At 69.4% G+C, this 57671-nt stretch carries 37 protein-coding genes and 2 pseudogenes (1 of these 39 running past the window's edge); 21 read left to right on the top strand and 18 right to left on the bottom strand.

Annotation, left to right across the window (positions count from 1 at the left end):
• Positions 1-229: 229 nt before the first annotated feature.
• Together ROA7023_RS25090 and ROA7023_RS25670 are read left to right on the top strand one after the other, a co-directional pair.
• A pseudogene (locus ROA7023_RS25090) lies at positions 230-815 on the top strand (IS30 family transposase); the annotation flags it as partial.
• Positions 816-819: 4 nt separating this feature from the next.
• Positions 820-1127 (top strand): annotated as a pseudogene (locus ROA7023_RS25670) (integrase core domain-containing protein); the annotation flags it as partial.
• Here the strand turns inward: ROA7023_RS25670 and ROA7023_RS24780 are convergent.
• Positions 1077-1319, bottom strand: coding sequence for a hypothetical protein (locus ROA7023_RS24780; RefSeq protein ID WP_085879378.1), 243 nt, complete (start codon positions 1317-1319; stop codon positions 1077-1079). The pseudogene ROA7023_RS25670 and the gene ROA7023_RS24780 overlap by 51 nt on opposite strands.
• 151 nt (positions 1320-1470) lie before the next feature.
• On the opposite strand from ROA7023_RS24780, the gene ROA7023_RS12500 reads away from it, so the two are divergent.
• The 4 genes from ROA7023_RS12500 (at position 1471) to ROA7023_RS24445 (ending at position 2780) form a co-directional block, all read left to right on the top strand.
• A complete protein-coding gene (locus ROA7023_RS12500) occupies positions 1471-1980 on the top strand; it encodes an SDR family NAD(P)-dependent oxidoreductase (RefSeq protein ID WP_159458495.1) in 510 nt (169 codons plus the stop codon).
• 72 nt (positions 1981-2052) lie between these two features.
• Positions 2053-2241 (top strand): hypothetical protein, encoded by a 189-nt coding sequence (locus tag ROA7023_RS24440; RefSeq protein ID WP_085879380.1) that lies wholly within the window; start codon positions 2053-2055, stop codon positions 2239-2241.
• 23 nt (positions 2242-2264) lie between these two features.
• Positions 2265-2528 carry a hypothetical protein gene (locus ROA7023_RS12510; protein WP_085879381.1) on the top strand — a complete coding sequence of 88 codons (264 nt, stop codon included), beginning with the start codon at positions 2265-2267 and terminating at the stop codon, positions 2526-2528.
• 84 nt (positions 2529-2612) lie between these two features.
• Positions 2613-2780 carry a hypothetical protein gene (locus ROA7023_RS24445; protein ID WP_159458496.1) on the top strand — a complete coding sequence of 56 codons (168 nt, stop codon included), beginning with the start codon at positions 2613-2615 and terminating at the stop codon, positions 2778-2780.
• Positions 2781-3233: 453 nt separating this feature from the next.
• On the opposite strand, the gene ROA7023_RS12515 is transcribed toward ROA7023_RS24445, so the two are convergent.
• Positions 3234-3509 (bottom strand): hypothetical protein, encoded by a 276-nt coding sequence (locus tag ROA7023_RS12515; RefSeq protein WP_143535544.1) that lies wholly within the window; start codon positions 3507-3509, stop codon positions 3234-3236.
• Between the two features lie 435 nt (positions 3510-3944).
• Here ROA7023_RS12515 and ROA7023_RS12520 point away from each other — a divergent pair, with 435 nt between their 5' ends.
• Positions 3945-4328 (top strand): molybdopterin cofactor-binding domain-containing protein, encoded by a 384-nt coding sequence (locus ROA7023_RS12520; RefSeq protein WP_234992196.1) that lies wholly within the window; start codon positions 3945-3947, stop codon positions 4326-4328.
• A gap of 516 nt (positions 4329-4844) precedes the next feature.
• On the opposite strand, the gene ROA7023_RS12525 is transcribed toward ROA7023_RS12520, so the two are convergent.
• From ROA7023_RS12525 to ROA7023_RS12535, 3 genes are read right to left on the bottom strand one after another with little or no spacing between them, the layout of a single operon-like run.
• A complete protein-coding gene (locus tag ROA7023_RS12525) occupies positions 4845-5486 on the bottom strand; it encodes an aspartate/glutamate racemase family protein (RefSeq protein WP_085879384.1) in 642 nt (213 codons plus the stop codon).
• Entirely contained in the window at positions 5483-5944 is a 462-nt protein-coding gene (locus tag ROA7023_RS12530; RefSeq protein WP_085879385.1) for a RidA family protein, read from the bottom strand. Before ROA7023_RS12530 ends, ROA7023_RS12525 begins: the two co-directional genes overlap by 4 nt.
• A complete protein-coding gene (locus ROA7023_RS12535; protein ID WP_159458497.1) occupies positions 5941-6555 on the bottom strand; it encodes an NIPSNAP family protein in 615 nt (204 codons plus the stop codon). Before ROA7023_RS12535 ends, ROA7023_RS12530 begins: the two co-directional genes overlap by 4 nt.
• A 147-nt stretch (positions 6556-6702) precedes the next feature.
• On the opposite strand from ROA7023_RS12535, the gene ROA7023_RS12540 reads away from it, so the two are divergent.
• Positions 6703-8052, top strand: coding sequence for a dihydroorotase (locus ROA7023_RS12540; protein WP_085879387.1), 1350 nt, complete (start codon positions 6703-6705; stop codon positions 8050-8052).
• 6 nt (positions 8053-8058) lie between these two features.
• Here the strand turns inward: ROA7023_RS12540 and ROA7023_RS12545 are convergent, their stop codons facing one another.
• Positions 8059-8733: a GntR family transcriptional regulator gene (locus tag ROA7023_RS12545; RefSeq protein WP_085879388.1), complete on the bottom strand. Its 675-nt coding sequence runs from the start codon at positions 8731-8733 to the stop codon at positions 8059-8061.
• Positions 8734-9010: 277 nt separating this feature from the next.
• Between ROA7023_RS12545 and ROA7023_RS12550 the strand changes: the two genes are divergently transcribed.
• From ROA7023_RS12550 to ROA7023_RS12560, 3 genes are read left to right on the top strand one after another with little or no spacing between them, the layout of a single operon-like run.
• Positions 9011-10084 (top strand): nitrilase-related carbon-nitrogen hydrolase, encoded by a 1074-nt coding sequence (locus tag ROA7023_RS12550; RefSeq protein ID WP_085879389.1) that lies wholly within the window; start codon positions 9011-9013, stop codon positions 10082-10084.
• 10 nt (positions 10085-10094) lie between these two features.
• Positions 10095-11429, top strand: a complete 1335-nt coding sequence (locus tag ROA7023_RS12555; RefSeq protein ID WP_159458498.1) for a Rieske 2Fe-2S domain-containing protein — start codon at positions 10095-10097, stop codon at positions 11427-11429.
• Positions 11426-12439, top strand: a complete 1014-nt coding sequence (locus tag ROA7023_RS12560) for a PDR/VanB family oxidoreductase (protein ID WP_200812505.1) — start codon at positions 11426-11428, stop codon at positions 12437-12439. Before ROA7023_RS12555 ends, ROA7023_RS12560 begins: the two co-directional genes overlap by 4 nt.
• 138 nt (positions 12440-12577) lie before the next feature.
• Here the strand turns inward: ROA7023_RS12560 and ROA7023_RS12565 are convergent, their stop codons facing one another.
• The 6 genes from ROA7023_RS12565 to ROA7023_RS12590 form a co-directional block, all read right to left on the bottom strand.
• A complete protein-coding gene (locus ROA7023_RS12565) occupies positions 12578-13390 on the bottom strand; it encodes an ABC transporter permease (protein WP_085879391.1) in 813 nt (270 codons plus the stop codon).
• A gap of 5 nt (positions 13391-13395) precedes the next feature.
• Positions 13396-14154: an ABC transporter ATP-binding protein gene (locus ROA7023_RS12570; protein WP_200812506.1), complete on the bottom strand. Its 759-nt coding sequence runs from the start codon at positions 14152-14154 to the stop codon at positions 13396-13398.
• 130 nt (positions 14155-14284) lie between these two features.
• Positions 14285-15073: an SDR family oxidoreductase gene (locus ROA7023_RS12575; RefSeq protein WP_085879393.1), complete on the bottom strand. Its 789-nt coding sequence runs from the start codon at positions 15071-15073 to the stop codon at positions 14285-14287.
• A 70-nt stretch (positions 15074-15143) separates the two neighbouring features.
• Positions 15144-16145, bottom strand: coding sequence for an ABC transporter substrate-binding protein (locus ROA7023_RS12580; protein ID WP_159458499.1), 1002 nt, complete (start codon positions 16143-16145; stop codon positions 15144-15146).
• Positions 16146-16356: 211 nt separating this feature from the next.
• Entirely contained in the window at positions 16357-17922 is a 1566-nt protein-coding gene (locus ROA7023_RS12585) for an amidohydrolase family protein (protein WP_085879395.1), read from the bottom strand.
• Entirely contained in the window at positions 17919-18944 is a 1026-nt protein-coding gene (locus ROA7023_RS12590) for a nitrilase-related carbon-nitrogen hydrolase (protein WP_085879396.1), read from the bottom strand. Before ROA7023_RS12590 ends, ROA7023_RS12585 begins: the two co-directional genes overlap by 4 nt.
• A 130-nt stretch (positions 18945-19074) precedes the next feature.
• Between ROA7023_RS12590 and ROA7023_RS12595 the strand changes: the two genes are divergently transcribed.
• Positions 19075-19800, top strand: coding sequence for a GntR family transcriptional regulator (locus ROA7023_RS12595; RefSeq protein ID WP_085879397.1), 726 nt, complete (start codon positions 19075-19077; stop codon positions 19798-19800).
• Positions 19797-21224: an MFS transporter gene (locus ROA7023_RS12600; protein ID WP_085879398.1), complete on the top strand. Its 1428-nt coding sequence runs from the start codon at positions 19797-19799 to the stop codon at positions 21222-21224. Before ROA7023_RS12595 ends, ROA7023_RS12600 begins: the two co-directional genes overlap by 4 nt.
• Here ROA7023_RS12600 and ROA7023_RS12605 read toward each other — a convergent pair.
• Positions 21184-22110, bottom strand: coding sequence for a dihydrodipicolinate synthase family protein (locus tag ROA7023_RS12605; protein WP_085879399.1), 927 nt, complete (start codon positions 22108-22110; stop codon positions 21184-21186). The genes ROA7023_RS12600 and ROA7023_RS12605 overlap by 41 nt on opposite strands.
• Positions 22111-22321: 211 nt before the next feature.
• Between ROA7023_RS12605 and ROA7023_RS12610 the strand changes: the two genes are divergently transcribed.
• From ROA7023_RS12610 to ROA7023_RS12625, 4 genes are all read left to right on the top strand, one after another.
• A complete protein-coding gene (locus tag ROA7023_RS12610; RefSeq protein ID WP_159458500.1) occupies positions 22322-22996 on the top strand; it encodes an SDR family oxidoreductase in 675 nt (224 codons plus the stop codon).
• A 19-nt stretch (positions 22997-23015) separates the two neighbouring features.
• A complete protein-coding gene (locus ROA7023_RS12615) occupies positions 23016-23624 on the top strand; it encodes an SDR family NAD(P)-dependent oxidoreductase (protein WP_085879401.1) in 609 nt (202 codons plus the stop codon).
• Between the two features lie 105 nt (positions 23625-23729).
• Positions 23730-25142 carry a mannose-1-phosphate guanylyltransferase/mannose-6-phosphate isomerase gene (locus tag ROA7023_RS12620; RefSeq protein ID WP_085879402.1) on the top strand — a complete coding sequence of 471 codons (1413 nt, stop codon included), beginning with the start codon at positions 23730-23732 and terminating at the stop codon, positions 25140-25142.
• A gap of 47 nt (positions 25143-25189) precedes the next feature.
• Entirely contained in the window at positions 25190-26578 is a 1389-nt protein-coding gene (locus ROA7023_RS12625; protein ID WP_085879403.1) for a phosphomannomutase, read from the top strand.
• 17 nt (positions 26579-26595) lie between these two features.
• On the opposite strand, the gene ROA7023_RS12630 is transcribed toward ROA7023_RS12625, so the two are convergent.
• The 3 genes from ROA7023_RS12630 to ROA7023_RS12640 are packed head-to-tail and all read right to left on the bottom strand — an operon-like array spanning position 26596 to position 29149.
• Positions 26596-27354: an ABC transporter permease gene (locus ROA7023_RS12630; protein WP_085879404.1), complete on the bottom strand. Its 759-nt coding sequence runs from the start codon at positions 27352-27354 to the stop codon at positions 26596-26598.
• A complete protein-coding gene (locus ROA7023_RS12635) occupies positions 27351-28145 on the bottom strand; it encodes an ABC transporter ATP-binding protein (RefSeq protein ID WP_085879405.1) in 795 nt (264 codons plus the stop codon). Before ROA7023_RS12635 ends, ROA7023_RS12630 begins: the two co-directional genes overlap by 4 nt.
• 2 nt (positions 28146-28147) lie before the next feature.
• Positions 28148-29149, bottom strand: coding sequence for an ABC transporter substrate-binding protein (locus ROA7023_RS12640; protein ID WP_143535545.1), 1002 nt, complete (start codon positions 29147-29149; stop codon positions 28148-28150).
• 309 nt (positions 29150-29458) lie between these two features.
• Here ROA7023_RS12640 and ROA7023_RS12645 point away from each other — a divergent pair, with 309 nt between their 5' ends.
• From ROA7023_RS12645 to ROA7023_RS12660, 4 genes are read left to right on the top strand one after another with little or no spacing between them, the layout of a single operon-like run.
• Positions 29459-31330 carry an efflux RND transporter periplasmic adaptor subunit gene (locus ROA7023_RS12645; protein ID WP_085879406.1) on the top strand — a complete coding sequence of 624 codons (1872 nt, stop codon included), beginning with the start codon at positions 29459-29461 and terminating at the stop codon, positions 31328-31330.
• A 4-nt stretch (positions 31331-31334) separates the two neighbouring features.
• Positions 31335-33485 (top strand): PqqD family peptide modification chaperone, encoded by a 2151-nt coding sequence (locus ROA7023_RS12650; RefSeq protein WP_085879407.1) that lies wholly within the window; start codon positions 31335-31337, stop codon positions 33483-33485.
• Complete coding sequence (locus tag ROA7023_RS12655) at positions 33478-35448, top strand: preprotein translocase subunit SecA (RefSeq protein ID WP_085879408.1); 1971 nt, start codon at positions 33478-33480, stop codon at positions 35446-35448. The genes ROA7023_RS12650 and ROA7023_RS12655 overlap by 8 nt, the downstream gene beginning before the upstream one ends.
• Positions 35445-36257, top strand: a complete 813-nt coding sequence (locus ROA7023_RS12660) for an efflux RND transporter periplasmic adaptor subunit (protein WP_085879409.1) — start codon at positions 35445-35447, stop codon at positions 36255-36257. The genes ROA7023_RS12655 and ROA7023_RS12660 overlap by 4 nt, the downstream gene beginning before the upstream one ends.
• A 17-nt stretch (positions 36258-36274) precedes the next feature.
• On the opposite strand, the gene ROA7023_RS25550 is transcribed toward ROA7023_RS12660, so the two are convergent.
• Both ROA7023_RS25550 and ROA7023_RS12665 read right to left on the bottom strand, forming a co-directional pair.
• The gene (locus ROA7023_RS25550) at positions 36275-42733 is read right to left on the bottom strand and encodes a hypothetical protein (RefSeq protein WP_306372490.1); all 6459 of its coding nucleotides are present in this window, start codon (positions 42731-42733) and stop codon (positions 36275-36277) included.
• Between the two features lie 751 nt (positions 42734-43484).
• On the bottom strand, positions 43485-57671 hold the 3' portion of the coding sequence (locus ROA7023_RS12665; RefSeq protein ID WP_085879410.1) for a zinc metalloprotease. 3441 nt of this gene lie beyond the right edge of the window; the window shows 14187 of its 17628 coding nt (coding positions 3442-17628); its start codon lies beyond the right edge, outside the window; its stop codon occupies positions 43485-43487.

Here is a 57671-nt window from a genome sequence, read left to right on the forward strand (position 1 = left end):
CCTGCTTGATCGACTAGCCCTCGACGAAATGCGCACGCCCGATCTTCGCGATCGTCTCCACAACCAACATCCCCTGACTGCTCCCTCATGCCTTCGAGAAAGCTTCTCACCAGAACCAACAGGGGGGCCACTCCTGGACGCCGATCACCCCAGGATGGGGGCCGATCCTGCATGCCGTTCCACACGCGAACGCGCCCGGAACCGCGGCAAGTCCGTTCTCTCGGAGGCGCTGATGATCAGCGTCCACCCGGCGAAGGTCGAGGACAGGGCCGGGCCGGGTCACCGGGAGGGCGACCTCATTCCCGGCCTTGGCAATTCGGCGATCGGCACGCTTGTTGAACGCACGACGCGGTTCACCATGCTCCTGCACCTGCCGCGCATGGAAGGCCACGGGAAAGGCAAGATGATCAGGAACGGGACGGCCCTTGCTGGCCACGGAGCCGAAGCCGTCCGTGATGCCATCGCCGGGACGGTCATGGATCTTCCAGTGCATCCTTGCCGGTCTCTGACCTGCGATCAGGGGCGGAGATGGCCCAACATGCGCAGCTCCGGAGCGACACCGGGCTGGAGATCCACTTCTGCGACCCGCAAAGCCCTTGGCAGCGCGGCAGCAACGAAAACACCAACGGCCCGGCTCGCGCCAATACTTTCCCAAGGGCACCGACCTCAGCCAGCACGGGACCAATGAGTTGAGCGCTGTCGCTCACGTCCTGAACGCGCGACCACGCAAGACGCTCGGCTGGCGAATACCTGCGGAAGCTCTCGACCGACTGCTCAAACACGACATGATCAATGCTGTTGCGATGACCGGTTGAACCCGCCCAATACCGGCCTCACGATTGTCAGAAGATCCTGCGCCAACATGGCTTCCAGGTCTCCCCTCCCGCACATGCAAACATCCGCTGCCTGGCAGCGGATGAGCGGCAATGCAATTATCATGACATGCCGCCGTCGAGACGTTCTTCAAAACCATCAAGGCAGAGCTGATCTGGCGACGGTCATCGGAAACACTGCGGCAAGCCGAAATGGCAATCTTCGAATACATCGACGGCTTATATGATCCGCGCCGACGCCATTCAGCGCTGGGATGGAAAAGCCCTGTCGCCTTCGAACGCAAGGCGGCTTGAACGAGCACCGGGGGCGGCACGAAAGCGCGACAGGTCCACGTCGGCCGAGACCAGAAGGGCCCGGTCGTCGCGCTCGGTCTGGACGATGCCCGCACGCGACAGGACCGCGGCCCAGCTGACACCCAGCATCCCGCAGATCGGGCCTGACATTATGGCGGAAATATGGATCGGTGAGCGCACATGCGTCTGCATACCGACGGCCTTTCGCGAGGGGATCCTGCGCAACGCACTTGAAACGCGCACCGTCAGCTCCGCATCGGGTTTGAGCCGTTCTGCAAGTCATTGATACGTCCTGCAAGTCGCGAGCGGTGGAAAGCCGTGCCTCCACAAGCCTACGCTGCGGGTGACACGTCCGCCTGGACAGATCGCCTCGACCCTGAAATCGTTGATCATCACCGGCGACGGTTCGGGCATCGGGCTGAAGCTGGCGCTGCAGCTTGTGGCGCCTGGCAATACGGTCATCATCTGTGGGCGCGACGCGAGCAAGCTCGCCGAGGCCGTGCACCTGGCCGGGGCGCAGGCCGTAACCCGGGATGTCACCGTTGCCGAGGATCAGGACCGTATCCTGTCGGACATTCAGGCGCAGCATGGCCGGCTTGATCTGCGGATCGGCAATGCCGGGATATTCCTGGCGTATGACTTCAGGAACGTCCCCGACAGGCTGCAAAGGATCGAGCGCGAGATCGCGATCAACGCGACGGCGCCACTGACCCTGGCGCGGCGCGCCTTGCCGCTTCTGGAAAAGAACGCGCGGCCCGGGATCGTATTCGTCGGATCGGCCGTCGCTTTCGTCGCCTCGCCCGCGACGCCGGTCTATTCCGGGACAAGGGCGCTGATCCATCACTGCGCATAAACCCTGCGCCACCCGTTGCAGCCCCACGGGATCACAGTTTTCGAGGGTCTGCCCCCCGTCGTGAATACCGATATGGCAACGGTGCTGAAGTCCGACAATTTCAAGAAGATGAAGCCCGCCGCCCAGGTTCGCGACATCTTGCAAGGATTGCGCCGAAACCAGACCGAGATGCTGCCGGGGCAAGCGCGCCAGATCAGATGGCTGAGCCGGATCGCGCCCGCCTTCCTGTTTCGTCAGTTCGCAAGGACCGAGTTTCACTGACCCCCGACGACAAGGCGCCTGTCATGCCACGGGATGTCTACCGTAGCCGCGTCAACGCGCCGGCTCTCATCCCCTCGGCCGCCTTCTTCGGCGCCAATCTCTTCATAGGGCTGTCGATGGTGGCCTGCTGGCTGAGCCTCGATCCCGCGGACTTCGTCGCGCAGTTCAGCAATTTCCTGTTCTCGATCATGCCGTTGTTCCTGCCGATGGCGGCGGGCCTGATCCTGTCGGCCCTGCTCGACTGGAACGTTGCTCCTGCGCGGAGGAACTCGGGAATTGCGCTGTAGCTCTGTCTTGGACTCTCGCTGATCACGCTCTTCGACCACATGCCGCACAACATGCGCCTTGCAGACGCGATCGGATGAGCCGCTGTGGATATGTTGGGCCATTTCCAGCGCATCGCGTTGACCGGCCCGGTGATGGAGGACAACGTCGCCACGATCCGCGCGATCTGGCTTCCGGGCCATATCCCGCGCGGGCCGGTCACCCTTGCCATCCCCGTCCATGCAGGTCGCGCACTCCGCGCCGAAGCAAACTGAGCGATCCGCGCCGCCAAGACACTCGGAGCCCCGGGCATCGCCATCTCCGTTCTGCTGATCTTCGCGGCCCTCGCGGTGCAGGAGGGCCCGATCCGGGCTGGCGCGGCGGGCCGGTCTGCGGGTTCTACGACCGCGTGGCCGAGCCGCCGGGCACGGGGCCAGCAGGGCTGCGGATCGACAGGACCTTGGGCCACCTCGGGAAAGGGGCGATCGTGTATCTGCCTCTCACGCTTCCGGCGGTCAGTCTCGACATCTGGAACGACCGGACCCGGGGCGCGGCATTCGTGACGAGAACCGCTAGAGACGACGTTCCTTCCTCGCGCCGTCGACGCTGGAGCGCGCGGCGGCCGATCCCCGGCGCAAAGCTCGCGTCCTCGGCCCAGTGCGCCCCCCTGGCATCAGTTCGACCAGGGCGCCCCGCACCGGTCCAACGGTCGTTCTGTGTGGCCAGCTTCAGCGTGAGGTCGGCCCAACGGGCGGGTTTTCGGAAATGAACCGGCGTTGCGCATCCACGCTAGAAACGGCCATGTGGGCGGTATGGGACCGCTCCGGCATGATCCCCGGATGACCGGCGATCATGCGCCGCGGTTCCTCCGACCCATCGAAGCCCGCCGCGACCGGGCAGACCAGATGGCCAGCCGCTTCGCGAATGTTCTCGAACGCAACCAAAAGTTGCAGTGCGCCACGGATCGGGGGCATTGGGACGCGGGCATGGCTGTCGAACTCCATCCGCAACGTCTCGCCATCCCGGAACACGCGCATGATCCTCGGGCCCTGCCGATTTGAACCGCGCGAGGTGCATCAGCCCGGATTGGAGGTCGGGTGCGCAAGGCAGCGTGAAGAAGACCGGGATCACCGGTCCACGAGACATCGCGACGCCCAGGAAAGGAACATGGTCGAGACGCGGCGAGAGCACCGCCAACGCGATGCGGGAGGCCCAAGACATCGGAGGCGCCAGAACCATCGCCCGCCGCAGCTTTCTGATCGGCCCCATCGCGATTCTTGGCGGGGAGGCCTTCGGGGTCTCCTTCGCCACGCGCCCCATCGCCGACCCGCTGCAGAACGATCTGGCCGAGGGCGGGGCCACGCTGATCCCGGTCGTCACGATCACGCCTGACGACATCACCCTGATCGTGCCGCGCGACGATGTGGGCCGCGACGGAGATGCCCGCCGCGGTGCGCGACGCCGCGGTCGAGATCACCGGCGTCGACCCGGCCCGGGTCACCCTGAATGTCTTGCCCGCGGGCGGCAGCTTCGGCCGCAGGCTTGACCCTGACAGCGCGGCGCAGGCGATCCAGATCGCGGTCACCATGCCCGGAACGCCGATGAAGGCCACCTGGAGCCGGCAGGAGGACATGACCCATGACAATCCCCGGCCCCTGCACATGGCCCTCGGGCGGGGGACCGTCGCGGACGGTCGTGTGCTGGCCCAAGATCGCGACAACATCGGCCCCTCGCTCATCCCGTCCTCGTGGGGCCGGGCATCATCACCGCGACGGGCCAGCGCCCGCGCGATGCCGGCCAGCATGACCCTCGACGTCGCATGAGGCATCCCCTGCGTCTTCCCCTGATCGCCGTGGCCAGTCTCGCACCGGGCACCCTGCCCTTGCCCTGGGCGGGCACGGCCTCGACCTCTCCGCTGTGCCGGAGCCGGGCACGGCCGCTTGGGACAGCATCCACACAGCGCTGGCACATCCGCGCTGCCTCGATTGCCATGTGGGCTCGGACAAGGTTCCGCTTTGGGGCACGGTGCGGGCGCATCTGCAGGATATGGCAATCCGGTCCGCCGCCGGCATGCCCTGACCGGCAGGGTGAGATCGTCCCGGAAACTCCCGGAACGCCCGACACCAAAGGAATACGATGTCATTTCAACGACCGGGTGGACACAGGCAGGCGGCAGGGCAATAGCCTTCGCGCTTGGCCCGCGACGGCAGTCTTGCGCGAAGTGCCGTCCAACCCGTTGCGATCACGAAGGTCGAAGCGAGGCTTTTCTCGGTATGGATGTGATTGCGCAGCGTCGTCCGCTGGCTGTCTGGGGCGATGCCTTTGCTGAAACCTGATGTCTACCGTTGGCCACCGGTGACCGACAAGGCGACACCGGCCGCGGCCAGAACCGGGTCGACGATGGGAACGCCCAGCGCCGCTTGCAGGACGGCCCGCCTTGGGCCGAAGCCGCCGCATCCCAGCACGATCGCCCCGGCTCCGGACGCGATCAGCCGCCGCCCCGCCGCGAGCAGTTCGTCGTAGACCGCCGGGTCGTGCCCCGCCGCATAGGCAGAAACGCCGGACAGGCCGACCTCGTCCGCAAGCCGCTCCAGCATGCCCATCCGCTCCAGCCGGACCCTGTGGCGGGCGATCGGAAGCTCGGACAGGGCGATGATCCCGAAGCGGGGGGCCAGGGCCAGGGCCGCGGCCACGCCCGCCTCCTGGATGCCGATGACCGGACAGGGAACCGCGGCGCGGGTCTCTGCCACGCCGGGATCGGAGAAACAGGCGACGATCACCGCGAGCGGCGCCTCCTGCGCCGCCGCGAGCGCGGCCACACGGGGCCCGGCCTCTGCCACGTCGCGGTCGGTCACGATGGTCGCCGGCCCCTCGGGGATGTCGAGGCAGAGGAACCGGTCGTCGAGCGCATCGCGCATCGCGCTTGTCACCTCGGGTGTGCTGTTGGGGTTGATGACGATGATCCGTCGCGCGTTGCTCATGGCTTTGTCATCCGAAAGACCGCCTCTATCTCGACCGTGATATCGCCCGGCAGGGACGGCAAGACAATGGTGGTGCGGGCATGGCCGCCGGGCAGGACCGTCTCGAAGAGATCCGAACATCCGTCCAGCACGCTGTCGGCCGCAGCAAAACCGGGGCCCGCGTTCACCATGCCGAGCAGGCGCACCACCCCGTCGAGCCTCTCGAGCCGGCCCGGGACCGCGTCCACCGAGGCCAGCAGCGACAGGGCGGTGAGGCCCGCCCGGCGTCGCGCCTCAATCAGGCCCACGACATCGGCCTTGCCCGTCAGTGTCCGGCCCGCGGCGTCGAGGGGTGCCTGGCCAGAGACATAGAGCAGGGGGCCGACCTCCACCGCGCGTTCGAAATTGCCGATGGCCGGCGACAGGGGCGGCAGGACAAGCCCCGCCGCCGCCATTCGCCCGGGAACGCCGCCGGTCATTTCAAGTCGGACACGCCCGTCGCGACGAACAATTCCGATTGCAGCGAGGTAAGATGGGTTGACCCGCCGGGCGGCGGCCAGATGCCCTCGGCGCTGGCGGCGGCACGGGCCTTCACCCGGTCGTCGAGCGACTTGTAGGGCCAGATATGCGCGATCTTCTGCGGGCCGCCCTCGATCGAGGTCATCACCATCATGAGCGGCGAGATCTCGTTGCGGCGCTCGACGATCTTGGCCCAGGCGGCCTCGGTCTCGGCCCGGCCGAAGGGGGCGAGCGTGTAGGTCCGGAACTCGTAGAACGGGCCATGATCGCCGGGCTCGATGTCCTTGCAGAACGAGAACGGCTCGAACGCGGTGGAGGTGGCGCCCCCGAGATATTGCCCGATGCCGTAGGGGTCGGCCTCGGCCATCCGGCGCTGGCGATCCGCGCCGAGCGCGGCGGTATCCTCGTAGGCCGTGAGGAAGGTGAAACGGTTCAGGACCCCGAACTCGCAGGAAAAGGCGCCCAGAATGCGACCCGTCTGGGTGAAATTCGCATATGTTTCCGGCAATTTCTGCATGACGGGGCCGAGCATGTTCGGCAGAAGGGACAGGGTCGTCAGGTCGTAGATCATTGGGGCGCTCCTTGATGGGGAAGTGCCTTGACGGCATGAAGCCGAGATTGCACACAGTTGGTATGCCATAGGGATTCCATGATCCCCGCCCTGGTGCAACTCTTTTCGACGGGGCCCGGGGCCAACAGGACAAGGACAGGTGCAGGGATGTTCGATTTGACCATAGCGGGGCGGCTCGTGCTGCCGGGGGGCGTCATCGCCGACGGCTGGCTGGCCATCGCGGATGGCAAGATCGCCGCCATCGGCGAGGGCACCGCGCCCGACGCGACCGAGGCGGTGGCCCATCCCGGCGCCTGGATCCTGCCCGGCGCCATCGACGGTCAGACCCATGCGGGCAGCCAGATCGGCTTTGCCGGGATCGGCCCGACGACCGCCGCCGCCTGCATCGGCGGGGTCACGACGATCGTGGACATGCCCTATGACGACCCCGACCCGATCACCACGGGCGACCTGCTGGCGCAGAAGGTCACAGCGATCGGAGAGCTGGCGCACAGCAACGTCGCGCTTTACGGCACGGTGCCGGTGACGCCCGATCCGGCGGATATCGCGGCGCTTGTGGCCGGCGGGGTCTGCGCCTTCAAGATCTCGTCCTTCGAGGCCCATCCCCACCGCTTTCCCCGGATCGGAAGCGGCGCCGTGCTTGCCCTGTTCGAGGCCCTGCGTGACACCGGCCTGCCGGTCGGCATCCACAACGAGGACCAGGAGGTCGTCCGTGCGACCGAGGCGGCTTTTCGCGCGGCCGGCCGCACGCGGCCCGAGGATCACAGCCCGTCGCGCCCGCCGGTGGCCGAGATGTCGGCGACGGCCACCTTCCTGGAGCTTGGCGCCGCGCAGGGTGGCCACGCCCATATCGTGCACATCTCGATCCCCGAGGGCTTTGACCTGGTGGCCGAGCATCGCGCCCGCGGAGAGCGGGCGACCGCCGAGATGTGCCTGCACTACCTGCTGTTCGACGCGGCCGAGGACATGCCCCGCCTTGGCGCGAAGATGAAGGTGAACCCGCCGATCCGCGCCGGCCTGCGCGACGCGCTCTGGGAGGTGATCGAGACCGGCCGCGCCAATTTCGTCTCCTCCGACCACAGCGCCTGGGGGCTGGAGCGCAAATCCTCCGACAATATCTTCGAGGTGGCGGCGGGGATGCCAGGGCTGGAGACGCTGCTGCCCGGCTTCTTTACCGAGGCGCTGCGCCGGACGGGCGACGGCGACGCGGCGGCGCGGCTTGCGGCGGCGCTGCTGTCGGAGGGGCCGGCGGATTTCTTCGGTCTCTCGACCAAGGGCCGCCTGGCCCCCGGCGCCGATGCCGACCTCGCGATCCTGGCGCCCGAGCCCTTCACCTACGATTGCAAGGCCAACCCCGATGGCCCCGGTTGGAGCGCGTATGACGGCATGACCTTCTCGGTGCGGCCGGCGGCGACCTACGTCGGCGGTCAGCTGGCCTATGACGGCCGGGCGGTGACCGGCCTCACCGCCGGCACCTTCGCGCGGCGGACCGCCTGACCGGCCCTAGCGGACCCCGGCGAGCCGGTTCACGATGGCGATCTTGACCGTGTCGATATGGGTGAACATCGCCGCCTGCGCGGCCGCGCCATCGCCGGTTTCGAGGGCGTCGAGAATCGTTCCGCTGTGATCGTCCCGGTAGAAAAAGCTGTTGGGGTTGCGGAAGGTGTTGAACACATGGGTCCGGCGCCGCAGGTCGCGGATCATCCCGGCCATGGTCTCGTTCCCCGCCGCCTCGGAAATGGCGCCGTGCAGCAGGTCGTCCACGGCCCAGATCTCGGACGGGCTGGGGTCCTTCTTCTGCGAGAGCGCCTGCACCGCCGCCCGGATCTCGGCGATCATGGCCAAGGGCACGTGGCCCGCGGCAAGCCGCGCGGCCTCGGCCTCCAAAAGCTGGCGGATGTTGAGGACCTCGACGAAGGCCTCGGTCGAGAACGGCGCCACGGTGACGCCCCGTCCGGGCTGGCGCAGGACCATCCGCTCGGCCTCCAGCCGTCCCAGCGCCTCGCGCACCGGGGTGCGGGAGGCGTTCAGCCGATCGGCCATCTTGCGTTCGACGATCACGTCGCCGGGCCGCAGCTCGCCGCCGATCAGGATGTCGATGATCTGCTCATAGACCTGATCCACCCGGTTCGGCTTGTCGGCCAGACCGGTCGCAACCAATGCGGCATCACTTGTCATGCATGGAACTCCCCAAGCGCCTCGCAGATCTCTGTTCTAGGGCCGAGACGGGGGAATTGGAACATCTGACGATGGACCTTCGGCATTCCATCGGTCCACAGCCTGCTTGCCGGTGGTCCGCCCGGGCCCGGGTTTGCCCGAAAATTATGCAGATCCCATTGCAAGCGGCCTCTTCGCAGGCCGGATCCGGGTCGGGGTTGACTGCCGCGGCGCGGCTGCACACAGTTGGCATACCATTGGTGCGCAATTTCGCCCCGCGAAGGAATCGGAGACGCAGATGACACAATCGCCCTGGCGCGCCACCTGCATTCAGATGACGGGCGACCGGGCCTGTCAGGCCGCGACGGGCGCAGAAGCGCAGCGCGTGATCGCTGGCAACCAGGCCCGGCTGATCCGGATGATCGAACAGGCCCTCGCCGGGCCGGAGCGCCCGGACCTCGTGGTCTTTCCCGAATTCGGCATGACCGGCCCGCCGCTGGGCATGGCCGTGCCCGACTGGATCCGGCGGGCCTGCTCCACCATTCCCGGCCCGCTGACCGAGCCGCTGCAGGCGCTCGCCCGGCGCGAGGGCATCTATATCGCCGGCAACATGTTCGAGGCGCCAGAGGAATGGCCGGGGCGCTATTTCAACTCGTCGTTCATCATCGGGCCCGAGGGCACGATCCTGTCGAATTATCGCAGGGTGAATGTCGCGGCCTTCCCCTCGGTCCATGACTTCATGACCGACTACCTTCGGGCCACGCCCTACGACCAGGTCTTTCCGGTGGCCGACACCCCGCTCGGCAAGCTCTGTGTCATTGCCTGCGGAGAGATCACCGTGCCCGAGGTCGCCCGCTGCATGATGATGCAGGGCGCCGAGGTCATCCTGCACCCCACGAACTCGCGCTATTCCCCGGCGCAGGAGGCGGCGAAGGTCGCGCGGGTGACCGAGAACATGATGGCCATGGTCTCGGCCAATGTCGCCGGGCCCATCGGCTTTTCGCCCGACGGCACCTTCACCGGCGGCCGGTCCCACATCATGGATCACTGGGGCGAAACGCTGGCCCTGCGCGAAGAGGCCGACGAGACCACCGCCGTCAGCGCCCTGATCGACATCGAACAGCTGCGCGCCGATCGCCGCCGCGACAGCGGGCTGTCGAACCCGCACCTGCGGGCACGCTACGAGATGTATGTGCCCTATTACCAGAACGCGCGGTTCTACCCGCCCGACCATTTCCGCGATGCGCCCATGCAGCACGCGGATGAAACCCACGACGCCATCGCCCGCGCCCGCGCCAACCTGGAGCGCAGCGGCGTGCTTGTCCCGCTTCCCACCGGGGCGAAAGACCCCGCCTCTACCGTCGAATTGTAGGAGACGTCAGATGATCACAGCCGAAGAAAACGTAGACCTCTGCCGCGTGGGCCGCGGCACCTTGATGGGCGAGTTCTTCCGCCAGTTCTGGACCCCGGTATGCCTGTCGTCCGAGCTGGTCGCCGATGGCGATCCGGTGCGGCTGATGATCCTGGGCGAAAAGCTCATCGGCTTCCGCGACAGCGACGGCCGGGTCGGCGTGATGGACCACCGCTGCCCGCACCGCTGCGCCTCGCTGTTCTTCGGGCGCAACGAGCTGGGCGGCATCCGCTGCGCCTACCACGGCTGGAAATTCGACGTGAACGGCAAGTGCCTCGACCAGCCCAACCTCGAGGACAAGAACAAGTATCCCGCCGGCACCCCGGCCTATGCCTACAAGACCTGCGAATCCGGCGGGCTGGTCTTCGCCTATTTCGGCGAGCGGCAGGACGCCCCACCGCCCCTGCCCGAGATCGAGGCTATCATGGGCGAGGGCAACGACGCCAATATCGCCCTCACCCACCGCGACTGCAACTACATGCAGGCGCTCGAGGGCGACGTCGACACCTCGCACCTGGGTTTTCTACATGCGGGCGGGATCGACGGCGACCGGCTGGACCTGTCCGATCCGGAAGTGTTCACGGTCACCGAGAAATCGCCGAAGATCAACGTCACCACCACCGATTTCGGCACGATGTATTCCGCCCAGCGCGACGCCTATGAGGGGCAGGAGCATCAGCGCTATGCCTGCTACCTGTTCCCGTTCTGGGTCACCTATCCCGGCGGCGGCGGGCTTGAGGTCAGCAAGACCGTCAACGCCTGGGTGCCGATCGACGACCACAGCACGATGATCTTCAACATCGACCTCTCGCGCGCCGAGGGCGGCGGCAAGAAAAGCCTCAAATACACCGACGGCACCCCGGTCAGCGGCCTTGCCCGGCCGTTGGAATACCTGCCGACCACCACCGACTGGAAAGGGCGCTGGCGGCCGGTCAAGGACGAGACCAACGACTACGGCATCGACCGCGAATGGCAGCGCAACGGCGACAGCTACACCGGCATCGTCGGCGTCCCGCTCCAGGATCAGGCGATCCAGGAGAGCATGGGCCCGGTTGTCGATCGCACGATGGAGCATCTCGCAGCCTCGGACCGCATGGTGATCCTGACCCGGCGCGTCATGCTCGACGCGGCGATAGAGTGGCGGGACGAAAAGAAGCTGCCCGACTTCGTGGATCATCCCGAATACGCCCGCGAGGCGCGCGGCGGCGACATCCTCGTGCCCAAGGGGACCGACTGGCTCGAGTTCTACGAAGAGAAGATGGCGGCCATCAAGGCGGGCAAGCAAAAGCAATCCGCGGCTGAATGAGCTTGCAGGAAACGACTTGGGCCGGCAGCGACATGCCGGCCACGGGCGGTGACGGCGGGGGTCTGACCCTGCGCGTCACCGCGATCCGTTATCGGACGGAAACCGTCCGGCAGATCGAGCTTCGGCATCCGGGCGGCGCGGCCTTGCCGCCGGCCAGCCCCGGCGCCCATATCGACCTGCGCCTGCCGGGCGACCTGTCGCGCAGCTATTCTCTGGTGAACGCGCCGGGCGACGACGGGCGCTACGTCATCGCGGTCCACCGCGACCCGGCCAGCCGGGGCGGGTCGGCCCATATGTGCGAGACCCTGCGCGTGGGCGACATGATAGAGGTGTCAGCCCCGCTCAATACCTTTCCGATGGCCGAAACCGGGGATGCCGTGTTCTTTGCAGGCGGCATCGGCATCACGCCGATCCTGTCGATGATCCGCGCCCGGGCCGCCAGCGGTGCGGGCTGGACGTTGCATTACGCGTTCCGGGCCGAGGCCCTTGCCGCCTACCTGGATGAGCTGCGCCACCTGGCCGCCGAAAGCGGCGGCACCCTGCACCTGCATGACGACGCGCTGAGCGGCGCGGTCTACGACATTGCCGCCGACGTGGCGGCGGTGCCTGCGGGCGCACATCTTTATTGCTGTGGACCCTCCCCGATGCTCGACGCCTTCGAGGCGGCGGCCGCGGCCGAAAAAGGACGCGACCCCGACACGATCCATGTGGAGCGCTTCACCAACGTGGTCGAGGCCTCGACCGAGAGCTTCACCGTCGTGCTCAAGCGCAAGGGCAAGGAATTCGAGGTGCCTGCCGGGCGCACCATCATGGAGGTCCTGCAGGAGAATGGCGTGCGCGTTGCCTATTCCTGTCGCGAGGGCGTCTGCGGCACCTGCGAGACCCGGGTGATTGAGGGCGAGCCCGACCACAAGGACAAGGTCCTGTCCGAGCGCGAACGCGCCTCGAACAAGGTCATCATGATCTGCTGCTCTGGCGCCAGGTCCAGCCGCCTCGTCCTCGACATCTGATCCGTCGACCTCTGACCGTCGACCTCTTTGACCGTCGACCTCTGCCCGTCGACCACTGACCGTCGATCTTCGCCAAACGGAAAGCGGCCCGCACCGGGAACGGAGCGGGCCGCTTTCGTCTTGTGTCCCGGTCCGTGCCTAGTCGTGCCCGTCGCTCTTGTCCCGCCACGGGATCGCGAAGCGTTCCACCCGCTCGAGAACCAGGAAAAACGACATGCCGATCAACGCGATGCAGATGATAGCCGCGAATTGCCGCGTCACGTCGAAATTGGCCCCCGCGATCACGATCAGATAGCCCAGCCCTTTGTCCGCGCCGATGAACTCCGCCACGACGGCGCCGATGACCGACAGGGCGGTCGCCAGCTTCAGCCCCGCGAAGATCGACGGCAGCGCCTGCGGCAGCCGGAACTTCCAGAACGTCTGCCAGGACGAGGCGCCCATCGACCGCGCGAGGTGCAGCATCTCGTCCGGTGCCGATTTGAGCCCCATGACCGAGTTGATCACGATCGGAAAGAACGCGAGCAGGATCACGATGACGATCTTGGGCGTCATGCCATAGCCGAACCAGGTCAGCAGCAGCGGCGCGATGGCCACCTTTGGAATCGTCTGGCTGGCCACGATCAGGGGGTACACACCCTTGGCCATGAACTTCGAATAGACGATCGAGACGGCCAGCGGCACGCCGATCAGCACCGCGAGCGTAAAGCCCAGGAGCACTTCGAACAGGGTCACCATCGCGTTCGGGAACAGCCGGTGGCCGTAGTCGTAGAACTCCATCGCGATGGCGGTGGGGGTCGGCAGGATGAAGGACGGCACATCCCCCAGCCGCACGGCGAGCTCCCAGAACACCAGAAGCCCGACGAGGGTGTAGACCACCATCGGAACCGCCTTGAGGAACCGCAGGGGCGCGGCCTCTGTCCTGTCGGCCTGTGGGTCCGTTATCGTTGCCATTGCACTCACTCCTCCCGAAAGACGCCGAGGCTCTTGAAGATGCCGGTCAGCTGATGGGTGTATTCGATGAATTTCGGATCCTCGCGCATGGCGAGGCGCCGGGGCCGGGGCAGGTCGATGTCGACGATCTGCTCCACCCGCCCGGGGCGGGGGGTCATCACCACGATACGGTCGGACAGGAAGATCGCCTCGGTAATCGAGTGGGTGATGAAGAACACCGTCATCTTGTCGTCCCGGCACAGCCGCAGCAGGTCGATCTGAAGCTGGTCCCGCGTCATCGCGTCGAGTGCGCCGAACGGCTCGTCCATCAACAGCAACCGCGGCCGGTGCAGCAGGGCCCGGCAGATCGAGACGCGCTGGCGCATCCCGCCCGACAGCTCCTTGGGGTAGGCATCGTGGAAATCGTCGAGCGAGACCATCGACAGGAGCTCTGTCGCGCGGGCCCGGGCCTTGGTCATGTCGGATTTGCGCAGCTCGGCCTGGATCAGCACGTTCTGCAACGCGGATCGCCAGTCCAGCAGCACGTCCCGCTGAAAGACGATGCCGGAATCGGGCGTGGGCCCATCAACCTTGTCACCTTCGACCCGGATTTCACCGGCGGTCATCGGGATCAGCCCGGCCAGCAGCATCATCAGCGTGGACTTGCCGCAGCCCGACGGCCCGAGGATCGAGACGAACTCGCCCGGGCGGATGTCGAGGTCGATCGGTTCCAGGGCCTGAACCCGGCCCTGCCGGCCGTCGAAGACCTTGGTCACTCCGCTCATAGAGACCGAAGCGCCCGTTGGCGTTGACAGTGTTTGCGGTTCGGCGACTGCATTCATTCGATTTTCGGCCGGGTCCGGCCGCTCCCTGGTATTGGGGGCCGACGGCGAACCGGCGGCCGGTTCGTATCACTCAGACCGAGCGGATCATGCCGCCGTCGACGCGCAGGGTGCTGCCGGTCACGTAACTTGCATGAACGCTGGCAAGGAAAGCGGCGACGGCGCCGAATTCCTCGGGGCTGCCAAAGCGGCCCGCGGGGATCATCCCGGTCGAGGCCGCCTGGACCTCTTCCAGCGACTTGCCCGCGCGCTCTGCCGCGGCCGCGTCGAGGGTTCTGACGCGGTCCGTCAGGATCCGGCCCGGCGCGACCAGGTTGACGGTCACCCCGTCGGAGGCGACCTCGGCTGCCAGCGTCTTCATGAAGCCCAGAAGGCTCATCCTCAGCGCGTTCGATACCGGCAGATGCGGGATCGGCTGGATCACGCCGCTGGACGAGATCGTCAGGATCCGGCCCCAGCCCTGCGCCCGCATCGGACCGACCAGGTCCAGGGTCAGCGCGATCAGCGGGGTGACCATGCGGCCGTATTGCGCCTGCATCTCTTCGGCCGACACGGTGCTGGGCGGCCCTGGCGGCGGGCCGCCGGAATTGTTCACGAGGATATCGACCTTGCCCGTCCGGGCCCGCGCCCCCGCGGCCAGCAGGCCGGGCGCGTCCGGGTCGCCGAGGTCGGCCACGACGCTGTCGGCCTGCTCGCGCATCCCGGCCGGAAGCTCGGCCAGGATCGCGTCCAGTTTCCCGGCGTCGCGTCCGGCAAAGGTCACGCTTGCGCCCTCGGCCAGAAGTGTCGTCGCGACGGCGCGGCCAAGGCCCCCCGTCGCGCCGAGCACCAATGCGTGGCGATCTGTCAGTCCCAGGTCCATGCCGGCCACTTCTTTTCGTGATGCGACCGCGGGAGAATGCCCCCCGCGGTCCTGTTGCCTTGATCGTTGATCAGTTGGTTGCCGCCGGCAGATAGGCACCGGTGTAGATGTCGTCGGGCGTCAGCCCGGGTTCCATCCCAGCATACGTCTCCAGCAGATCGATGGTGAGCGTGATGTCCTCTTCCATGACCGTGCCGAACGGCATGCCTTCTGAAGCGGCGGTATGCTCGTACTTCTGCATGACGATGATCTGTTCGAGAATCGCGTCCGGGTCCGCGTCGGGCCGATTCTCCATGATCATGTCGCGGGCGGCCTCGGGGTCGGCCTCGACATCGGCCTTGGCCTGGATGATCGCGGCGAGAAAGCCCTCGACGACCTCGGGGTTCTCCTCGAGATAGGATTTCTGCACGATCACCGACGAGCCGAGGATGTTGACGCCGTAGTCAGCGAACAGGATCGGATCCTCGATCGGGTGCATCGCGGCGACCTTGTCGCCGTCCGGGTTCGCCCAGCCGTTGATGAAGTCCACATCGCCGTTCAGCAGCGCGACACGGTCGGCGCCGCCGTTGATGATGATGATGTCCACCATCTCCATGTCGACGTCATTGGCCTCGGCGAAGGCGCGGATCATGCCGTCCTCGAAGTTGCCCGCGTCGGTGCCGAAGCGCTTGCCCTCGAGATCCGCCGGGGTGGTGATGCCCGAGCCTTCGAGCGCGATGATCGACGAGGGATCCTTCTGCACGAGGCCCGCGACCGCGATCAGGCTGTCGGCGCCCGATCCCTGCTGGGCCTGCGCCAGCGCACCGATACCCGCGATGCCGATTTCGAAATCGCCCGCGCCGACGGCCTGGATGGTCCCGGTGGAGCCGTTGCCGTCGACGATATCGACGTCGAGCCCCTGCTCGGCGAAGTAGCCCTTTTCCTGGGCCACGAAGAACGGCGCGTCGACGCCGCCGGTGACCCAGGCCAGGCGCAGCCTGATCTCTGTCAGGTCATCCTGCGCGATGGCCGGAAGGCCGAGAACGCCGGCCAGCGCGAGACCGGAGAACGTTTTCATTAGGAGGTGTTTCATGAGTTTCCCCTGCTTCATTTCGCCCGAAGAGCCGGGCAGATGGTTCGGTGCCGGCTTGGCATTCTCATGGTATGCCAACTGAATACATTGCCCTAGCGAAATGGCGCAATGGACCCATCCGAGCAAGAAATGTCCCTTTTTTGTGCAGTCATCGCGGGTTTTTGCCGCCAATCGCCCAGCCATTGCGCGATATCGGCGGGTGATTCGCCGATCAGCGCCCGTTCAGCACGTACCAGGCGGGCCCCTCGGGCAGCGGCCAGCCGTCGTAGAAGGCCCGGATATAGGGCAGCAGCGCGTCCGAAAGGTCGCCCCGCGCGATGGCCGAGTCGGGCTGCGGCGCGGCCATCGCCTCGGCCACCGCCGACAGGGTCGCGGCGCGGTCGACGTGGCACGGGCTGCCGTCGCGATAGACGATCCGTCCGTCGATCACGGTGGCGCGCACATGCTCTGTCTTGGCGCGGTGGATCAGGACGGCCTCGGGGGGCATCGCGGGTTCCGTGAACGGGTGGGTCATCGCCGGCCAGTCGAGCACCACCATGTCCGCCCGCCTGCCCGGCGCGAGCCGCCCGATCTCGTCCCCGAAGCCGATTGCGCGGGCGCCGGTCTCGGTCGCCATGCGGAAGATCTGCGCGGGGGTGAGGGCTGTGGCCTCCAGCCCCGGCACGCAATGCAGATGCTTGACCAGCCGCATCTCCTGCAACATGTCGCGGTCGTCGTTCAGCCCGGCCTCGTCGATGCCCAGCGCCACGGGAATGCCGCGGGCGACGTATTCGGTAACCGGCGCGATCCCGCTTCGAAGGCGCAGGTTGGAGCTTGCGTTGTGGCAGATGCAGCAGCCGCTGGCGTGGATCAGATCCATGTCGTGCGCGTCGCACCAGGTCCCGTGCCCGAGGGTGACATGGGGCCCGAGGAACCCGATCTCGGCCAGGTGCGCGACGGCGGACTTGCCGAACCGGCGGGTGGCGTATTCCTTCTGATAGACGGTTTCGGACAGGTGCAGGTGGATGCCCATGCCGTAGGTCGCCGCCCATTGGGAGGTCTTGCGCAACAGCGCGTCGGACGCGCGTTCCATGTTTATCGGCGCGAGCCACAGCCGCACAAGCGGGTCACGCGCCGCGCCGAAGCGGTCCACCATCGGCTTCAGGTAGTCGCTCTCGAACTCCTCGAGACGGAAGTGATGCGGCGCCAGATGTGCGCGGGTCCGGTCCCGAAGGGCCTCGGGCAGGCTGTCCACGAAGATCTCGTCATCCTCGTAGACCAGCCGGTTCTGGTCGCGGTTGCAGAAGGCATAGCTGACCCGCAGGCCAAGGTCGCGATAGGCGCGGATGACCTCGCCCGCCTCGTCCGGCCAGGCCGAGACCGGGGCCGGGCGCATCCGGCCCAGGTGCTGAACGGCGGTCACCCCCGAGGCGACATGCTCGAACCCCGAAACAAGCGCGTCGAGGTAGGGCGGCACGGCGCGGGCCCGCCATTGGTGGGTCAGCCACAGCTCCAGCGGCAGGTCGGGGCTGCCAAGCTGGATCGGGGTCATTCCGATATGATGGTGCGCGTCCACCAGCCCCGGAATGACGAGCGCATCGCCATCGCCGAGCACGGTCACGTCGGGATTGGCCGCGCGGATCTCCTCCCACGGGCCGATCTGGGCGATCTTGCCGTCGATGCAGAGGATGGCGCCGTCGCGGACAGCCTCGACCCTGTCCTGCGCATCGACCCCCAGAAGAAGGTGACGCCCGCGGACGATTATGGGCGCGGCCGGGCTGTCCGCCGCGCCGGTCATCCCTCGCGCAGGACGCCCGCGCGGGCGAGGTTGGCCAGGGCCGCGCGGTGAACCGGCGCGAAATCGGCCAGCGTCTCCACCGCCCCGTCGGCCAGGGCGTTCGCGGGATAGAACTCGGCGGCGCTATAGAGGTCGCGGTACATGGCAAAGCGGGAGCGCATGAGCGCATTGCCCATGCCGGTGTCCATCCGCGCCGCCTGCAGCGCGTCGATGTCGATCATGGCGGTGACCGCGTTCGTGGGCTCCGCACTGTCCTCGGAGGCCAGGATCTGCCCGCGATGGTCGATGATCTGGGAATGCCCGCCCGTGGCCGTGTCGGAAAAGCCGATGGTGCCGGCGACATTGCACGAGACAAGATAGCACATGTTCTCGGCCGCCCGGCAGAGCTTGGCGGCGTCGCCCACGGGGCTGGGCGGCTCATTGTTGGGATGCAGGATCACCTCGGCCCCGCGCATCATGAACATGCGGGTGATCTCGGGGACCGAGACCTCGCCGCAAGGATAGATCGCCAGCCGTCCCAGCTCGGTCTCGGCGACCGGGTAGATCCCGTCGTCGCCATAGGCCTCGCGGTATTCGTCGAGGATGTCGTGCGGCGAGGTCCAGCTGCCGGTGTTGATCCGGCGATAGCGCAGGATCACCTCGCCCTTGGGGTCGAGCAGGAAGGAGGAGTTGAAGCACCGGTCCGGCCAGCGCGGATCGACCTCGAAATGATTGCCGGCGATATAGATGCCTTGGGCCCGGGCGACCTCGGCCAGTTGATCGGTGATGGCGCCGGGAATCGTGGTGCAGGCCCGTTCGATCCAGAGGCTGGTGGGCAGGCTGCGCGGCGGGCCCTGAAAGGCGAATTCGGGCAGAACCACAAGCTTGGGCGGGGCGTCGCCGGCACATGCGGCCTTGATCGCGGCGATCGCGACGGCGATGTTGCCATTGATGACGGACCAGGCCCCAGCCTTGGTCTCGGCGGAAAACGCGGGCACGCTTTCGATCTGAATGCAGGTGGCACGCCAGGGAGCTATGGCCATTTCGGTCTCCGCAGGTTCGGGCTTCGTCCAGCGGGCCGAAGCGGCTTTCAATTGGAACCCCCTTGGCATACCAATGGCATTCTAAATCGGTCAAGCCGATCCGCCCGCGCGACGGGTGAGGAACAGACGAATGCCGGAAAAATGGGCGGAGGCGGGCCGGGTGAAGGGATCTGAGACCGAAATCGACAGCACAGACATGCTGAAATGCGCGACGGTCGCGGATGAGGGCAACCTCGCGGAGGCAACCTACAGCCGCATTCTCGACTGGATGCTGTCGGGCGATCTGAAAGCCGGGCAGGCGATGCAGGAGCGGCGGCTGGCCGACGCGCTGAACGTCTCGCGCACCCCGGTCCGCGAGGCGCTCGGCCGGCTGGAGGCAGAGCAGCTGCTGATGCGGCGACGGCGCGTGCTTCTGGTGGCAGAGCTGTCGGTGGAAACCTATGTCCACCTGCTCGACATGCGGCGGATCCTCGAGACCGAGGTGGCCGCCCGCGCGACCGGCCACCTGAGCGCCGCCGTCGCCGCCCGGGTCGAGGACGCGATCTCGGACCTGCTGGCCCAGGAGGCACCGACGCCGGCCGCCCATTGGGCGGTCGACGACCTGGTGCACAACAGCATCGCCGAGGCCGCCGGCAATCCGACGATCACCCAGACGATCCGGGACCTGCGCCGGCGCACCCACATCTTCAACACCCAGCGCATCGCCTATCGCCGGCGGCCCGGCGCGGACGAGCACCGCGCCCTGATCCACGCCGTGCGGGGCGCTGATCCCGCGCTGTCTCGCCGGCTGATGGGAGAGCATCTGGACCACGTGCGGGACGCGATCATCGACTACATCCTGGGCCATCGCACTTGACGGACAGCCGGCAGACCCGGACCGGCCTGATGCTGTCCTGCGCGCTGCTGGCGCTGTTTCTGGCCGCGCTCGAACAGACGATCCTGGGGCCGGCCATGGCCGACATCGTGGCCGAGCTCGGCGGCGGCCCGTTGCTGCCCTGGGTCGCGACGGCCTACCTGATGGCGGCCACCGCGGCCGCGCCGATCCTGGGGGCGCTGGCCGACATCCACGGGCGGCGGCGGGTGCTGTTGTCGTCCGTTGGGCTGTTCATCGCCGGCTCGGTCCTCGGGGCGCTGGCCGATACCTTGCCGGTGCTGGTCGCGGCAAGGGCGGTGCAGGGCGCGGGGGCCGGCGGGCTATTCGCGCTGCCCTTCGTCGTCATCACCGACCTTGTGCCACCGCAGCGCCGGGCGATCTTTGCCGCCGGCATCTCGACGATCTACGCGGTGGCCTCGATCCTCGGTCCGCTGGCCGGGGGTGGCCTGGTCGATGCCCTTCACTGGAGCGCGGTGTTCTGGATCAACCTGCCGATCGGGGCGGTCGTCGTCACCGGGGTGCTGATCGCCGGGCCCATGGGCGGCAAACGCCACGACCGACGGGTCGATTTGCCCGGCGCGGCGCTGATCGTCGCGACCAGCTTCGCCGCCGTGCTCGCGCTTGACCGCGCCGCGGCGGGAGACGTGCGCGACATCCTGCAGGCGCTGGGCCTGGCCGTGGTCGCGGCGCTTTGCTTCGCGGGATTCGGGCGGCGCATGATGCGCGCCCCCGATCCGCTTGTGCCGCTGTCGGTGCTGACCGACCGGACGATCCTGCTGGTCGCGCTCGTCCTGTTCTGCTGCCAGGGGGCGAACGTCGGGCTGGCGCTCTACCTGCCGCTCTACTGGCGCACGGAATACGGCATGACGGCGACCGAATCCGGGCTGGCTGTCCTGGGGCTGCTGATCGGGGTGATCGTGGGTCCCTACCTCTCGCCCCGGCTGCTGCTGCGCAATCCGCGCTACCGGCCGGTGATGGTCGCGGGCGCGGCGCTGGCGACGGCGGGGGCCGCCGGCCTGACCCTTGCGATCGCGCTTGGCGCGTCGATCCTGGTGGTCGAGTTCGCCTCGGCCACCCTGGGGTTCGGCATCGGCATCCTCTACCCGGTGGTCCTGCTCGCGGTGCAGAACGCGGCGCGCCCCGAGACGGCCGGCGCGGCCATGGGCATCCTCGCCTTCATGCGGGCCATCGGCGCCACCCTGGGCGTGTCGGCCGTGGGGATCGCCGCGATCGCTACCGGCATCGACGGCGGCACCGGGGCGGGCTGGCCGACCTGGACCCTGTTCGTGCCGGGACTGGTGATGATGGCGCTCTGCCTCGGCGCCTGCCTCGCCCTGCCAGACCGGGCGCTGAGCGGCTATGCCGTCAAGAAAGATGCGCCAGCCGCGCCGCCTGCCGGCGAATGATCGTCTCGACCTCGGCCACGGCCTGCGGCGACAGCGGCGCCCCGGGCGACCGGATGCGGGCGTCGGCGATGATGCCCTGGCTGGCAAAGACATGCTTGCGCACCGCGAGCCCCACGCCGGGTTGCTGTTCATAGCGGACAAGTGGCAGGTAGGCCTCGAAGACGTCGTGGGCGCGCTCGGTCTCGCCCGCCGTCATCAGGCGGACGACATCGGTCATCATCTCGGGAAAGCAGAAACCGGTCATCGCGCCGTCGGCGCCGCGGGCCATCTCCTCGGGCAGGAACAGGCCGCCGTTGCCGCAGAGGATAGAGGTCCGCCGCCGCCCCGCGGCCTCGGCATCGCGCAGGGCGCTGATCTTGGACAGGCCGGGCCAGTCCTCGTGCTTGAGCATGACGATGGAGGGATGGGCCTCGAAGATCCGGCCCAGCGTGCCGTTGGAGATCGCGACATTCGTCGCAAGCGGAAAGTCCTGAAGCACCAGTGGCACATCGGGCCCGATCGTCTCGACCACCTGGGCGTAATAAGCCTCGATGCTTTCGTTGGTGGACAGCGAGCCTGGCGGCGCGACCATGACGCCCGCGGCGCCCATGTCCATCACCGCCTTCGAAAGTTCTCCGATCGCGGCCTGGCCGGGGGCCGAGACGCCGACCACCACCGGAAGATCCGGCAAGCGCCCGATGACCCGGGCGGCGAAGGCGCGCGATTCAGCCTGCGTCAGCTTGGGCGCCTCGCCCATCATGCCGAGGATCGTCAGCCCGTCAGCGCCCTTGGCGACGTAGTGATCGGTCAGGCTGTCGGCCGATGCGAGATCGAGCGCCCCCGATTCGGTGAACGGCGTCGCCGAAATGACGAAAACACCTTTCGATCCTGACGAAATAAGCGGCATGTCGTTTCCCTGGATGATCCTCGTTCAAGCACAAAGGGTCGTGCACACCCGCCTGACGATGCAAGCGGGTCGCGGGCGCACGAAACTCTCCTTGTCGAGGTGAACCCTATTGGCATACCGATAAAATGCCAAGAGTATACAGTCGCCGGCCGGTGTCGTTTCTCCGAAACCGAGGCACCACCGCCGGACCACAAGCGAGATGGGAAGAGCGATGTCGAGCATCCTGATATCGGGCGCCACACGGGGGATCGGCCTTGAACTCGCTCGGCAATTCGGCGCGGACGGCTGGGATGTGATCGGCACCGCGCGCGATCCCGGCGCGGCGGGCGCCTTGCGGGACACCGGCGCCGAGGTCCTGCCGCTGGAGGCGACGGATGCTGCCTCGATCGCGGGCCTCGCCCGGGCGCTGGACGGTCGGCCGCTGGACGTGGTCATCGCGAACGCGGGGATATCGGGCGACCTTACCGCCCGCGCCGCGCAGGTCACGCGCGAGGATTTCCTGCAGGTCGTGGGCACCAACACCTTTGCCCCGCTGGCCCTGGTCTCGGCGTTGAAGCCGAACCTGCTGGCCGGCACGCGCCGGCTGGCCTGCGCCATGTCCAGCCTGATGAGCTCGGTGACACTGAATGACTGGGGCACGCAATTCAGCTATCGCGCCTCGAAATCGGGGCTGAACGCGGTCTGGCGGTCCCTGTCGCTGGACTGGAAGACCAACCGCATCGCCTGCGTCCTGCTGCGCCCCGGCTTCGTCGCCACCGAGATGACCGGCGGCCAGGGGATGCCGGTCGCCGACAGCGTCGCCGGGCTGAAGACCGTGGTCGAGGGGCTGGGGCCGGACGACACCGGACGGCTGATCGGCTTCGACGGAAAGGATCTGCCATGGTGATCCAAGCGGGAGTATCTTCATGCCGACCATCCTGATCACGGACGCGCATCGCGACCCGGGCCTCGCCCTCGCCACCCATTACGCCAACGACGACTGGGAGGTGATCGCGGTCAACCGCGCGCCGCTGCCCCCCGCGGCCTTCGTCGCGCTGGGCGCCAATGTCCGCGAGCTCCGCTTCGATCCGCTGTCCGAGGCCTCGGTTCGTGACGTCGCCCTGCGCCTTCGGGGCCGGCCCATCGACGTGGCGATCCTGACCGGCGAGACGGCAGGAGAGCCGGGGCGCCCCGCCGAGGCGGTCGATCCGGACCATTGGCGCGACCTGATGCTGGTGAACGCCTGGGCGCCGTTCCGGCTGATCGCTCTGCTGGAGGACAATCTGAAGGCAGGTGCGCAAAAGGTGGTCGCGATGCTGTCGGACCCGGAGGCCTACCTCGCGGATTACGGAACGCCGCGCGACTACGCATACCGCGCCTCCAAAGCGTCCCTTCATCAGCTTTGGCGCACTCTCGATATGGAATTTCGGGCCTGGGGCGGCGTTTGCCCCTTGCTTGCCCCTGCCGATGCCGCCGAAATCGCGGCCAGGGTGGCCGCCGCGACCCCGGACGAGGCGGCCCGGGCAAGGCTCTGAGCCAGTTGCGCGTGGGTCGGATACTTAGTAGATCTGAAACGAAATTTTCGCTTCTCTGACGACATCCGGCCCAGCTCCGGCCAAAATATTGCATGAGGCTGTCCAATGATCACGCCTGTTCTCCTGTGCGGAGGCTCAGGGACGCGCCTGTGGCCGCTTTCCCGCAAGAGTTATCCCAAGCAATTCACCGAGCTGGTGGGCGCCGAGAGCCTGTTTCAAGCCTCCGCCCGCCGCTTTGCCTCCGACGGGTTCGCGGCGCCTCTGGTCGTCACCGGCGACGCCTTCCGCTTCATCGTGACCAAGCAGCTTGACGGGATCGGGTTGACCGCCGGCGGCGTATTGATCGAGCCCGACGGCCGCAACACCGCCCCCGCCGCCATCGCCGCCGCGCTGCACATCGCGGCCCAAGACCCCGACGGTCTGATGCTGCTTGCCCCGTCCGACCACGCGATGGAGGACACCGAGGGGTTTGTCCGCGCGATCGAGCTGGGCAGGGCCGCGGCCCTCGACGGCCGGATCGTGACCTTCGGCATCCAGCCCGACCGCCCCGAGACCGGCTATGGCTGGCTTGAGGCCGGCGAGGTCACCCACGAGGGGGTCAAGGCGCTCAACCGCTTTCTGGAAAAGCCCGACCTCGGCGCGGCGACGGAGCTTCTGGCCGACAGCAACAACCTGTGGAACGCGGGCATTTTCCTGGCCCGGGCCTCCACCCTGATCGAGGCCTTCAAGACCCACGCGCCCAGGATCCACGACACCGTGGCCGCGGCCCTCGGGGCGTCGCGCAAGGATCTGGATTTCATCCGCATCGACGAGGCGCTCTGGGCCGGGGTGCCCGAGGATTCGATCGACTTTGCCGTGATGGAGAAGGCCGACAATGTCTCGGTCGTGCCCTATGACGGGCCCTGGACGGACCTCGGCTCCTGGCAGGCGGTCTGGAGCGAGACGGTCAAGGATTCCCACGGCAACGGCCTCAGCCTCGGCGCGACGGCCATCGATTGTGAAAACAGCCTGCTCCGGTCCGAGGACGAGGGGATCGAGCTGGTGGGCATCGGCCTGCGGAACATGGTCGCCATCGCGATGAAGGACGCGGTGATGGTCGCCGACATGTCCGACAGCCAGAACGTCAAGACGGCCGTGTCCGCGCTGAAGAAAAAGGGCGCCTCGCAGGCCGTGCAGCTGCCCGTCGATCACCGGCCATGGGGCTGGTACGAGACGCTGATCCTGTCGGACCGGTTTCAGGTCAAGCGGATCCATGTCCATCCGGGCGCCGCCCTGTCCCTGCAAAGCCATGTGCACCGGTCCGAGCATTGGATCGTGGTCTCTGGCACGGCCAAGGTCACGGTCGACGACGACGTCAAGCTGCTGACCGAGAACCAGTCGGTCTATATCCCGCTGGGCGCCGTTCACCGGATGGAGAACCCCGGCAAGGTGCCCATGGTGCTGATCGAGGTCCAGACCGGCGCCTATCTGGGCGAGGACGACATCATCCGCTACGAAGACGTCTACGCGCGCGGGTGATCTCTCGCGCAACCATCGACAACAGCAACATGAGACGAGGCACGGCAATGGCCCCCAAGTTCGGAACAAGCGGGCTTCGCGGCCTGGTGACGGAGCTTACCGATGCGCTGGTCGGCGACTACACCCGGGCGTTCCTCGCGGCCTGCGACACCGGCGGGCAGGTCTTCGTCGGCTGGGATCTGCGGCCGTCCTCGCCGCGCATCGCCACGGCGGTCATCGCCGCCGCCCGGGCCGAGGGGATCGACGTGGTGCGGGCCGGGATGCTGCCGACCCCGGCGCTGGCGCTGGCCTCGATGTCGGCGGGGGCCGCCGCGATCATGGTCACCGGCAGCCACATCCCCGCCGACCGCAACGGGCTGAAGTTCTACCTGCCGGGCGGCGAGGTCTCCAAGGACGACGAACAGGCGATCAACGCGGCCCTCGGCCGCCCGGCGGGGGCCCGCTCGGCCGCGCTCGCCGAGGGCGCCGGCATCGCCGAGGCCTATGTCGCCCGCTACGGGGCCGCGTTCGGGGCCGAGGCGCTGACCGGTCTGCGGATCGGCGTCTACGAGCATTCCTCGGCCGCCCGCGACATCATGCGCGACGCGCTCGCGCGGTTGGGGGCCGAGGTCGTGGCGCTCGGCCGTTCGGACGTATTCATCCCCGTCGATACGGAGGCCGTGGACCCCGCGACCGGCGACCTCTTCCAGACCTGGTGCGAGGCCCACGGGCTTGACGTCATCGTGTCCACCGACGGCGACGCCGACCGGCCGATGGTGTCGGACGCCACCGGACGGATCGTGCCGGGGGACGTTCTGGGGCCGATCACGGCGCAGGCGCTGGGGGCTGGGGTCCTCTGCACGCCGGTGTCATCCAACAGCGCGGTCGATGCCATGGGCTTCGACCGGATCCGGCGCACACGTATCGGCTCGCCCTTCGTGATCGCCGCGATGGAGGCGGAGCGGGCCCGCGACCCCGCCGCGCCCGTCGTCGGATACGAGGCGAACGGGGGGTTCCTGCTGGGCTTCGCGGCGCAGGGCCCCGCCGGCCCGCTGGCCCCGTTGATGACCCGCGACAGCCTGCTGCCGATCATCGCGCCCCTGGTGCGGGCGCGGGCGGCAGGGCTTGCGCTGGCGGATCTGGTGGCCTCGATGCCCGGCCGGTTCACCGCCTCGAACCGCGTGGAAGGCATCGCGACCGAAACCTCCCGCGCTTTCCTGGAGGAGATGACCTCCGACCCCGTCGCCCGCGCCGCGTTCTTCGAGGACGAGCCTGCCGAGGCTTCGGTCGATCTGACCGACGGCCTGCGGGTGACGTTTCAAGGCGGCGACGTGGTGCACCTGCGCCCCTCGGGCAACGCGCCGGAGTTCCGCTGCTATGCCGAAGCGGACGACCGCGAGACGGCCGAGGCGCTCGTCGCCCGCTACCTCGCCCGTCTTTCGGACAGGCTGGGCTGACGGCGGCTCGCCCCCCTTCAGACGGTCCGGTCGGCCCAGCCCGCGAAGGTCTTTTCCAGCGCGACCACGACATAGTAGAGAACGATCCCGAGGAACGCGAGCGCGATGAGCACCGCGAACATCAGCGGATAGTCCGAGTTCGTCTTGCCGCTGTCGAACAGCGCCCCCAGCCCGCGCCCGTGGGGCGAGACGATCTCCATCAGGTTGGTGCCGATGAAGGCGAGCGTGACGGCGACCTTCAGCGCGCCGAAGAACTCCGGCAGGGTCTTTGGCAGCGCGATCTTCCAGAAGATCGTCGACTGCGACGCCCCGAGCGAGCGCAGGATATCGCGGTATTCAGGCTCCAGCGTCGACAGCCCGATGGAGACCGAGACCGCGATCGGGAAGAAACTGATGATGAAGGCGATCAGCACCGTGTTGAAATCGTGCCAGCCCACGAACATCAGCGCCACGATCGGCACCACCGTCGCCTTGGGGATCGCGTTGAACCCCACCAGCAGCGGATAGAGCGCATCGCGCATCGTGCGCGAAAAGCCCATGATCATGCCCAGGGCCGTGCCGAAGATCACCGCCAGGATCAGCCCCGCCACCGTGCGCCACAAGGTCTGCCAGCCCATGACCAGGAACAGGTTCCAGTATTTCTCGTAGGCCGGGATCAGATCGCTGGGCGAGGCCATGCGATAGTTCGGCCAGCCCATGACCCAGACAAGCGCCTCCCACAGCACCAGGAAGATCGCGACCGCGGCAAGCGGGACAAGGACCTGACGCGCCTTCATGCCGGCTGCCCGGCCGGGGCGCGGCCCTGGGCGACCTCGATCTGGTGGCGCAGGGTGTTCAGCATCGCGACGGCCTCGGGGGTGTAGAGATGGTCGAGCGTGCGCACCCCGGTGTCGGGAATATCCAGCACGAACTGGGTCCTGGCAGGGCGGCCCGACAGCACGACCACCTGATCGGCCAGGAAGATCGACTCGCGCAGATCATGGGTGATGAGCACGCCGGTAAAGGGCTCTTCGGCCTTGACGCGGTGCATGATCTGCCACAGGTCCTCGCGGGTGAAAGCATCCAGCGCCCCGAAGGGCTCGTCAAGGATCAGCACCTCGGGCGAGTGTATCAGGGCGCGGCACAGCGAGGCGCGCTGCTTCATCCCGCCCGAAAGCTCGGACGGGCGCTTGCCCTCGAACCCGTCGAGACCGACCAGCGACAGAAGCTTTCGCGCCCGTTCGGCGGCCTGAGCCTTCGTCAGCTTCGTCGGCACGATCTCCAGCGGCAGCAGCACATTGTCGAGGATCGTCCGCCATTCCAGCAGAACCGGGTTCTGGAACGCCATCCCGACGTTCGAACGCGGCCCGGTGATGCGCTTGCCATGGACGCTGACCTCGCCCGCGTCCGGGATCAGCAGGCCCGCCACCAACCGGGTGAGCGTCGATTTCCCGCAGCCCGAGGGCCCGACGACGGCAACGAAACCGCCTTCGGGCACCTGCACGTCGAGACCGTCAAGAACGGGCAACGGACCCGAGGCGGTGCTGTAGGCGTGCCGCACCCCCCGGATGTCGATCAGGTTGTCCAACCCTATTCGCCCAGATCGAAGCCGCCTTCGGGCAAGTAGGCATCGGTGAAGTAGAGCGCCGCGTCCGGTGGCGTCACGAACTCGTAGGTGGTGGCGATCTGGGTCAGCGCGTTCTCGAACCGGGCGTCGTCGATGATGCCAAAGCCGTTCTCGCGGACCCAGTCGGTCAGGACATTGGCCTCGATCGACAGCTCCAGGCGCCGCTGCTCCAGCTCCGGATCGGCGGCGGGGTTGCGCTCGATCAGCATCGGGATCACCGCTTCGGGGTCAGCGATGGCCGCGGACCAGCCCTCGGCGACGCCGGCAAGGAAGCCTTCGACAAGCTCGGGGTTGGCCTCGGCGAAGTCGGTGTTGACGATGATCGCGTTGCCGTAGAGGTCGACGCCGTAATCCGCCATCAGGATCGTGACCAGGTCATCGGCGGGCACGCCCAGACGCTCGGTGTTGAGGTAGGACGTGAACGAGAAGCCGGTGATCGCGTCGACCGCGCCGTCGGCCAGCATCGGCTCGCGGGTCGGAAAGCCGACGGGCTCGACGGTGATGGTGCTCATGTCCAGGTCGTTCTCGGCGGCGAAGATCGGGAACTGCGCCCAGGCCCCGTCGGGCGGCGGTGCACCCAGCGTGCTGCCCTCGAGGCTGGCGGGCCCGTCGATCCCCAGGGACCGGCGGCCGATCACGGCGAAGGGTGGCTTGTCGTAGATCATCATCGCGGCGATGACCGGGGCGCCCGGGTTCTGGTCGAGAAAGCGGATCAGGCTGTTGATGTCGGCCACGCCGACCGGAAAGGCGCCGGTCGCGACCTTCGGGATCGCGTCGAGCGACCCGTTGCCGGCCTCGATGGTGACGGCGAGGCCCTGGGCTTCGAAATTGCCATTGTCGATCGCAGCGAAGAACGGGGCCGCGGGGCCCTCGAATTTCCAGTCCAGCGCAAAGGGAAGATCCGTTTGGGCATGGGCGGCAGAGGCGCCGGCGATCGTGACAGCGAGAAGAGTGCGCTTGAGCAAGGTGCTTTCCTTTCGGAGGGCTGTTTTCGGAAGCATCTTCGGGTCGTTGCCGGGCGGTTGGCCATCCAAAGCGCAGGCCGGCCGGCCGAATCCGCCCGATTTTGCGTAATCCGCCTGTTTTTTGGGCGACCCGCGTCGGATACGAGCCATTTTTGGCTTTCGGCACGGCGGGCCGCGCCTGTCACGCGACGGCTCGCGGGCTCCGCTCTGCTTGTGGCCCGCCCCCTCCCCGCGCGACGCAGAAGGGCGTGGATCCTGGACAATTTCCTTGTTTTCGGCGGGGTTGCGCGTGCAGAGTGATCCTGCGCCATGAGCCAGTCAGAAGAACACCGCAGCGACCAGTTGTCGCCAGGGATCGGCCCCAAAGCCGCCGACCCGTCCCGGCCCGCGGCGGTCGTGCCCCGGCAGGCGTGGTCCGCGCTTTCCGATTCCGACCCGACGACCTTCGGGCAGGCGTGGCTGCGGGTGTTTGCCACCGCCGCGCCGGGGCTACTGGCCGCCCGCCTGATGCTGCGCCGCCCCGGCGAGGGGCTCGTGACAATCGCCGAGATCGGCACCGCCGACCGCCACGCGGCCGAACTGGGCAGCGCCGCCGAGGCCGCGCTTGCGAAATCGCTCGGGGTTGCGCGCCGCGGCCCAGCCGTGCTGGAAGCCGCGTACCCGGTGTCGGTCGACGGCCGCATCGAGGCGCTGATATCGGTCGCGGCCCCGCCCGGGGTGACCGCCGACGAGGTGCAGGGCTGGCTGCGCTGGGGCGCGGGCTGGCTCAGGGCCTGGGTGCTGGACCGTGCGCGCGCCTCCGACGCGCCCAGCGTGGAACGCGCCCGCGCGGCAATAGAGCTGCTGTCGGGATCGCTGGAGGAAGAGGGCTTCCGGGCCGCCGCCCTGCGCACAGTGACCGAGATCGCGCGGCTGGGGCAGTGCGACCGGGTGTCGGTGGGCTTTCGCCGGCGCGGGCGGGTGCGGGTCGCCGCAATCTCGCACACGGCGCAATTCGGCAAGCGGATGGACCTGGTGCGCCTCGTGGGCGGCGCCATGGACGAGGCGCTGGACCAGCAGGCGACCCTGCTCTGGCCGGTGGCCGACGAGGCCCTGCCGCAGGGCGCGCGGGCGCAGGGCGCCCTGTCGCGGCAGGCCGGGGACGCGCAGGTGTTGACGATCCCGGTGTTCACACGCGGCCGTTTCGCCGGCGCCTTTACCTTCGAGCGCACGGCGGGCGCCCCGTTCGACCAGCCGACGGTCGACCTTCTCGCGGCCGCCACCGGGCTTGCCGGCCCGATCCTGGAGGAAAAGCGCCGCAACGACCGCTGGCTGATCGCCAAGACCGGCGAGAGCCTGTGGCGGATGATGGCGGCGGTGTTCGGCAAGGGCTACCTGAAGCTGAAGCTGGCGGGGCTGGTGCTGATCGCGCTTGCCGTGCTCTTCAGCCAGTGGACCACGACCTATACCGTCGGCGCCCGCGCCGTGCTGGAGGGGCGGATCCAGCGGGCTGTCGTCGCGCCCTTCGACGGCTTCGTCGCAGCGGCGCCCCGGCGCGCCGGGGATACCGTGGCCGAGGGCGAGCTTCTGGCCCGGCTCGACGACCGCGACCTGACGCTGGAGCGGCTCAACTGGCACGCGGAGCGGCGCCAGGCCGAACTGGAATACGAGACCGCGGTAGGCGAACGCGACCGGGCGCGGCTCAACATCCTGCAAGCCCGGATCGAGCAGGCCGAGGCGCAGATCGACCTGATCGAGGGGCAGATCGCCCGCGCCGATATCCGCGCACCCTTCGGCGGGCTGATCGTGTCGGGCGACCTCAGCCAGGCCATCGGCGGCTCGGCCACCCGGGGGCAGGAGCTGTTCCGGATCGCGCCGCTCGACGATTACCGGGTGATGCTGTGGATCGACGAGGCGCAGGTCGGCGACGTGGTCTCCGGCGCGACCGGCAGCGTGGTCCTGTCGGCGATGCCGACGGCGCCGATGCCGATCCGCATCGGCCGGGTCACACCGGTGGCGGAGGTGCGCGACGGCCGCAATATGTTCCGCGCCGAGGCGGACCTGCTTGGGGCCTCCGACCGGTTGCGTCCGGGGATGGAGGGCCTGGCCAAGGTCGATGTCGGCGAGCGCCTGGTGATCTGGACCTGGACCCGCGAGTTGATCGACTGGACCCGGCTCACCTTCTGGCGGCTGTCCGGGTGAGGCGATGACGCAGTCGATGTTCAGCCAGAACTGGTATCGGGTCGCGGACCTGGCGCCGCGCCTGCGCGGGCATGTGCAGATCCACGACCACGTCTATCGCGGCATCGTCTGGCGCATCGTCGAGGACCCGCAGGCCGGGCGGTTTCACAGGTTGACACCCGCGGCCTATTTCATCGTCGCGATGATGGACGGCCGCCGCCGGATGCGCGAGATCTGGGACCTGACCGAGGCGCGCTTCGGCGCCGAGACGCCCACCCAGGACGACGTGATCCGGCTTCTGGCGCAACTGCACGCGGCCGACCTCCTGCTGGGCCAGAACCTGCCCGACCTGGCCGAGCTCGACCGGCGCGCGTCGGACCACGCGCACAAGATGCTGATGAGCCGGGTCAAGAACCCCATGGCCCTGCGCATCCCGCTGTTCGATGCCGACCGCTTTCTGGCCACGACGCTGCCGCTGGTCGGCTGGCTGTTCACCCCGCTGGGGGCGGTGCTGTGGCTCGGGCTGGTGATCGCGGGGGGCGTTCAGGCCGCGTTGCACTGGCCGGAGCTGACCGGAAACCTGTCGGACCGAGTCCTGTCGACCGGAAACATCGCCGTTCTGGTGCTGGTCTATCCGATGATCAAGGCGGTGCACGAGCTGGGCCATGCCTATGCGGTGAAGAAATGGGGCGGCGAGGTGCACGAGATCGGCCTCATGTTCCTGGTGTTCCTGCCGGTGCCCTATGTCGACGCCTCGGCTTCGATCGCGTTCCGGCACTGGTGGCAGCGGGCCGTGGTCGGCGGCGCGGGCATCGCGGTGGAGCTGGGGCTGGCGGCGGCGGCGATCCTGATCTGGGTGCAGACGGAACCGGGGCTCGTGCGGGCCGCGCTGTTCAACGTGGCGCTGATCGGCTCGGTCTCGACGATCTTGTTCAACGGCAACCCGCTGCTGCGGTTCGACGGCTACTACGTCATGGCCGACCTGCTGGGGATTCCGAACCTCGCGACCCGCGCGAACAAGTACCTTGGCTATCTGGTGCAACGTTACGGCTTCGGCATGGAAGAGGCCGAGACACCGGCCCGCGCCCGGGGCGAGCGGCGCTGGTTCGTGTTCTACGCGATCGCGTCGTTCTTCTACCGGATCTCGGTCATGATCGCGATCGGGGTGTTCGTAGCCTCGCAGTTCTTCGTGATCGGTGTCGTGCTGGCGCTGCTGGTGGTCTGGAACATGGCGCTCTGGCCGCTGGCGAAGGGGCTTTGGTTCGTCGTCGGCCACCAGGCGACACGGCGATGCCGGCGCCGGGCCGTGGCGGTGACGGCGGGCGCGGCCGCGATGATGGCGGCGCTGGTCTTCGCGCTGCCGATGCCTCAGGCCACTCGGGCCCAGGGCGTCGTCTGGCTTCCCGAGGGGGCGGCGGTGCGCACAGGGACCACCGGCGAGGTGGCCGAGCTTCTGGCCCGCCCCGGGGACCGTGTGGCGGCGGGCGACCCGCTCCTGCGGCTCAGCGATCCGCGGCTCGACGCGCTGTTGCGGGTGCAGCAGGCGCATCTGACCGACCTGCGGACGCAGTTCGCCTCGGCCGCCGTGTCCGACCCGCCCACCGCCCGCCTGATCGCCGCTGAGGTCGCCCGCGCCGAGGACGAGCTTGGCCGGATGCAGGACCGGCGGTCGGCGCTGACCGTGCGGGCCGGGCGCGACGGCACCTGGGAGGTGGCCGGCGCAAACGACCTCATAGGCCAGTTCCTGGGACGCGGCGACGCCGTCGGCACGATCCTGTCGCCGAATGATCGCACGGTGCGCGTGGTGGTGCCCGAGGCCGACATCGACCTGATCCGCAGCGGGACCCGCGCGGTCGAGGTGCGGCTGGCCACCGATATGGGCACGGTGCTGGGTGCGAGGATCCTGCGCGAGGTGCCGGCCGGCGACCGTGTCCTGCCCTCGCTGGCGCTGTCGCGGCAGGGGGGCGGGCGCTTCGCGCTGGACCCGGACTCCCGCGATGGCCCGCGCGCCCTGCAACAGCTGTTCCAGTTCGACCTCGAGATCGACGCGCCGGGGGCCCATACGCTTTATGCCGGGGCGCGGGTCCATGCCCGGTTCGCCCATCCCGACAGTCCGCCCGCCACGCGCCTGTGGCGCGGGGTGCGGCAGCTTTTCCTGCGCAGCTTCGATGTCTGACGCGGCGCTCTTCCTGCCCCGGCCCGGCCCGGCGCCCGGCCGCCCCACCGCGCCCAAGGCGCTGGAGCGGTGGTGGGCACGGGGCGTGGCGCCGGTGATGGCGGCGGGCCACCGGCCGCGCGGCTGGTCCTGCCTGGCGGTGGCGCGTCAGGCGGGCCGGCTGGAACGCAAGGTGACGCTGTTGTCCGACGACGAATTGCGCGCCCGGGTTCGGATCACGGGCCCCCTCCTGCGGCAACGCCACCGCGCCGCCGATTTCGCCCTGTTTGCCGCGGTCCTGCGCGAGGTGATCCGCCGGACCCTCGGCCTGCGCCTGAACCGGCGCCAGTTGCAGGGCGGGGCCGCGATCTGGCGCGGCATGGTGGCCGAGATGGAAACCGGCGAGGGCAAGACGGTGACCGCGATCCTGCCCGCCGCCGCCGCCGCCATGGCCGGCGAGATGGTCCATGTGATCACGGTGAACGACTACCTCGCCGCCCGCGACCTCGAGACCACCGCGCCGGTCTATGCCTTCCTCGGCATCCGCACCGGGCTGGTGGTGCGCGACACCCCGCCCGAGGCGCGCTGGGAGGTCTACCGCGCCCCCGTGGTCTATGGCTCCAACGCCGAGATCGCCTTCGACCACCTGCGCGACCGGACCGAGGCGGTCGCGGGCTCCTCCGCCGCCGCGGTGCTGAGCGGTGCGCCCACGGCCCGCGCCCGGCCGCCCCGCCTGCCACGGCTCGACCGCGCCATCGTCGACGAGGCCGACAGCGTGCTGATCGACGAGGCGCGCACGCCGCTGATCCTTTCGGGCGACGGCCCGCCGCTCTATGACGCGGCCACCTGCCGCGCCGCCATCGCCCTGGCCCGCACCCTGCGGGAGGGCCGCGATTTCCGCCTGGCACCGGCCCGCCACGAGGTGACCCTGACCCGCGCCTGCCGCGACCGGCTGGAGGCCGAACCCGCCGCGCCTGACGCCGGACCGCGCTGGCAGAGCGCCGTGTTCCGCGACGACCTGGTGCGCAAGGCCCTGTCGGCGCTGCACCTCTATGCCCTCGGGCGCGACTACGTGCTACAGGAGGGCAAGGTGCAGATCGTCGACGAGAATACCGGCCGGATCTTCGCCGATCGCAGCTGGAGCATGGGGCTGCACCAGCTGATCGAGACCAAGGAGGGGCTGGACCCCACGCCCGAGCGCCGCACCCTGGGGCGGCTGACCTACCAAAGCCTGTTCGGTCGCTATGCCCGCGTCGGCGGCATGACCGGGACGATCTCGGAGGCCGCGGTCGAGCTTTGGCGGGTCTACGGGCTGAAGACCGCGCGGATCCCGACCCATCAGCGCTCCCGCCGCCGCCACCTGCGCGATAGGGTCTATCGCAGCGAGGCCGCCCGCGAAGCCGCCCTGCTGGACAGGATCGGGGCGCTCTCGGCGCGGGGGGTGCCGGTGCTGGTCGGCACCCGCACCGTCGAGGCCTCGGCCGCGCTGTCCTACAGCCTGCACGCGGCCGGGCTCGACCACGCGCTGCTCAATGCCGAGAACGACGCTGAAGAGGCCGCCATCATTGCCCGCGCGGGTGCGCCGGGCCGGATCACCATCGCCACCAACATGGCCGGGCGCGGCACCGACATTCGCCTGGATCCGGCCTCGCGCGAGGCCGGGGGCCTGCATGTCCTTCTGACCGACCGGCACGATTCCCGCCGGACCGACCGGCAGCTGCAGGGCCGCGCCGCCCGGCAGGGCGATGCCGGGTCCTGCGAGGCGCATCTGTCGCTGGACGACAGGCTTCTGGCGCCGGCGCGTCTGGGCCCCGACCTGCGCCTGGCCAAGCGGCTTGCCTATTGGCTGCCGCCGTTGCGCGTGCGACTTCTGGGCCTGGCCCAACGCCGGCTGGAGCGGGCGCACGGCCGTGCACGCTTCGCCCTGATGCAATCCGAAGCCGGCCTCGACCGGACCCTCGCCTTTACCGGATCCCGCGAATGACCCATCGCCGCCTGCTGTCCACCGCCCTACTGCTCTGCCTCGCCGCGTCCCCGCTGGCGGCCGAGGACCGCTATGCCTGCGTCATCGACCCCTCGCGCGAGGTCGACCTGGGGTCCTCCGTCGCGGGGCTGATCGAGCGGATCGCCGTCGACCGGGGCGCCTGGGTGGAAAAGGGCGACCTCGTGGCGACGCTCTCGGCCGATTCGGAACGCGCGACCGTGGCGCTGCTGCGGGCCCGTGCCGAAAGCGAGGCGGAGGTCGCGGCGCAGGCCGCCCGCGAGCGGCTGGCACGGCAAGGCTATGATCGCGCACGGCGCCTGCTGGATCAGGGCATCGGCACCCTCGAAGCGCTGGAAGAGCGCGAGGTCGCGCTGGAGGTCGCCCGCCGCGACCGGGCCGAGGCCGACCTGCGCCGCACCCTCGCCCAGCTAGAGCTGCGCCGCGCCCGCATCGCCCTCGCCCAGCGTGAGATCCGCGCACCGATCTCGGGTTTCGTCACCATGCGGCACCTGGACGAGGGGGAGTATCTGCACCCGGAACTGGCGCTGCTGACCATATCCCAGCTTGACCCGCTCTATGTCGAGGCCTTCGTCGACGCGCGGGTCTACGCGGAGGTCGCCGAGGGTTCGGTCGCCATGGTTCATCCCTCGAGCATCGAGGCCGCCCCGCGCGAGGCGGTGGTCACCGTGGTCGACCGGGTGCTGGACGCGACCTCCGACACGTTCGGGGTGCGGCTGGAACTGCCCAATCCGGACTACGCGATCCCCGCCGGGCAGCGCTGCGAAGTGGCCTTTCCCGCGCCGGGTTGAACGCCCGAGCGGCCGGTTCAGAACACCTGCCAGTCGGACTCCGCCGTGCCATCCTCGGCATAGACCGTATAGCCGTCGTCGGCGCGGTCTTCCGCCGGGCGCTCGGCTGCCTGCACCGGGGCTGGGTCCGGGTCCGGCGTCGGGGTCGGCGCGGGCAGCACCGCCGGCAGGCTGGTCAGCTGGCCCGGCAATGTCGTGCCGCCGCGGATCATCGCCGCCGGGGTCAGCTGCAGCTGCTCGATCATCTCGGCGCGGGACAGCTCCAGCAGGCCCAGCCGGTTCAGCAGCCGCGAGAACTGCTCCGAGATGGCCCTGATCAGCGCGGGCACCGGCGCCGCCTCGCCCACGCCGCTCATGTCGAGCGCGGAGGGATCGAAGAACAGCACGTCGCCCCACCACAGCACCTGCTGCCCGCCCGGCAGCGCGACAATGGCGACCTGAAGCGCCGAGAGCACCCGTTGCTCCAGCAGGTCGATGACCGGCGCCCAGAGCGCGAGCGCCTCCTCCAGCGCCCGCCGCGCCTCGGCATAGCCGGGTCCCGCGGTCCCGGCATTGTTGCTGATGTTGCGCAGGTACATCAGGAAATCGTCCCAATTCCTGCCATCCTCGCCCGAGCTCTGGCCGCCTTGCAGCGCACCCGGCCCGGTCAGCAGGCTGACCCCGCCCGGCAGCAGACCGTTGAGCGAGGCCGGGGGGCCGCTTCCGCCGGCGAACAGGTCCATGAGGAACCTCTGCACCTGCGGGTTCTCGGGGCCCACGACCAGTACCGGCCCGGTGGGGGTCGGCCCCCCGTTTCCGTCGGGCTGATCCGTGGCATCGACCACGACCCGGTCGTCCGCTTCGCTGTCGTCACCGTCATCGGTCGGGTCGGCGTCGGTCTGCTTGCCATCCTCGCTGTCGTCAGGCGGATCCTCCGTGGGAGCCTCATCCTCGGTCGGGCCCGTCGGGGCCTTGCCATCGCTGCGGTCCTCGGGGTCGTTGGGTGTCTTGCCGTCGGTCTCGTCGCCGTCCGTGTTCTCGCCGTCGGTGTTCTTGCCGTCCGACTGTCCGTTGTCCGTGTTCTCACCGTCCGTGTTCTCGCCGTCCGTATTCTCACCGTCCGTGTTCTCGCCGTCCGTGTTCTCGCCGTCTTCCGGTTCCTCCTCGGGCTCTTCCTCGACGAACTTGCCCAATACGGCGTCGCTGCCGCCACTGTCGGGGATCAGGTTGCGCCCGGTGCCGCCCACGAGCCAGTCATTGCCCGGGCCGCCGAAGATCGCGTCGTCGCCGTCGGACCCCGCCGGCTCGGTCGCCAGCAGGAAGGGCTGGCCGTCCACCGTGATCGCCCCCTCGGGATCGGCGGGATCGAACAGCAGGAACGTTTCGGGGCGCGAGGGGTCGGCGCCGAAGGCCAGAAGACCGCCGGGGTTGCGCGGCTCGGCGAAGCCGGTCCGCACCACCGTCCCGTCCGCCAGCCGCGCTGCGGCCAGCAGCGGCGCCTCGCCCCCCGAGATCGCATCGTCGCCCGGCCCGCCGTGCAGGAAATCCCCGCCGAGTCCGCCAAAGACCAGGTCGTCGGCGAAATCGGGCACCACACCGGTCGGGATGGGCGTCAGGGTGACGGTCTTGACCAGCGCCCCGACAGGATAGATCTCGGCGCCCGCGGCCGCCTCCGGGCCCTCGACATCGGCCGCGGCCGCGGCGCCGGCCTGAAACGGAGCGCCCTCGGTCTTGCGCGAGGTGAAGATGCGGCCGTCGTCACCCAGCACACCGTCGATCCCGCTGCCGCCCGAGATCCAGTCATTGCCCCAACCGCCGATCAGGTCGTCGTCCTGTGCGCCGCCGAACAGCACGTCGCTGCCGGCCATGCCGAGCAGGATGTCGTCGCCGCCCTCGCCGTGGATCTCGTCGCCCGCGCCGGTATCCTGCGCCGCCGGATCGGCATCGGTGCCCCCGGCGGTATAGTCCAGAAGCTCTGTCGCGCGGGCCGCGATCTTCGGCCCGTCCGGACTGGTGTAGCTGTCGTGGCCCAGCGTCAGCGCCGCCCCGGTCACCCCGTCCACCAGCCGGTAGATGTTGCCGTTATCCCCGAGGATCACGTCGGCATCGGCCGCGTGCAGGGGGCCGCCCGGGTTGGCATCCGTCAGCGCCGCGCCCGGGGCCAGCAGCGAAGAATCGCCCAGGTCGTTGCGCGCGATCCGCAGGCCCGCGCCGCCAAAGATCAGGTCGGCGCCGTCCGGCCGCCGGGCCGCCGTGTCGCGGCCGAACATCGAGGACGAGCCGCCGACGATATCGTCCTGCCCGAGATTGCCGAAGATCACGTCGGAGCCGCCGTTGCCCTCGATGTAGTCGTCGCCGTCGGTCGCGGCCTCGGTCGAGGGCTGCACGGTCAGCGTCCCGTCGGCCGTGTGCGCGGCGTCGACCGGCGTGCCGGTCAGCGCGCCGTCGCCCTCTATGCTGTCACCCCCGGACTGGCCGAAGATCATGTCGTCACCCGCGCCACCGGCGATCCTGTCGGCGCGCCCGCCGGCGTCGTGAAACGTGATGCCTGAGCCGCCCGCGCCAGTCGCCAGCAAAGCGGCCCAGACCGGCGCCCCGGTCCCGGACCATGACGGGTCTGGCCGGGCCCCTGCCGCGACCTTGACCTCGCCGGCGGCGCCCGGGGCCAGCGCGGCGTCGTAGATCTCGCCGTCGACCAGCGTGCGGAAACGCGGGCTCGTTTCGGCCGTGCCGGTGAGGCTTGCGGAATCGCCGGTCACCAGGTCGCGGCCGGCCCCGGCGTCGATCGCGTCCCGTCCCGCGCCGCCAAGCAACAGGTCATCGCCCGCGCCGCCCAGGATGCTGTCGGCGCCGCCCGTCGCCGGCCGCAGCGCCTCCACCGTCACCGGGCGTCCGGCCTCGACCACGACGCGGCCGTCGTCGCCCAGAACGATGTCGGCGCCGCCGCCTGCCTCCGCGGTGTCGCCACCGCCTCCGCCGATCAGGATGTCGCGCCCCCCGCCCGAGACCAGCAGGTCGGTGCCTGCCACCGGCGTGTCGGCGGAGCCTGCCTCGATGCGGTCGCCGATGATCCGGATGGCTCCGCCGTCGCCCAGCAGGACAGCGGCGCCGGTCCCGGAGGCGCCGCGCAGGATGTCGTTCCCGCCGCCGCCGATCTGGAAGCTGTCGCCAAGATCGCCGTCCATGTCATCGTCGCCGTCGGCCGGGCCGTCGAGGCTCTGGATCGTGACCGGCAAGCCGCCCGAGAGCTCCACGCTCGCGCCGTCACCGACCAGCGCATCCGTGCCGCTGCCACCGCCCAGCGCGTCGTTGCCGGCGCCGCCGATCAGGATATCCGCCTGCGCCCCGCCGCGCAGGTCGTCATCACCGCCCGCGCCCAGCCGGATCGAGGTGATCGCGACGACGCCGGAGGTCCCGGCGAGCAGGTCCTGCCCCGGCGCCTGGGTCACGGTGGCGAAGTCGCCCGACAGGATATCCTGCCCGGTGCCCCCGATCAGCACGTCATTGCCCGCTGTGCCGGGTGCGTCGCCCGCGTCGCCCGCGATTTCGGAGGCGGTCACGGCGATTTTTGCGCGTCCCGCGGCCAGGTCGAGGTTCAGCCCGCCGTCGCCCTGCAAGATGTCGGCGCCGGCACCGCCGGAAAGGCTGTCATCGCCCGAGCCGCCGAGGATCCGGTCCCCGGCCTGCCCCCCGGTCAGCACGTCCGCGCCGCCGCCGCCGAAGATCACCACCGACAATGCCATGCCATCAGCCGAGACCACGTCATCGCCGGCCTGGACGCCGCTGCGCGCGAGCCCCGGCGCGACCGCGGGACCGCCCGCGTAGGGGCCGCCATCGGCCGTGGTGTCGCCGAACAGGACCAGCGCACCGGGGGCAGTGACGCTGGCGCCGCCCCGCGTGGTGCGCAGGTCGTCGCCCTGCCGGCCCGTTGCCGTAATCGTGTCATTGCCGGCCCCGCCGTGGATCGCGGTCAGCGCACCGCGCTGGGTCGTCTCGACGTCGAAGCTGTCGTCGCCGGCCCCCAGCAACAGCTCGACCGCTTCCATCTCGGTGAAATTCAGCCCGCCCGCGCCCAGCCCTAGGCCAAACACCGCCGTCCCTCCGGCACCTTCCGCCATGCGGCCGCTGCGGGACGCGGTCGCCATGTCGTCGAAAATGCTCAGCCTGTCGCGCGACATCGCCTCGTCGGCATAGAGCGCAGGCGCAGCCGGCCCGATGTGGAAGAGGCTGCCGACGCCGGCCTCGCCGGTCCGTCCCTGCGGCACCTCAAGCACCAGGGTGCCATCGGGCCGCGCCTCGTCGATCCGCCATGCAAGGCCGGTGCCATCCCCCTCGACCACGGTGAAGGTCTGGCCCGCCAGCTCTGCAACGCCGCCCAGCCCGAGCCGCGCGACGGCATCGCCCAGGTCGTCTGGGTCCACCTCCGCCTGCTGGAAGATCGCGGAGAGGTCGGCATCGAACCCCAGCACCACACCGTCGGGCACCAAGGCATCGGTTTCGCCCGGCAGGGTCACGGCCCCGGGCTGCGTGCGCAGGCTGCCGACGCCACCGCCACCCAGGACGTGCACCGACGCCGCGAGCGATTGCGTGTCGTGGCGGCCGGTTCCCGAAAGGGTCGCGCCCGAAGCGCCGATGACGTCGGCATGGTCGCCACCGACGTCGATCCGGTCACTGCCCAACCCGCCGAACACGGTCAGCGCGTCGATACCATCGCCGGTCTTGTCGATGTAGATCCGGTCGTCGCCCTCGGCGGCATCAAGCACCAGCGTGGCGAGGCCGGTTGCCTCGACCGTGCGGCCGGCCCCTGTCACGGTGCCGCCGTCCACCAGGAACGCATCCGCCCCCGCGGACCCGAAGAGCGTGGCCCGGTCGTCGCCCGTGCCCGCCTCGATCCGCACGAGACCGTTGAGCAGGGGCCCGGCCTCCGTCTCGAAGGTGTCGAGCGCGAAGGTGTCGTTGCCGATGCCGCCGCGCAGGGTCAATCGGGCCGTGTTGTGGCGCAGCTCGAACCGGTCATCGCCTTCGCCGCCGTCGATCTCGGTCGCGACCTCGGCACCGTTGGAGAGCAGACCGCGCACCGTCCGGGTGGTGGCAAAGCCGGCGCTGTCGCGCGGCGTCTGGAACACCTGGCCCACGCGGGCGAGGTCCGCGCCCTCGCCCAGCAGGATCCGCGTGGCCACACCGGTTCCGTCCAGCACCACCTCGTCATTGCCGCCGCGGGTGTCGACCAGCAGCGCGTCGATGCCGGCCCCATGGGTCACACGGGCGACGGCGCCATCGTCCAGCAGGGCTGCGACGAAGGCGGGCCCGCCCGCACCGGCGCCGCGCAGCAGGAAGCGGTCGCCTTCCGCGTCGTCCAGCCCGGTCACCACCAGCTGGTCCGTGCCCGTGCCGCCGCTGTCGCGCACCCGGGTCAGTGACGCGCCCGCGCCTTGGGCCATGGTCACGCGCAGGGTGTCGCCGCCGTCCTCGCCGTCGATCAGCATCTCCGTGCCCGCACCGGCCCTGCGCGTGACCTCGACACTGTCCGCGCCCGCGCCGGTGTAGACCTCCATCGGGCCGCCCAGCATGGGACGGTCCAGGACGACGGTATCGGCATCGCCGCCGGTCCGCAGCACGATGGAGGCGCCGAGGATCTGCCCCGCAAGCCGCACCTGCGCCCCGACGCCCGGATCGGCATCGGTGGCGTCGCGATCCGCACTGAGCGTGGCCCGGCCCTGGGCCGTGAGCCGGCTGCCGGCCTCCAGGATCAGCCCGTCGCCCGCCGTCAGGGTCAAGTTACCGGCCGTGGCCTCCACGACACCGCCCTCGGCCAGGAGGATCGTGTCCTGCACGCCCGCCGCATCGACCACCGCCAGTGAGATATCCCCCTGCGCGGCTGTGACCGAACCGATCCGCAAGGGCCCCGACAGCTCCGTCAGGTGAACGCCCATGCCGCCGGTCGTGCTCAGCGGCGCGTCCGCCGCGAGGTCGATCTCCAGCGGGTTGGCCGCGGCGCCGATGGTGCCCGCCGCGCTCAGCTCGATCCGTGCAGCCTGGATGTCGCGGCCGCCGTTGGTGTCGGCATCGAGGATCGCGCCGCCGGTGCTTGTCACCCGCACCTGCCCACCGGATGACAGGTCCGAGACAATGACGTCGCCCGCACCCTCGATGACGATGTCGCCCTCGGCCGTCTCCACCCGGCTGCCGTCGGCCATCAGCACGGACGCTCCGGCCTCTGTCCGCAGCACGGACCGCCCGGTGCCGCCGCGCACCTGCACCAGGGCGGCGGCGCCCAGCGCCAGGTTGGCCACAGACCCGGTCCCCAGGTCGTCCCGCGCCGTCAGCACGATCTCTCCCAGCGCCGAGAGCACCTGGCCATCGACCGAAAGCGACGCCGCGGTGACCGAGACCCCCTCCCGGCCCGAAAGGCGGACGCCGGCGGCAATCTCGGCGAGCGCCTGCACCGTCACAGCGACCTGGGCCAGGGCCGATTCCATGTTGCCGCGCAGCCGCATCGCGCCGCCCAGCAGGACAGTGATCCCGCCCTGCCCGGCCGAGGTGGCGCCGTCGAACGTGCCATCGCGACCCGCCGTCACCTCGATGCCGCCGTTCGATTGCAATTGGCCGGTCCCGGTGAGGGTGACATCGCGGGCGGCGCCGGCCTCGACACCGGAGCCGTTCCCCCGCACCACGCCCGAGATCACCAGGTCGCGCCCGGCCTCCAGAGTCGCGGCCCCCCGCAGCGCGGTGACGTCAAGCCGCCCGCCCAGCACGATGTCCCGTTGCGCCCGCAGGGCGACGTCGGCGCCGTAGGACAGGATCCGGCCGGTCGAGACGATGTCCTCGGCGGCCGTGACCTCCAGCAACCCGGAGGTGGCGATCAACCGGCCGGTGGACAGCAGCACCACGCTGCCCCCGCGCGAGGCCAGCGACAGGCCGGTCAGCGACGACAGGGTCACGCCGATCTCAAGATCGCCGAGCGCGTCGAGCACGTATTGCCCCGAGGAGGTGTCCAGCACGCTGCCTTCCAGCAGGGCCACGGTCTGCCCGCGCAGCAGGATGTCGCCCGCGGCGGTCCGCACGGGGCCCGAAAGATCCAGCCGCCCGGCGCCTGCGTCCAGCGTCACCCCGCCGTTGCGCGACACGATCTCGACCCCACCGAGGACGGCGAGGCCGGTGCCGCCAAACAGCCGCAGGGTCGCGGTCTCGGAGGTCGTCGTCACCCCTTCGGCAACCGTCAGGGCGCCGGTGGTCGCGACGTCGATATCACCGCCGGCCGTCAGCCCGACCAGCGGGCTCGGGGCGCTTGCCGGGTCCAGCCCGATCCGCAGGTCGCCGGTGTTGCGGATGTGGATGCCGCCGCTTACCGCCGTGGCCTCCAGTGCCGCAACCATCGTGTCGAGCGGATCGGCCGCGGACCCGATCCCGGTGGCCGAGATCAGCACCAGCTCCGGCGTGGTGATGTTGAGCGCATCGCCGTTGCCGTCGATCACCGAAGGCGCCGATGGTGACCCGCCCGGCCAGCGCCTCGACCGTGCCCAGCGTCAGCGCACCCGCCACGTCGAGGTCGATCGGCCCGTTGCCGGCAGTGACGTTCTGGGCCGTGGTGGCGCCCCGCGCGGCGAGCCGGAGCTGGACCCCGGCGCTGACCGCGTCCAGCGTCCCGGCCTCGACCTCCAGGTAGGGGTTCAGCGCCCCGCCCATCGCCCCGACGGAGAAGTGCGAGACAAGCGACAGGCGCGACGCGACGATATTGGCGATGTCGTCATCGAAGGCGTCGAGGATCGAGCCATATATGGTCTCGAGCTGCGCCCGCTCCTCGGCAAAGACGAAATCCACCCGCAGGTCGCTGGGCTGCAGCCCGCCGAGGACGAATTGCGGTGTTTCCCGCACGAAGATATTGGTCGCCCGCGCCGAGAACGACTTCGGATCGAACAGATCGTCCAGAAGCTGGATCACCAGGGGCTGATCCTCGGTGCCGATGTCCGACCCGTCCGCGGCCTCCAGCACGATGCCCCGGCCCATCACGGCCTTGCCGCCGCTGGCGTCGGTGGCCTGATAGATGTTGCCATCCCCCTTGATCCGGACCTGCTCGAATCCGGTCACGTCGTCGATGTTGATGTCGGTCTCGGACCCCAGGAACACCGCGTCGTTGGCCAGCGCGTCGATCGTGCCGCCGGTCAGCTCGATATCGAGGTCCTGGCGCAGGGCGATGCGGATCGCGGCGGCGGTCGGGGAATCGTCGGCATAGGGGTTGCCGATCGCGGCGCCGCCGGCGTCGAGGAAAGTGAGGTCGTCGCGCTCGGCGGTGGACAGGGCCAGCAGCGCCGCGTCGCTGACGCTGCCATCGAGGATGCCGGCCAGCGCCACCGTGATCTCGCCCTGGCTGCGGCCGATATCGCCGCCCGCGTAGAGGGAAATGTTGGTGCCCACGATGTTGGGCGCCTCGATGGCGACGGTGGTGTCGGTCACGGTCTTGGTGAAAAGCGACCGCTGGAGCCTGTTCTCCAGCTCCGCCTCGGTCCAGGTGGCGCCGGTCACGAGAGAGTCGATCTCGGCCGCGTCGGCGGCATAGGCATAGTTGGGATCGTAGCGCGTGCCCAGCGCCTCGGCCAAAAGCCCGGCCGTCGGGTCGGCGGGGACCGCGTCGAGGGTGGAAAGCAGGGCGGTGCCCGACAGCTCCAGGTGCCGGGCCAGCCGCTCGACGGCCCGTTCGGTGCGCAGGGCCTCCAGCCGGCGCTGGGCCTCCGCCTCGGCGGTGCGCCCGTCGAAGGGGGCCGGGTCGCCGTCGCGCAGGGCCTGGACGATGGCCTCGGCCGCGTCCTCGAAATAGAGGCTGCGCAGGGCCTCGGCCTCGGTGTCGGGCAGGGCCAGGGTGACGGACCCGCCCTCCAACGCCGCGATCTCCTCGGCGGTGAGGCCGAGCGCGGTCAGCCGGGCCGCCTGGTCCTCGGAAAAGGCGAAGCCGTCGGGGTCGGTCCCGCCCACGAAAAGCGCGCCGATGTCGAATTCGGAAACCGCGTGGCGGGCAAGCTGGAAGGACGAGACCGCCCGGAGCGCGGCGCCGTCGGCCCCGGCCGCATCCACGTCGAAACGCAGCAGGTTGCGGCCGCCCAGCGCATCGTCGGCGGTGGTGGCGAGCGCGATCTCACGCGGGCCGAGGACGGCGACATAATAGGTCTGCCCGTCCTCCAGGCCGGTTCCCGCCGGATCATCCGGATCAGCCCAGACCGTGCCGCCAGCGGTGAACTGGACCGCGTCGCCGGTGGCGAAGTCGTGGTCGGCGGCAAGGGTGACGGTGCTTTGCAGCCGGGTCAGGCTGCCCGTCTCGCCGCCAAGCCCACCGAAGGTGACGCCGGAGCCTGCCACCGCGGTGACCATCTCCCCCGCGACCGGCGTCACGGCCAAGGTGGCGCCGTCCTCGATCACCGACAGGACGTTGACGCGCAGATCGTTGCCGCCGGACCCCGAGATGGTGATCGTCTCGCCCGGCAGCAGCCCGTCGAAGAACCCGGTGACCGGCACCGCCGCGCCCCCAGAGAGGTCGCTGACAGTGATCGTCTGGCGCGGCCCGTCGAAGCTGACCTGCAGGGCGGATGCGTCGAGCTCTCGCGTGCCGAACGCGGCGGAGAGGTCGACGAGGGTCTCGCCCGCCTCGGCCTCCGCGAGGCTGGTGGCCAGCGACAGGGTCGTGTCATCGACCCGCACCGCGAAATAGACAGCCGCGGGGTCGAGGATCGCGGCGGCGCCGCCACCGCCGGCCGCAAAGCGCAGGCGGTCGCCCGTGGCCAGGTCGTGGGCCGCTGTGAACACCAATTGCGTGGAGGCGAGCGGATTCAGCCGGCTGCGGTCGATCTCCAACGTGGCAAAGTCCGGGTCGGCCGCGTCGGACTGCACCCCGGCGATGTCCAGCCGGCCCGGGTCGAGGTCGAGCCCCGTGAGGCCCACACCCTGCAGGGCGTCCGCGCGGGTCAGCGCCAGCCGCAGCATGGTCTCGCCCACGTCGGTGGCATAATAGACCGTGCCGTCGGTCAGGCCGGTGATGTCCTCGCCGCCCTCGATCCGCCGGTAGATCAGCGCGTCGCCGGTGCGGTGCCCGTGCGCGAAGCCCAGGTCGATCACGCCGGTGGCCGGGTCCGCCGCGGCGGTCACCGCGCCGAAGACCGAGGGCCGCAGCTCGTAGCGCAGGGCCGCGGTGTCCAGGCCCGGGTCCGTGCCGGCCGACAATGCGAGGCGCCCGGTCCCGGCCAGCGCCTCGGCCCTTGTCGCTGCAAAGGCGACCTCGGTGGCGGATACGGCGATGGCATAGGCCAGCTGACCTTCGGCCAGACCGGTCAGGCGATGGCCGCCAAGGCCCGCGATCCGCACCGCCTCTCCGGTCGTGATCCGGTGCGGGATATTCAGCCGGTCGCCGGTCGCGGGGTCGATGCCGCCGAGATAGATCGTGTCGGCCGCCGCATCGACGGCCGCGCCGGCAAAGCCCACGGGCGGGGGCGCCACGGTCAGCCCGCGGCTTGCGGTCCAGTAGCTGCGGTAATCCTCGGTCCGCGCGTCGTCATGTGCGGTCACCGTGTTCTGTCCCGAGGTGCTGTCGGCCTCGTCCGCGACATCCTCGATCAGGTAGAGGTCGCCCCACAACGCGCCCTTCAGATCCTCGACCGCGCGGTCGTCGACCTGCTCGGAGAGGTTCGCGTCGTAAAGGTCGCCGCGGCTGTTCAGGCTGACGTCACCCAACCGCGAGCGGACCTCGATCACACCGGTGTCGCCGGTTTCCTCGCGGATCACGATATTGCCGTCGGCGACCGCCGCCAGCCCGCCGGTCAGCCCGTTGATGCGGGTGCCGTCGCCGGTTTCGACGCGGATGGCCGAGACGGGCGCGTCGGCGAGCACGGGCCGGGCGGAGGCCGTAGCACCCGTCCGGAAATCGCCGATGCCGCCGATCCCGGCGTCCAGCGTCACCCGGTTGCCGGCGATCAGGCCGCCGGTCGTGCCGATATCGCCCTGCGACCGGATCCAGACATTGCCGTCGCCGGTGGTGGCCCGGTCCAGCATCACGCCGGTGCCGAGGAATTCCACCGCGAGATCGCCGCTGTCGGTCACCAGGTCGACCGCCGCGCCGGCAACCTCGACCGGCCCCGGTGCGCCGCTGTCGACGGTCTGGCGCTCGCCCCGCGTGAGCTGCACGCCCAGGGCCGGCACGTCGTCCCGCGCGATCCGGCCGCCGATCCCGGTTGCGGCCCGCAGGGTCAGGTTTTCGGTGCTGATGATGTCCTCGGGCGTTTCGGACAGGATCGCGCCTTCGGCGCTGGTGATATCGACCTCGCCCAGCGCAGTCTCGATCCGCCCCGCGACCGTCACGTCGCCGATGGACTCCACGTCGACCAGCCCGGTGTCGTAGCCGGTGAACTCTATGTTGATCGGGTAGTCGGCCTTGACCGAGTGCCGGAAGAACCAGCTTTCGCCCACGGTCTCTACCCGTTTGAGGTAGTAGGTCGTCGTGCTGAAGATCCACCAGCCTTCGGTCTTCGAGTTGCGCTGTTCGACGACCGTCCTGTCGCTATCGCTGAGGATCGCCTGGAAAGTATAGCCGTCACGCACCAGATCCGCGCCGAGTGTGCCGTCGTCGGTATGGACATCGCCGACGCTCGCGTCGGGGTCGAGATACCTGATGTTCTCGGCCAGATCGACCGAATAGAGCAGCCCGCCCAGCAGGCTGCCGAAGTCGTAATCGTCTGGGTCCGGGATCACGTCGGCGATCGAGAACACGATCTCGCCCTCGGGCTCCACCAGCCGATACGGGTTGTCGGGGGTTGGCCCCTGAACGTCGACGCTGACCTCGAAATCTTCCAGCTCGGAGACCGTGATGATATCGGCGAATGCCGTCTCCTTGACGTAGTTTGTCGTCGTCACGGTCGAGGTGCTGACCCCGGTGATCCAGCTGTACAATTGACCCGGGGTGGTCTGGAACCTGGTCTCCCGCCCGGTCGCATGTTGGGCGTCGTCACTCAGCACGCGGGTGACGAACCCGGGTTTGCCATTGGAATCCGTGGTTTGCTCAAGGATCGTGACGGTCTTGCGGATGTCGTTGCCGACCCGGGTGAAGGTCGTCGTGATCGGGCCGTCGTCATCGGCGGTGGCGGTCAGCCCGTCGAGGTCGACATTGCTGTTGTCGGTGATCTCGATCCTGCCCTCGATGCCGGCCGCGCCGCCCTTGCCGGTGTTGATGTTGTTCAGGCGGGTGTCGTAGCGGGTCTTGTTGTCGATCCGGACGTGACCGAACCCGTCCACCGCGCGGATCGTCGCCAGGTCGTCGCGGCCACGCAGGACCTGGCCGGTGACCGGGTCGACGACCTCGGCATCCCCGGTGCTGATGATCTGACCCGACAGCGACACCAGGCCGCCGTCCACCGCGACGTTGTCCACCGCGATCTCGTGGCGGGCGATGTCGAGATAGGCTGCGATCCCCTCGATCGGCGAAATGTCCGTGGCACCGGGATCCAGCGTTGCGGCAAACTGCTTGCGGATGCTCTCGGCATCGGTGCCGCCGGTGTCGGCGCTGTCGACCAGCGGGATCGGGATGCGGAACGTGCGTTCTGCGAACTTGTTGAGGTAGCCATAGCGCGGCAGCATCTCGTCGGGAACGAGAATGCCGCCGGCGTTGTCCACCTCGTAGCTCAGAAGCTCGGCCACGATATCGGGATCCAGGCCCAGCTCGTCCAGGTCCTTCTCGGGCGGCAGGTCGGCCTCTCCGATCGGGTCGGTGACATTCCGGCCGGTGGCGCGGCGCTCGGCCTCGACAAGCTCGACGCGGCGCACGGTGTTGTATTGATACCAGGTGTACCAGGCATCGTAGTAGGGCTTCATCGCCGCCTCGACCGCGTCGTCGAACACCACCTCGCGGTCGGCGATCCCGCTCTGGATCGTGCCGTTCACGTTCAGGACCAGCGCGTCGATGAAGACATTGCCCCGCGCGAAAAGCGCACCGCCCGCCTTCTTGGCATCCAGGTTGTAGTCCGAGGATCCGAGCACACTGCGCGGAGTCGTGGCGTCGTTGCCGTCCGTCGCGCGGTCCAGCGCCTCGTCGTTGATGAAGGTCCAGCTTCCGTCCCACTGGCCGCGCGGCTCCGAGATGTGGAAGAAGTTCTCGTCGCTCAGGATGAAGTCGAGGCCGCTCTGGATGTTGATGCTGCCGGCCGAGAGGTTGCCGCTGACGATGATCGAGCCGCCCGTCGTCAGGGCGAAGAAATCCGCGCTCAGCGCGTCGATCTGGCCGCGAATCTCCATCGCCGGGGCGGGGGGCGGATTGCCCTCGGCATCCGTCCTCTCCGGATCGGTATCGAGGAAGGGCTCGTAGGTGTTCTGAACCGAGATCAGGCCGCCTTCGGTCTTCGTGGCGTCGATGAGCGTCAGGTTGACCGCACCGCCCGCCGCGCCGTTCTGCCGGATCACCGAGGCGTTGGTGTTGACGGAGGCCCCGTTCAGCAGGATGTGACCGCCGACGCCGAACGGGATCTCCATGTCGCCGACGATCAGGTAATAGGGGCTCTTGTTCTCGACCAGGATCGCCGCGTCGCCGGGGCTGTCGAGGGTGCCGGTGCCGGTGAGGCGGCCGGCCTCGATCTCGATGTCGCCCAGCTCGACACTGATGGCGGGCAGGATGATCTGGTCGATGACGTAATCCTCGATCACCGACTGGCCCTGCAGGATGCCCAGCCGGTCGGCCTGCTGCAGGATCACCCGGCGCTGGAACTCGAGCTTCTGGAAAGTCAGCGGGTTGATCGAATGGGCCTGCTGCTGGGACTCGATCTCGGCGATGCGTCGGGCGAGGTCGGCCCCGAGGTTGGTGCGGATCACGGTCGGCGCATCGACGCCCGCGCTGCGCTCGACCTCGTCCAGCACCACCGCGGTATCCAGCGAGGTCAGCGTGTGCCGGTCCTCGGGCTGGTCCAGAAATGGGTTGCGCACCGTCTTCACGAACGCGAGGTCGGGGCCGTCCGGCGTTTCGCGCAGGGCCAGTTCTGTCGCCGAGACGACGCGCACGACGTAGGCCCGCGAGTTCGACAGCGTGTCCGTGGGGAAAAAGCCGATCTGCCCGGTCGGCGTGAAGTAGTCGATGAAGACCAGCGCCGGCGTGTCGCCCAGCGTCTTGTAGGCCACCCGCTCGCCGTCCGAGAATCCATGCGGGCTGTTGAACGAAATCACCGGAGAGCCCGCGCTGATCCCGGACGCCGAGGTGAACGGGACCGGCGGGGCGAGGTCCGCGAAATCCTGCGGCAGGTCGATATCGTCCTGGATTGTTACGGTTTTCTGGTTGAGGAAGCTGGAGCGCACCGTGCCGTCGACCCGGACCTCGTCCACTGAACCGGAGCTGCTGGTGCCGGTCCTCTCTTCGAACGAGACATTTTCGGCGCCGAAGGCGTCGGCCACCCCGTTGACGAAATCCTCCGCCGCCTGGCGGTAGAGGTCGCGCGCGACCCCCAGCCCGGCGGCGTTCAGCGATCCCTTCAGCGAGGACAGGGCGACGTCGCCCACCGCCCGCACGACACCCTCGGCCCCGGAATTGCCCGCGCCGGAAACGACGATCTCGTTCAGGCCGGCGATGACGGCGGCGGCGGTCGGCGAGGTCTCGATCGGAAAGGCCGTCTTGTTGAAAAGGTCGGTGTTCGCCTTGGCGGTGACGCGGTTGCGCAGGCCCGACGTGTCGCGGCCCGCGTAGAGTGCCACGTCGCTTCCGCCGCTGACCAGCGCCCCGTCGCCCACGGTGACGCGGTTGGTGAAATCGACATCGGCGCGGCTCTTGCCCTGCGCGGCGCCGGCGCCGCCATAGGTCTTGGCGGCGGCATTGGCCGAGACGTCGGCGTCGCTGCGCGCACCGATCCTTATCCCGCCGTAGTTCGTGGCGACGCTTGCACCGACGATCCGGATCTCGCCCAGCATCTCCAGGTCGATCCCGGATTCCGACCGCGCGACAGAGATCGCCCCGCCGGAATCGAGCGAGGCGGCATCGCGCAGGTCCGCCTCGTTGAGAACGTCGATGCGCAGGGTGCCGGGCGCCGCCTTGGTATCGTTCAGATAAAGCGTGTGGCGGTCCGCGCCCGTTGCCGCCGAGGCCGCGCCGATCGACACCCCCGTTTCGTGCTCGACGATGACCCGGCTGCGCGTCGCCGGAAGGTCGACGATCCCGCCCGAGCCGGAGCGCACCGACTGGCCCGCAGCCGTGCGCAAGCTGCGGTTGACCGCGTCGATGCCGATGCTCCGGGCGGCGGTCACCGCGGCGCCGCTGGCGATCGCCAGCGTGACCAGCGGCGAGACCCGCGACGTGGTAAAAGCGCCAGACTTGCCGACGACGGCGGCGCTGACGCTGTCGGCATTGGTGTCGAAGCTCGTCTCCTGCTCGGAGCGCAGCGAGATGTCGCGGACGGTGATCTCGGCCCTGCCGATGTCGATCCCGGTGCGGGACTCGATGATGGCGGTCGCGTTGGCCGCCGCGCCGGCAATGACGCCGCCGCTGCCTGCCCTCGCGCGGGTGCGCGTGTCTTCGACGGCGTCGGCGACCGCAACGAATGCCCCGCCGGCCTCGATCAGCACGGCGTCGCCGATCCGCACCACGGTCTCGTTGGCGATGGCGCTGGTCGCCGGATTGGCCCCTGCCGCGATCAGTCCGCCGACTTTGCCGCTGGCCTCACCCTGGGTGGAGAGGTCCGAGCGCGCCACGACCGTGACGTTTCCGGTCACGCCGGTCACCTCGACCCCGGCGAAAACCTCTGCCGCGACCTCTGCGGCCGAAGTGACCTCGGTCAGGGTCGCGTTCACCCCGATCAGCCCGCCCGACGCGCCGGTGGACAGGGCGTCCGCGGACCATTCTCCCGCCCCCGGCAGCCGCGTCTCGGCCAGGACCGAGACAGATCCGGCGCCGAGGATCTTCGTGTTCGCGCCGAGATAGGCGCTGACCACGGGCGTCAGCGTGATTTCCGACAGCTGGACGCCAACCCCCAGCCCCGCGCCCACGGCGAACCCTTCGGACCGGGCAAGCGCGGTGGGCGTGGCGATGGCGCGAACGGTGAGGGCGCCTCCGACCGATATGGTGCGCTGGGATGCAGCTTCGCCCGGGCCGGCGCCGATGAAGGCGAGCGTGCGGGACAGGATAGTGGCCTTCGCCTCGGCCCCCGAGCCGGAAACGATGCCGCCCGCCGCGGCGAAGGGCGTGGCGATGGCGGTGTCCCGGCTCTCGGCCTCGATCAGCAGCGCCCCCGCGGTGACAGAGCCCGAGGTCCACGCCTGGGTGGTGCCGCCGCTTGTCGCGTAGGACAACGAGGCGCCGACCGACAGGCCGCCGATGGCAAGGCCGAAGGATTTGGCGCGGGCGGTGTGGTCCGCCAAGGCGCGGATCGTGACGGTGCCGTCCGTCTCGTCGTCCAGCGCCGAGAAGAAGCCGGCGAGCGCGTTGCCCGACGCATCGAGTGCGGTCAGTGTCGCGGTGCCGCCGGCCACGGTCACGGCGAACCGGTCGAGGCCCGCGGCGTCCAGCGCCCCGATCCCGGCGGTGCCCAGGGTTGTGCTTGCCGCGTCGAGCGTGCCGGCCTCGAGCGCACCGCCCCAGTCGCGCATCTCCACCGAGACGTCGGCGCCGTCCCCGGACACGCCGGTGACGTAATAGAGGCCATCCTGGGCCCCGCCTGCGCCCGACAGGTTCAGCACCTGCCCCGTGCCCAGCAGCGTGCCGCGCCGCGCCTCGGCCGAGGCCACGCCGGTGTTGGTCGCGGCGGCCCGCGCACCCGAACCCGCGCCATAGATCGCCCCCGAGGAGGATTGCGCATCGGCGAAGGCGCCGCCACCGGTCGCGGCGCCGGTCTCGTCGGCGTTCAGCCGGGTCTCGACGGTGATGTCGCCGCCCGCGGTGACCCGAGCGTTCTCGCCGACGTAGGTGGTGATGTTCGGCGCGTTCGTGGCCTCGGTCAGCGCGACCCCGATGGAGAGGCCGTAAGAGACCGCGATGCCCTTGGTCTGGGCATAGGCGATCGAATCCGCGACGGTCCGGATCGTGAAATCGCCGCCTGTGACGATGTCCGCCCCGTCCTCGACGAAGAGGTTCACGGTCGGGTCGGACTTGGCCACCGCCCGGACCCCGATCCCGGCGCCCAGACCCACGGCGAGGCTTTCGCCCCGCGCGATGGCCGTTGAGGAGGTGTCAAGCTGCAGGGTCAGGTCGCCGGGATATTCGATCCGGCCCTGAAGCGAGATGTCGATTGTGCCGCCGGCCTCGGCATAGGCGTTGACCGAGCCGATGGCGATGGCGTTGATCGCGGCCCCGCCGCCCTCGGCCACCGCCGAATTCTCGATGTCGATGCCGATGAAGAGGTTGCCGTCCGCGTCGACACTGCCCGCCGACAGGAGAGCCCCCTCGCCGATGCTCATCCGCACGACCGGGTTGCTGATGGCGGAGATGTTGACCACCGTGCTCAGCCCGACGGGCAAGGCGCCGGACTCGCCATCGCCACCCGTGACCAGGGTCGAGACCCGAGAGCCGAACACCTGGGTCGGCGTCAGCACCGCGTGGGTGCCGGTGCCGTCGTCAGGGGTCGCGCCCGAGGCGACGTTGATCCCGGGCAGGCGACGCTCGCCGGGCAGCATCCTGGCCAGCATCAGGTCGCCGCGCTGCTCTCTGTCCGCGTGGTCGAGGCCGATGGCGTGGCCCATCTCGTGCATCACCACGGTCAACAGGTCGACCCGGGCCCGGGCCTGCCCGCCCGTGGCGGTCAGCACGTAGGGGTCGGGCGTGAATTCCTCGTCCTGCATCGGGGTCGCGTCGACGAACCAGCCCTGGCCCGAGGCGCTGATGTCGACGATCACGGCGTCGCCCTCATAGACCGCGAGATACTCGCGCCGCAGGTTCTCGACCGAGAAGCCGAGCGCATCGAGCCGGTCCGCCTGCGCCTGCGACAGGCCCGACGCCTGCCAGCGCGCCCGGGCCGCTGCGACGACACTTTCCAGCGCCGCCTGGTCGATGTAGCCGCCGGGGTCGGCGGGCGCCTCGGTCTGACCCAGGATCGCGGCGGGGCCGCGCGGGATCTCCAGCCGCTTCAGCACCGAGCCGCCAAAGCGGTCCTGGACCCGCAGGAAGACCTCGTAGATCCCGTCATCGTCGTTGTCGGGCACCAGCTCGCCCCCGATCTCGCCGCCGACATACTGCAACCGGATGTCGTCGACCGCATTGCCCAGATCGTCGCCCGGATCCAGGATCGTCACGACCTCGAACAGGTCCGCATCCGCGCCACCCACCAAGCTGACCCGCAGGGAGTCGCGGCCCTGATCGTCGCTGATCGTCAGCCCGTCCACCGCCCGGGTCTTGCCCGTTCCCGAAAGTGACAGCCCGGCCGAAACGGCGATCACGGGTGCGGCGTTGTTGGCACGGGTCTCGAGGTCGGTGACGACCTGATCGAGGGTGACGGTTCCGGTCTCGGGCTCGTCGTTGGTATCGTAGGACGGAAACAGGCTCCTCTCCTGCAGGCCCGCGAAATAGAAGCTGCCGCCCGCCGTGGCGCTGGCGTTGCCGGCGATGATCGGCACCAGCTCGACGCTCGAATCCGCCTGAGGCGGGGTCGAGCCGGCATCGACCCCGGGGCCCACCTTCTTGCCGAAAACGGCGACCGGGGCGTTCGCGATGACGACCATGTCCCCCGTGGTTGCGGCGAGGTTGGCCACCGGCGGCGTGCCGGTGCCTGCGTCAAGCGACGGGTCGCCGACCGCGGCGGTCACCGTCGGCTGCGTGCTTGCCAGCACATTGGTGCGGATCCAGACCAGACCGCCGGGGTCCGCTTCGGCGGTCGCGTCAGCCCCATGCGCTGCGCTTGCCAGGACACTGACCCGCCCGTTCGCCGTGGCATCGCCCTTTTCGAACTGGGCGGTGACCGCCCCGTCCGCCCGCACCTGCGAACGGGCCGAGCCGTCGCCCGCCAGCCCCTCGACGCGGCTGAGGCCATAGCCCTCCGCATCCACGGCCGACAGCGACACGATGTCGAAGTCGCCGCCGATGTCCATGACGCCGCCGGTCGCCACCTTCGCGGTTATCGTCGGTGTCACGGTGACGTCCCCGATGGCGCCCTCGGCCTTGTTCGGGTCGTCGGAATCGGCGTTGAACGCGAAGAGCCCGCCGCTGGGAGACTTGCCCTCGGCATAGGCGCGCCCCGAGGTCCGCGAGAACGTCCAGTCGTCCGCGGGCGAGGCCCGCTCGTGCCGGTAATTGTTGAGCGCCAGCACCCGGACATCGCCCAGCGCCCGGACCTCGGGCGCGGTGACCTCGGCCAGGACCTCGGGGGTGACGGTCAGGTCGCTTTCGGACCGCGAGATCGCGACCAGCCCATAGGACCGCCCGCGCGCGAGGGCCTGCGCGTCGTTGAGCGATTGCGCGGTGACGATCAGATCGCCGTCGATGGGCAGCGTTTCAGACCCGATCCGCCCGGTCTCGACAAGCGCCGTCACCGTCGGCGACAGCGACACGACCGTCTTGGCCCCCGCGAAGCCGATGCTGAGCGCACCGCCGGACAGGGCATCCGCATTGGCACCGGCATAGGAGACATCCACGGCGGTGACATGGATGTCGTTCGGGCCCGTGCCGTCCAGCCCCTCGACATTGGCCGACAGGATCGCCTTGACCGTGCCGGTGACGGTGGTCGATGCATCGCTGATCCCGATGGGGGCGCCGACGAGGCCGATGGCGATCGCAGAGCCGCCGGAAGCCGCCCGCACGTCGTTCGCCGAGGCGGCCTCGACGGTCACGTCCCCACCGGTCCGGATCGTGCCGCCCGCGTTCGCGGTCACCGTGCCCTCGTAGATCGAGCGCGCGTCCGCGCCGGCGCCGGCGACCGCCAGGGTCAGCCCTCCGGCGGCCACGACCGACACGGCCAGCCCGTCGGCCGTGATCGCCGAGGCCGACCGGGACCGCATGTCGAACGCGCCCACATCGGCCGTGATGCCGCTGGTGGCCGCCCGGACCCTGGTCGAGACCTTGTTGATGTTGAACGTGACCCCGACGGCAACGCCGCCACCGGCGAAGCCGCCGAACACCGACACCGCGTAGCTGTCGGAATCCGAAGTTATCCGCGTCCTGTCCTCGGCGTTCAGGCGCAGGTCCCCGGCCTGGACGGTATGCCCGGTCCCCGTGATCTCGGCCGTGACGGTGTTGTCGATGCGGTTGAAGGCCAGGGCGCCGCCCAGCGAAAAGCTGAGCCCGCCATAGCCGCCGGCCACCGAGATCGCGGCGCTGAGGGCCTCGACATCGATGCCGGAGTCGCCGGTCGTCCGCGCGTCCAGCGACACCACGCCGGCGCCGACATCGATGTTGCTGCTGTGCACGGTCGCCGAGACGTTGCGGCTGATCGTGTTGACTGAATCGACCAGCGCCACCGTAATCGCGACCCCGGCCAGCCCGCCACCGACCGCCGCCGACCCGCCGTCGGACTTGGCCTCGATCTTGCTGGTGTCCAGCGCCGAGACGCTGACATTGGCCGCGGTGATCCCCTTCTGCGTCGCCGACCGGTCCGCGACGGCCTCGATCCGCGCCTGCAGGCCGCCGAACACGTAGTTTCCGCTGCGCGCCCCGGAGCCCGCGACCGCGATCCCGGCGGAATAGCCACCGCCGGCCGCCCCGGCGCCGCCGAAGGCATAGCCACCGATCGCGGCATCAGCGGTCGCCGCCACGGCCAGATCACCGCCGGCGTCGATCCATGCCCGGTCGACGATGGCGACCGTGTCGACGGCGGCGAAATTTGACGTCTTCGCGAAGCCGGCCGCGAGGCCCAACCCGGCCCCACTGCCCCCAAGGGCCACGCCGATCGCGACGGCGAAGGCGCCGCCGTCGGCGACCATCTGCGACTGGTCCTCGGCCCGGATCCGGACCGCGCCCGCGGCGTCCACATGCGAGGCGGTGCCGCGGACCGTGGCCTCGACCCCGCTGCGGACGATGTTATCGACCTTGGCGCCGACCACCACCAGCCCACCGGAGAAACTCAGCGACACCGCCACGCTGACCCCGCCGACCAGCGCCCGGGTGACCGCCGTCGTGCGTGTCGTCGCGGTGATGTCGACGGCGCCGCCGGACAGGATCGCGGCATCCTCGACAATGGCGCGTGTCTCTTGCACCGGACGGCGGGCGGCGCCGCGCAGCTCCGCATAGCGGGTGCCCGGGTCGGCCACGTAGGCGGCCGGCAGCGCCCCCCGGGCGACCTCGCCGACGATCTCGAAGGCCGCGCCGTCGGCGATCCCGCCGCCGGAGAACGAGATCGTGTCGGGGCTCGCGGACCGGGCGTCCGCCTCGGTCCGCGCGAGACGGAAGGTATTCCCCGAAACCTCGGTCACGTAATAGCTGCGGCCGAAGTCGATGCCGTCGATCAGGACGTTCTGGTCGGACGGATCGACCGTGCCCAGAAGCTCCTCGAAGGCGTCCTGTGTCGTCTC

The organism is Roseisalinus antarcticus, assembly GCF_900172355.1.
Taxonomy (GTDB): domain Bacteria; phylum Pseudomonadota; class Alphaproteobacteria; order Rhodobacterales; family Rhodobacteraceae; genus Oceanicola; species Oceanicola antarcticus_A.

Bases quoted from the DNA above. Each gene is read 5' to 3' on its own strand.
- ROA7023_RS24780 (WP_085879378.1), bottom strand. From the start codon at position 1,319: ATGCAGACGCATGTGCGCTCACCGATCCATATTTCCGCCATAATGTCA.
- ROA7023_RS24440 (WP_085879380.1), top strand. From the start codon at position 2,053: ATGGCAACGGTGCTGAAGTCCGACAATTTCAAGAAGATGAAGCCCGCC.
- ROA7023_RS12510 (WP_085879381.1), top strand. From the start codon at position 2,265: ATGCCACGGGATGTCTACCGTAGCCGCGTCAACGCGCCGGCTCTCATC.
- ROA7023_RS12515 (WP_143535544.1), bottom strand. From the start codon at position 3,509: ATGGAGTTCGACAGCCATGCCCGCGTCCCAATGCCCCCGATCCGTGGC.
- ROA7023_RS12520 (WP_234992196.1), top strand. From the start codon at position 3,945: ATGCCCGCCGCGGTGCGCGACGCCGCGGTCGAGATCACCGGCGTCGAC.
- ROA7023_RS12525 (WP_085879384.1), bottom strand. From the start codon at position 5,486: ATGAGCAACGCGCGACGGATCATCGTCATCAACCCCAACAGCACACCC.
- ROA7023_RS12530 (WP_085879385.1), bottom strand. From the start codon at position 5,944: ATGACCGGCGGCGTTCCCGGGCGAATGGCGGCGGCGGGGCTTGTCCTG.
- ROA7023_RS12535 (WP_159458497.1), bottom strand. From the start codon at position 6,555: ATGATCTACGACCTGACGACCCTGTCCCTTCTGCCGAACATGCTCGGC.
- ROA7023_RS12540 (WP_085879387.1), top strand. From the start codon at position 6,703: ATGTTCGATTTGACCATAGCGGGGCGGCTCGTGCTGCCGGGGGGCGTC.
- ROA7023_RS12545 (WP_085879388.1), bottom strand. From the start codon at position 8,733: ATGACAAGTGATGCCGCATTGGTTGCGACCGGTCTGGCCGACAAGCCG.
- ROA7023_RS12550 (WP_085879389.1), top strand. From the start codon at position 9,011: ATGACACAATCGCCCTGGCGCGCCACCTGCATTCAGATGACGGGCGAC.
- ROA7023_RS12555 (WP_159458498.1), top strand. From the start codon at position 10,095: ATGATCACAGCCGAAGAAAACGTAGACCTCTGCCGCGTGGGCCGCGGC.
- ROA7023_RS12560 (WP_200812505.1), top strand. From the start codon at position 11,426: ATGAGCTTGCAGGAAACGACTTGGGCCGGCAGCGACATGCCGGCCACG.
- ROA7023_RS12565 (WP_085879391.1), bottom strand. From the start codon at position 13,390: ATGGCAACGATAACGGACCCACAGGCCGACAGGACAGAGGCCGCGCCC.
- ROA7023_RS12570 (WP_200812506.1), bottom strand. From the start codon at position 14,154: ATGAGCGGAGTGACCAAGGTCTTCGACGGCCGGCAGGGCCGGGTTCAG.
- ROA7023_RS12575 (WP_085879393.1), bottom strand. From the start codon at position 15,073: ATGGACCTGGGACTGACAGATCGCCACGCATTGGTGCTCGGCGCGACG.
- ROA7023_RS12580 (WP_159458499.1), bottom strand. From the start codon at position 16,145: ATGAAACACCTCCTAATGAAAACGTTCTCCGGTCTCGCGCTGGCCGGC.
- ROA7023_RS12585 (WP_085879395.1), bottom strand. From the start codon at position 17,922: ATGACCGGCGCGGCGGACAGCCCGGCCGCGCCCATAATCGTCCGCGGG.
- ROA7023_RS12590 (WP_085879396.1), bottom strand. From the start codon at position 18,944: ATGGCCATAGCTCCCTGGCGTGCCACCTGCATTCAGATCGAAAGCGTG.
- ROA7023_RS12595 (WP_085879397.1), top strand. From the start codon at position 19,075: ATGCCGGAAAAATGGGCGGAGGCGGGCCGGGTGAAGGGATCTGAGACC.
- ROA7023_RS12605 (WP_085879399.1), bottom strand. From the start codon at position 22,110: ATGCCGCTTATTTCGTCAGGATCGAAAGGTGTTTTCGTCATTTCGGCG.
- ROA7023_RS12610 (WP_159458500.1), top strand. From the start codon at position 22,322: ATGTCGAGCATCCTGATATCGGGCGCCACACGGGGGATCGGCCTTGAA.
- ROA7023_RS12615 (WP_085879401.1), top strand. From the start codon at position 23,016: ATGCCGACCATCCTGATCACGGACGCGCATCGCGACCCGGGCCTCGCC.
- ROA7023_RS12620 (WP_085879402.1), top strand. From the start codon at position 23,730: ATGATCACGCCTGTTCTCCTGTGCGGAGGCTCAGGGACGCGCCTGTGG.
- ROA7023_RS12625 (WP_085879403.1), top strand. From the start codon at position 25,190: ATGGCCCCCAAGTTCGGAACAAGCGGGCTTCGCGGCCTGGTGACGGAG.
- ROA7023_RS12630 (WP_085879404.1), bottom strand. From the start codon at position 27,354: ATGAAGGCGCGTCAGGTCCTTGTCCCGCTTGCCGCGGTCGCGATCTTC.
- ROA7023_RS12645 (WP_085879406.1), top strand. From the start codon at position 29,459: ATGAGCCAGTCAGAAGAACACCGCAGCGACCAGTTGTCGCCAGGGATC.
- ROA7023_RS12650 (WP_085879407.1), top strand. From the start codon at position 31,335: ATGACGCAGTCGATGTTCAGCCAGAACTGGTATCGGGTCGCGGACCTG.
- ROA7023_RS12655 (WP_085879408.1), top strand. From the start codon at position 33,478: ATGTCTGACGCGGCGCTCTTCCTGCCCCGGCCCGGCCCGGCGCCCGGC.
- ROA7023_RS12660 (WP_085879409.1), top strand. From the start codon at position 35,445: ATGACCCATCGCCGCCTGCTGTCCACCGCCCTACTGCTCTGCCTCGCC.
- ROA7023_RS25550 (WP_306372490.1), bottom strand. From the start codon at position 42,733: ATGCGGCTGCGCGGCAACATGGAATCGGCCCTGGCCCAGGTCGCTGTG.